Annotated in this window: 59 protein-coding genes and 2 tRNA genes (2 of these 61 only partly in view); 25 read left to right on the top strand and 36 right to left on the bottom strand. The window is 69.4% G+C overall.

The annotated features are described in order from the left end of the window. The 3 genes from SK571_RS12065 to SK571_RS12055 all read left to right on the top strand — a co-directional run. Window positions 1-765, top strand: the 3' portion of a protein-coding gene (locus SK571_RS12065) for an MFS transporter (RefSeq protein ID WP_319984134.1). The gene continues 270 nt to the left of window position 1, outside the view; only the last 765 of its 1,035 coding nucleotides appear in the window; its start codon lies off the left edge, out of view; it ends in the stop codon at window positions 763-765. 73 nt (window positions 766-838) lie between these two features. Then, entirely contained in the window at window positions 839-1,642 is an 804-nt protein-coding gene (locus SK571_RS12060) for an SAM-dependent methyltransferase (protein ID WP_319984133.1), read from the top strand. Window positions 1,643-1,696: 54 nt separating this feature from the next. Continuing rightward, window positions 1,697-3,670 (top strand): diguanylate cyclase domain-containing protein, encoded by a 1,974-nt coding sequence (locus SK571_RS12055; RefSeq protein ID WP_319984132.1) that lies wholly within the window; start codon window positions 1,697-1,699, stop codon window positions 3,668-3,670. On the opposite strand, the gene SK571_RS12050 is transcribed toward SK571_RS12055, so the two are convergent. From SK571_RS12050 to SK571_RS12030, 5 genes are all read right to left on the bottom strand, one after another. Further along, the gene (locus SK571_RS12050) at window positions 3,636-4,994 is read right to left on the bottom strand and encodes an NAD(P)(+) transhydrogenase (Re/Si-specific) subunit beta (protein ID WP_319984131.1); all 1,359 of its coding nucleotides are present in this window, start codon (window positions 4,992-4,994) and stop codon (window positions 3,636-3,638) included. The two genes, SK571_RS12055 and SK571_RS12050, sit on opposite strands and share 35 nt — an antisense overlap. Then, window positions 4,991-5,257, bottom strand: coding sequence for an NAD(P) transhydrogenase subunit alpha (locus tag SK571_RS12045; RefSeq protein ID WP_266042462.1), 267 nt, complete (start codon window positions 5,255-5,257; stop codon window positions 4,991-4,993). The genes SK571_RS12050 and SK571_RS12045 overlap by 4 nt, the downstream gene beginning before the upstream one ends. Continuing rightward, on the bottom strand, window positions 5,254-6,351 hold the full coding sequence (locus SK571_RS12040) for an NAD(P) transhydrogenase subunit alpha (protein ID WP_319984130.1): 1,098 nt from the start codon (window positions 6,349-6,351) through the stop codon (window positions 5,254-5,256). Before SK571_RS12040 ends, SK571_RS12045 begins: the two co-directional genes overlap by 4 nt. Window positions 6,352-6,469: 118 nt before the next feature. Beyond that, a complete protein-coding gene (locus SK571_RS12035) occupies window positions 6,470-7,645 on the bottom strand; it encodes a nitric oxide synthase oxygenase (RefSeq protein ID WP_406601970.1) in 1,176 nt (391 codons plus the stop codon). Window positions 7,646-7,827: 182 nt separating this feature from the next. Beyond that, window positions 7,828-8,901, bottom strand: coding sequence for an FAD-dependent monooxygenase (locus SK571_RS12030; protein WP_319984129.1), 1,074 nt, complete (start codon window positions 8,899-8,901; stop codon window positions 7,828-7,830). A gap of 71 nt (window positions 8,902-8,972) precedes the next feature. On the opposite strand from SK571_RS12030, the gene SK571_RS12025 reads away from it, so the two are divergent. The 5 genes from SK571_RS12025 (at window position 8,973) to SK571_RS12005 (ending at window position 13,490) form a co-directional block, all read left to right on the top strand. Next, complete coding sequence (locus SK571_RS12025) at window positions 8,973-9,509, top strand: TetR/AcrR family transcriptional regulator (protein ID WP_319984128.1); 537 nt, start codon at window positions 8,973-8,975, stop codon at window positions 9,507-9,509. A 125-nt stretch (window positions 9,510-9,634) separates the two neighbouring features. Continuing rightward, the gene (locus tag SK571_RS12020; protein WP_319984127.1) at window positions 9,635-11,176 is read left to right on the top strand and encodes an ABC-F family ATP-binding cassette domain-containing protein; all 1,542 of its coding nucleotides are present in this window, start codon (window positions 9,635-9,637) and stop codon (window positions 11,174-11,176) included. Between the two features lie 31 nt (window positions 11,177-11,207). Beyond that, window positions 11,208-12,416, top strand: coding sequence for a cytochrome P450 (locus SK571_RS12015; RefSeq protein WP_319984126.1), 1,209 nt, complete (start codon window positions 11,208-11,210; stop codon window positions 12,414-12,416). Continuing rightward, the gene (locus tag SK571_RS12010) at window positions 12,413-12,604 is read left to right on the top strand and encodes a ferredoxin (RefSeq protein WP_319984125.1); all 192 of its coding nucleotides are present in this window, start codon (window positions 12,413-12,415) and stop codon (window positions 12,602-12,604) included. Before SK571_RS12015 ends, SK571_RS12010 begins: the two co-directional genes overlap by 4 nt. 85 nt (window positions 12,605-12,689) lie before the next feature. Then, a complete protein-coding gene (locus SK571_RS12005; RefSeq protein ID WP_319984124.1) occupies window positions 12,690-13,490 on the top strand; it encodes a phospholipid scramblase-related protein in 801 nt (266 codons plus the stop codon). Here the strand turns inward: SK571_RS12005 and SK571_RS12000 are convergent. From SK571_RS12000 to SK571_RS11970, 7 genes are all read right to left on the bottom strand, one after another. Then, on the bottom strand, window positions 13,471-16,407 hold the full coding sequence (locus SK571_RS12000) for an AfsR/SARP family transcriptional regulator (protein ID WP_319984123.1): 2,937 nt from the start codon (window positions 16,405-16,407) through the stop codon (window positions 13,471-13,473). The two genes, SK571_RS12005 and SK571_RS12000, sit on opposite strands and share 20 nt — an antisense overlap. A 272-nt stretch (window positions 16,408-16,679) precedes the next feature. Beyond that, window positions 16,680-17,609 (bottom strand): hypothetical protein, encoded by a 930-nt coding sequence (locus SK571_RS11995; protein ID WP_319984122.1) that lies wholly within the window; start codon window positions 17,607-17,609, stop codon window positions 16,680-16,682. Window positions 17,610-17,919: 310 nt separating this feature from the next. Next, window positions 17,920-18,114, bottom strand: coding sequence for a ferredoxin (locus SK571_RS11990; protein WP_319984121.1), 195 nt, complete (start codon window positions 18,112-18,114; stop codon window positions 17,920-17,922). A 1-nt stretch (window position 18,115) separates the two neighbouring features. Beyond that, window positions 18,116-19,309: a cytochrome P450 gene (locus tag SK571_RS11985; protein WP_319984120.1), complete on the bottom strand. Its 1,194-nt coding sequence runs from the start codon at window positions 19,307-19,309 to the stop codon at window positions 18,116-18,118. Window positions 19,310-19,372: 63 nt separating this feature from the next. Beyond that, entirely contained in the window at window positions 19,373-19,954 is a 582-nt protein-coding gene (locus SK571_RS11980; protein WP_319984119.1) for a TetR/AcrR family transcriptional regulator, read from the bottom strand. Window positions 19,955-19,965: 11 nt separating this feature from the next. Further along, on the bottom strand, window positions 19,966-21,852 hold the full coding sequence (locus SK571_RS11975) for a glycosyltransferase (protein WP_319984118.1): 1,887 nt from the start codon (window positions 21,850-21,852) through the stop codon (window positions 19,966-19,968). A gap of 82 nt (window positions 21,853-21,934) precedes the next feature. Beyond that, entirely contained in the window at window positions 21,935-22,354 is a 420-nt protein-coding gene (locus tag SK571_RS11970; protein WP_319984117.1) for a DUF6542 domain-containing protein, read from the bottom strand. Window positions 22,355-22,388: 34 nt separating this feature from the next. Between SK571_RS11970 and SK571_RS11965 the strand changes: the two genes are divergently transcribed. Continuing rightward, window positions 22,389-23,456, top strand: a complete 1,068-nt coding sequence (locus SK571_RS11965; RefSeq protein WP_319984116.1) for an LCP family protein — start codon at window positions 22,389-22,391, stop codon at window positions 23,454-23,456. Between the two features lie 6 nt (window positions 23,457-23,462). Here the strand turns inward: SK571_RS11965 and SK571_RS11960 are convergent, their stop codons facing one another. Next, entirely contained in the window at window positions 23,463-25,643 is a 2,181-nt protein-coding gene (locus SK571_RS11960; RefSeq protein ID WP_319984115.1) for an ATP-binding protein, read from the bottom strand. 241 nt (window positions 25,644-25,884) lie between these two features. On the opposite strand from SK571_RS11960, the gene SK571_RS11955 reads away from it, so the two are divergent. Beyond that, window positions 25,885-26,661, top strand: coding sequence for an STAS domain-containing protein (locus tag SK571_RS11955; protein WP_319984114.1), 777 nt, complete (start codon window positions 25,885-25,887; stop codon window positions 26,659-26,661). A gap of 40 nt (window positions 26,662-26,701) precedes the next feature. Here the strand turns inward: SK571_RS11955 and SK571_RS11950 are convergent, their stop codons facing one another. Continuing rightward, a complete protein-coding gene (locus SK571_RS11950) occupies window positions 26,702-26,941 on the bottom strand; it encodes a hypothetical protein (protein ID WP_319984113.1) in 240 nt (79 codons plus the stop codon). Window positions 26,942-27,096: 155 nt separating this feature from the next. On the opposite strand from SK571_RS11950, the gene SK571_RS11945 reads away from it, so the two are divergent. From SK571_RS11945 to SK571_RS11920, 6 genes are all read left to right on the top strand, one after another. Next, window positions 27,097-27,969 carry a hypothetical protein gene (locus tag SK571_RS11945; RefSeq protein WP_319984112.1) on the top strand — a complete coding sequence of 291 codons (873 nt, stop codon included), beginning with the start codon at window positions 27,097-27,099 and terminating at the stop codon, window positions 27,967-27,969. 64 nt (window positions 27,970-28,033) lie between these two features. Continuing rightward, window positions 28,034-28,396: a hypothetical protein gene (locus SK571_RS11940; protein WP_266042481.1), complete on the top strand. Its 363-nt coding sequence runs from the start codon at window positions 28,034-28,036 to the stop codon at window positions 28,394-28,396. Further along, window positions 28,393-28,524, top strand: a complete 132-nt coding sequence (locus tag SK571_RS11935; protein WP_319984111.1) for a hypothetical protein — start codon at window positions 28,393-28,395, stop codon at window positions 28,522-28,524. The genes SK571_RS11940 and SK571_RS11935 overlap by 4 nt, the downstream gene beginning before the upstream one ends. 4 nt (window positions 28,525-28,528) lie before the next feature. After that, entirely contained in the window at window positions 28,529-29,200 is a 672-nt protein-coding gene (locus tag SK571_RS11930; RefSeq protein WP_319984110.1) for a response regulator transcription factor, read from the top strand. Next, window positions 29,197-30,507, top strand: a complete 1,311-nt coding sequence (locus SK571_RS11925) for a HAMP domain-containing sensor histidine kinase (RefSeq protein ID WP_319984109.1) — start codon at window positions 29,197-29,199, stop codon at window positions 30,505-30,507. Before SK571_RS11930 ends, SK571_RS11925 begins: the two co-directional genes overlap by 4 nt. Window positions 30,508-30,525: 18 nt before the next feature. Further along, on the top strand, window positions 30,526-31,479 hold the full coding sequence (locus tag SK571_RS11920; protein ID WP_319984108.1) for an HNH endonuclease: 954 nt from the start codon (window positions 30,526-30,528) through the stop codon (window positions 31,477-31,479). Here SK571_RS11920 and SK571_RS11915 read toward each other — a convergent pair. Both SK571_RS11915 and SK571_RS11910 read right to left on the bottom strand, forming a co-directional pair. Further along, window positions 31,457-32,326 carry an exodeoxyribonuclease III gene (locus SK571_RS11915; protein ID WP_319984107.1) on the bottom strand — a complete coding sequence of 290 codons (870 nt, stop codon included), beginning with the start codon at window positions 32,324-32,326 and terminating at the stop codon, window positions 31,457-31,459. The two genes, SK571_RS11920 and SK571_RS11915, sit on opposite strands and share 23 nt — an antisense overlap. 31 nt (window positions 32,327-32,357) lie before the next feature. Further along, window positions 32,358-33,491 carry an MFS transporter gene (locus tag SK571_RS11910; protein WP_319984106.1) on the bottom strand — a complete coding sequence of 378 codons (1,134 nt, stop codon included), beginning with the start codon at window positions 33,489-33,491 and terminating at the stop codon, window positions 32,358-32,360. A 55-nt stretch (window positions 33,492-33,546) separates the two neighbouring features. On the opposite strand from SK571_RS11910, the gene SK571_RS11905 reads away from it, so the two are divergent. Next, entirely contained in the window at window positions 33,547-34,278 is a 732-nt protein-coding gene (locus SK571_RS11905) for an AraC family transcriptional regulator (protein ID WP_319984105.1), read from the top strand. On the opposite strand, the gene SK571_RS11900 is transcribed toward SK571_RS11905, so the two are convergent. Beyond that, window positions 34,275-34,976: an SDR family NAD(P)-dependent oxidoreductase gene (locus tag SK571_RS11900; protein WP_319984104.1), complete on the bottom strand. Its 702-nt coding sequence runs from the start codon at window positions 34,974-34,976 to the stop codon at window positions 34,275-34,277. The genes SK571_RS11905 and SK571_RS11900 overlap by 4 nt on opposite strands. A 111-nt stretch (window positions 34,977-35,087) precedes the next feature. Between SK571_RS11900 and SK571_RS11895 the strand changes: the two genes are divergently transcribed. Then, window positions 35,088-35,642, top strand: a complete 555-nt coding sequence (locus SK571_RS11895) for a TetR/AcrR family transcriptional regulator (RefSeq protein WP_319984103.1) — start codon at window positions 35,088-35,090, stop codon at window positions 35,640-35,642. Between the two features lie 419 nt (window positions 35,643-36,061). On the opposite strand, the gene SK571_RS11890 is transcribed toward SK571_RS11895, so the two are convergent. Together SK571_RS11890 and SK571_RS11885 are read right to left on the bottom strand one after the other, a co-directional pair. Continuing rightward, window positions 36,062-36,793 carry a DUF7873 family protein gene (locus SK571_RS11890; RefSeq protein WP_319984102.1) on the bottom strand — a complete coding sequence of 244 codons (732 nt, stop codon included), beginning with the start codon at window positions 36,791-36,793 and terminating at the stop codon, window positions 36,062-36,064. Window positions 36,794-36,867: 74 nt separating this feature from the next. Continuing rightward, window positions 36,868-36,945 (bottom strand) — tRNA-Ile (locus tag SK571_RS11885). Window positions 36,946-37,055: 110 nt separating this feature from the next. On the opposite strand from SK571_RS11885, the gene SK571_RS11880 reads away from it, so the two are divergent. Then, window positions 37,056-37,517, top strand: a complete 462-nt coding sequence (locus tag SK571_RS11880) for a GNAT family N-acetyltransferase (protein WP_319984101.1) — start codon at window positions 37,056-37,058, stop codon at window positions 37,515-37,517. Here the strand turns inward: SK571_RS11880 and SK571_RS11875 are convergent. Together SK571_RS11875 and SK571_RS11870 are read right to left on the bottom strand one after the other, a co-directional pair. Then, the gene (locus SK571_RS11875) at window positions 37,472-38,332 is read right to left on the bottom strand and encodes an oxygenase MpaB family protein (protein WP_319984100.1); all 861 of its coding nucleotides are present in this window, start codon (window positions 38,330-38,332) and stop codon (window positions 37,472-37,474) included. The two genes, SK571_RS11880 and SK571_RS11875, sit on opposite strands and share 46 nt — an antisense overlap. 70 nt (window positions 38,333-38,402) lie before the next feature. Then, window positions 38,403-38,475 (bottom strand) — tRNA-Asn (locus SK571_RS11870). 143 nt (window positions 38,476-38,618) lie between these two features. On the opposite strand from SK571_RS11870, the gene SK571_RS11865 reads away from it, so the two are divergent. After that, a complete protein-coding gene (locus SK571_RS11865) occupies window positions 38,619-38,900 on the top strand; it encodes a YtxH domain-containing protein (RefSeq protein ID WP_266042505.1) in 282 nt (93 codons plus the stop codon). A 6-nt stretch (window positions 38,901-38,906) separates the two neighbouring features. Here SK571_RS11865 and SK571_RS11860 read toward each other — a convergent pair whose 3' ends face one another. From SK571_RS11860 to dnaG, 3 genes are read right to left on the bottom strand one after another with little or no spacing between them, the layout of a single operon-like run. Further along, on the bottom strand, window positions 38,907-39,647 hold the full coding sequence (locus SK571_RS11860; protein WP_319984099.1) for a trans-aconitate 2-methyltransferase: 741 nt from the start codon (window positions 39,645-39,647) through the stop codon (window positions 38,907-38,909). 24 nt (window positions 39,648-39,671) lie between these two features. After that, the gene (locus SK571_RS11855; RefSeq protein ID WP_319984098.1) at window positions 39,672-40,172 is read right to left on the bottom strand and encodes a hypothetical protein; all 501 of its coding nucleotides are present in this window, start codon (window positions 40,170-40,172) and stop codon (window positions 39,672-39,674) included. Beyond that, on the bottom strand, window positions 40,172-42,061 hold the full coding sequence (gene dnaG / locus SK571_RS11850; protein ID WP_319984097.1) for a DNA primase: 1,890 nt from the start codon (window positions 42,059-42,061) through the stop codon (window positions 40,172-40,174). The genes SK571_RS11855 and dnaG overlap by 1 nt, the downstream gene beginning before the upstream one ends. Window positions 42,062-42,096: 35 nt before the next feature. Between dnaG and SK571_RS11845 the strand changes: the two genes are divergently transcribed. Further along, window positions 42,097-42,957, top strand: a complete 861-nt coding sequence (locus SK571_RS11845) for a sigma-70 family RNA polymerase sigma factor (RefSeq protein ID WP_319984096.1) — start codon at window positions 42,097-42,099, stop codon at window positions 42,955-42,957. Window positions 42,958-43,068: 111 nt separating this feature from the next. Continuing rightward, window positions 43,069-43,695, top strand: a complete 627-nt coding sequence (locus SK571_RS11840; RefSeq protein WP_319984095.1) for a dioxygenase family protein — start codon at window positions 43,069-43,071, stop codon at window positions 43,693-43,695. Between the two features lie 16 nt (window positions 43,696-43,711). On the opposite strand, the gene SK571_RS11835 is transcribed toward SK571_RS11840, so the two are convergent. The 3 genes from SK571_RS11835 to SK571_RS11825 form a co-directional block, all read right to left on the bottom strand. Further along, the gene (locus SK571_RS11835; RefSeq protein WP_319984094.1) at window positions 43,712-44,524 is read right to left on the bottom strand and encodes a class I SAM-dependent methyltransferase; all 813 of its coding nucleotides are present in this window, start codon (window positions 44,522-44,524) and stop codon (window positions 43,712-43,714) included. 1 nt (window position 44,525) lies between these two features. Continuing rightward, window positions 44,526-45,644 (bottom strand): class I SAM-dependent methyltransferase, encoded by a 1,119-nt coding sequence (locus tag SK571_RS11830; RefSeq protein WP_319984093.1) that lies wholly within the window; start codon window positions 45,642-45,644, stop codon window positions 44,526-44,528. Window positions 45,645-45,725: 81 nt separating this feature from the next. Next, window positions 45,726-46,283, bottom strand: a complete 558-nt coding sequence (locus SK571_RS11825) for a carboxymuconolactone decarboxylase family protein (RefSeq protein WP_319984092.1) — start codon at window positions 46,281-46,283, stop codon at window positions 45,726-45,728. 82 nt (window positions 46,284-46,365) lie between these two features. On the opposite strand from SK571_RS11825, the gene SK571_RS11820 reads away from it, so the two are divergent. After that, window positions 46,366-46,542, top strand: coding sequence for a hypothetical protein (locus SK571_RS11820; RefSeq protein ID WP_319984091.1), 177 nt, complete (start codon window positions 46,366-46,368; stop codon window positions 46,540-46,542). Here the strand turns inward: SK571_RS11820 and SK571_RS11815 are convergent. From SK571_RS11815 to SK571_RS11795, 5 genes are all read right to left on the bottom strand, one after another. Further along, on the bottom strand, window positions 46,539-47,057 hold the full coding sequence (locus tag SK571_RS11815; protein ID WP_319984090.1) for a Scr1 family TA system antitoxin-like transcriptional regulator: 519 nt from the start codon (window positions 47,055-47,057) through the stop codon (window positions 46,539-46,541). The genes SK571_RS11820 and SK571_RS11815 overlap by 4 nt on opposite strands. Before the next feature lie 79 nt (window positions 47,058-47,136). Next, the gene (locus SK571_RS11810; protein WP_319984089.1) at window positions 47,137-48,138 is read right to left on the bottom strand and encodes a serpin family protein; all 1,002 of its coding nucleotides are present in this window, start codon (window positions 48,136-48,138) and stop codon (window positions 47,137-47,139) included. Further along, complete coding sequence (locus SK571_RS11805; RefSeq protein ID WP_319984088.1) at window positions 48,135-49,142, bottom strand: serpin family protein; 1,008 nt, start codon at window positions 49,140-49,142, stop codon at window positions 48,135-48,137. The genes SK571_RS11810 and SK571_RS11805 overlap by 4 nt, the downstream gene beginning before the upstream one ends. 122 nt (window positions 49,143-49,264) lie before the next feature. Beyond that, window positions 49,265-50,503 carry a deoxyguanosinetriphosphate triphosphohydrolase gene (locus SK571_RS11800; RefSeq protein ID WP_319984087.1) on the bottom strand — a complete coding sequence of 413 codons (1,239 nt, stop codon included), beginning with the start codon at window positions 50,501-50,503 and terminating at the stop codon, window positions 49,265-49,267. Continuing rightward, window positions 50,503-51,177 (bottom strand): YdcF family protein, encoded by a 675-nt coding sequence (locus SK571_RS11795; RefSeq protein ID WP_319984086.1) that lies wholly within the window; start codon window positions 51,175-51,177, stop codon window positions 50,503-50,505. The genes SK571_RS11800 and SK571_RS11795 overlap by 1 nt, the downstream gene beginning before the upstream one ends. 51 nt (window positions 51,178-51,228) lie before the next feature. Between SK571_RS11795 and SK571_RS11790 the strand changes: the two genes are divergently transcribed. Next, a complete protein-coding gene (locus SK571_RS11790) occupies window positions 51,229-51,960 on the top strand; it encodes a Type 1 glutamine amidotransferase-like domain-containing protein (protein WP_319984085.1) in 732 nt (243 codons plus the stop codon). Between the two features lie 16 nt (window positions 51,961-51,976). Then, a complete protein-coding gene (locus tag SK571_RS11785; RefSeq protein ID WP_319984084.1) occupies window positions 51,977-52,849 on the top strand; it encodes a serine hydrolase in 873 nt (290 codons plus the stop codon). On the opposite strand, the gene SK571_RS11780 is transcribed toward SK571_RS11785, so the two are convergent. The 4 genes in view from SK571_RS11780 to SK571_RS11765 are tightly spaced (at most 52 nt apart) and all read right to left on the bottom strand, a layout consistent with a single transcriptional unit that may run on beyond the window. Then, window positions 52,839-53,684: a hypothetical protein gene (locus tag SK571_RS11780; protein WP_319984083.1), complete on the bottom strand. Its 846-nt coding sequence runs from the start codon at window positions 53,682-53,684 to the stop codon at window positions 52,839-52,841. The two genes, SK571_RS11785 and SK571_RS11780, sit on opposite strands and share 11 nt — an antisense overlap. 47 nt (window positions 53,685-53,731) lie before the next feature. Then, window positions 53,732-54,172, bottom strand: coding sequence for a hypothetical protein (locus SK571_RS11775; protein WP_319984082.1), 441 nt, complete (start codon window positions 54,170-54,172; stop codon window positions 53,732-53,734). Then, the gene (locus SK571_RS11770; RefSeq protein WP_319984081.1) at window positions 54,169-55,017 is read right to left on the bottom strand and encodes a hypothetical protein; all 849 of its coding nucleotides are present in this window, start codon (window positions 55,015-55,017) and stop codon (window positions 54,169-54,171) included. The genes SK571_RS11775 and SK571_RS11770 overlap by 4 nt, the downstream gene beginning before the upstream one ends. A gap of 52 nt (window positions 55,018-55,069) precedes the next feature. Further along, window positions 55,070-55,294, bottom strand: the 3' end of a protein-coding gene (locus SK571_RS11765; protein ID WP_266042585.1) for a glycine--tRNA ligase. The gene runs 1,161 nt beyond the window's last position; the window shows 225 of its 1,386 coding nt (coding positions 1,162-1,386); its start codon lies beyond the right edge, outside the window; the stop codon is at window positions 55,070-55,072.

The following is a 55,294-nucleotide window of genomic DNA, read 5'->3' as shown; positions in this document are numbered from 1 at the left end:
GGCTTCGCGTTGTTCACCGGAGCATCCGTCGCGTGCGTGTACGCGCCGGGGTTCGACGCGCTCATCGCGGCGCGGATCGCCCAGGCCGTGGGGGCGGCGATGTTGCAGGCGAACAGCGTCGCGCTGGTCACCACGGCGGTCGCGCCGGAGCAGCGGCGCAGGGCGCTCGGCGTCCAGGCCGCAGCGCAGGCGGCCGGGCTGGCGGCGGGGCCGTTGCTCGGCGGATACCTCACCGAGAACTTCGGGTGGCAGGCCGTGTTCGCGATCAACGTCCCCATCGGCGTCGTGGCCCTGATCGCGGGCCACTACCTGCTCCCCCGCACGAAGACCGCGCGGGACAAGGGAAAGCCGACGTGGCAGGTGCTGCCAGGGCTGACCGGGGTGCTGCTCACCTACGCCGCGCTGTTCGCGCCGATGACGTTGCTGCCGTTCACCATGAGACAACCCTTGGCACAGATAGGACTCACGGTCGCCGCGTTGCCGCTCGGGTTCGCGATCGCGGCGACGTTGCTGAGCAGGCCCGGCATCAGGACCGGGGCGCTGATCGCGGCCATCGCGCTGATTCTGCCCGTGCCGCAGGTGGTCCAGCTCGTCGTCGCGGGCATCGGGCTCGGGATCATCGCGCCGGCCTGCACGAAACGCGTCATGAGTGCACTCCCGGAAGGCTCGGCGGGAGTCGGGAGCGGGCTGGTCAACGTCGCACGGGGGCTCGGCACGGCGCTGGGCGTCGCCGTGGCGACGCTGCTTGTTCACACTTTCCAGTGACAGCAGTGGTTCTGCTGCAGCAATGCGGCCGACGCCCTGCCGCACCCGTGTGGCGTCTCGGTAGCCTGGTCACATGTCTGAACGGGTGAGCTGGGTTCCGGAAGGCGTCGACACGGGCAAGCCGAGCGCCGCACGTCTGTACGACTACCTGCTCGGGGGAGGGCACAACTTCGCGGCCGATCGCGCGCTCGCGGAGAAGTTCCTGCAGGCCCAGCCGAACGCCCGCACGATCGCGCGGCTGAACAGGGCGTTCCTGCGCCGCGCCGTGCTGTTCATGATCGATCGCGGCATCCGCCAGTTCCTCGACCTCGGTTCCGGCATCCCGACGGTCGGCAACGTGCACGAGATCGCGCAGAAGGCCGACCCGGAGGTCCACGTCGTCTACGTGGACTTCGAGGAGGTCGCGGTCGCGCACAGCCAGCTCATCCTGGAGCACGACCCGCGCGCGGCGATCGTCCAGGAGGACATGACGAGGCCCGGCGCGGTGCTGGAGGCGGCGCGGAACAGCGGTCTCCTCGACTTCTCGCAGCCCGTCGGCGTGCTCACGGCCGGTGTCTTCCACTTCGTGCCGCCGCAGGCCGACCCGAACGCGATCGTGGCGGCGTACCGCGACGCCGTGCCCCCGGGCAGCTACCTCGCGGTCTCGCAGTTCACCCAGGACCTGCAGCCCGAGGAGATGGCGGGCGTGGTCGAGGTCATGAAGAAGAGCCAGAACCCGATGTACCCGCGCACGAAGAGCGAGATCGAGGCGCTCTTCAGCGGCTTCGAACTGGTGGAGCCCGGCATCGTGCCGACGCCGTTGTGGCGGCCCGAGGTCACGAACACCGACGATCCGGACAAGGCGGGCATCTACGCCGCCGTGGGCCGCAAGATCTAACAGGCCTGTCGTTGTTGGCCGCACGGCGGCGAATCCGTACGCTCTGTGCACAGGATGGAACTCCCGGAACTCGCCGCCCGCTGGATGCACGCGTTGACGTCTACCGCGTACATCCCGCTGTCCCACGCCGAAATCGAGCAGGCCCTGCTCGATTCGCTGCGTGCGCTGCCGGAGTCACCTGAATCGGTTGCCCATCGATTGGTGTCACTGCACGCGACCGGACCCGACTCGTTGCGGGCCACGATCGAGGTTCTCTCGCCCACGTTCGACCTACCTGTCCTGGCCCGGTTGAGCTCCGCGTACGCACAGGCCATGCGGCTGGACGCGTTCGACCAGCAGGAGCAGATCAAGGTCGCGATCGTGCGGGCCAAACAGCGGGTCGAGCGCACGCTGCAGGTCAGCCAGGCGCGGTTTCAGGAGGTGTTCGACTCCGCCGCGCTGGGCATCGTGATCACCGACCTCACCGGCAGGTGCGTCGAGGCGAACGACACGCTCGCCGAGATCGTGGGCCTCGACTCGGGTGCCGACCTCACCGACCGCGACCTGCGCGACTTCTACCACCCCGAGGACCTGGCCGCCCTGGGCGCCTCGTACCGGAAGATGAGCGAGGGGCGCGTCGACAGGTTCCGCGACCAGCGCAAGCTGATCCGCGCGGACGGCGAGCCGGTGTGGGTGCACCTCGTGGTCTCGGTCCTGCGTGACGCGGACGGCCGGCCGACGCACCACGTGACGATGGTCGAGGACATCAGCGAGCTGCACCTGTTGCAGCGCAGCCTCGACCACCAGCTGCTGCACGACTCGCTCACCGGCCTGTCGAATCGCCAGCACTTCATCTCCCGGCTCGAACGGCAGCTCGACGGCAGCCCGATCACGCTGTACCACCTGGGTCTGGACGCGTTCTCGGTCGTCAACAACGGCCTGGGCCACGAGACCGGCGACAAGCTGCTCAAGATCGTCGCGAGCCGCCTGGGCGAGCTCGCCGCCGCGAAGAAGGCCGTGCTGGCGCGCATCGGCGGTGACGAGTTCGCGTTGCTGACGGTCGCGGACAACGTCACCTCGACCATCGAGGAGATCCAGGAAGCGCTCGGTGAACCGACCTTTGTGGACGATCACGGCATCGCGCTGTCGGCGAGCATCGGCGTGGTGGACCGCCCGCCGGCGTTCGCGACCGCCGGCGAGCTGATGCGGTGCGCCAACTCCGCGCTGCGCCAGGCCAAAGCGCGGGGCAAGCGGCAGTGGGCCTTGCACGACCCGCACGACGACGCCCGCCGCCGCGGCAAGTACGCGCTGGCCGCGTCGATGCCGGGGGCGTGGGAGCACGGCGAGATCGAGATCGTCTACGCGCCGGTGCACGACCTGGAGAGCCAGGAGGTGCTCGGCGCCGTGGCCCGCCTGCACTGGGACGACCTGAGCCACAACGACACGATGGCGCTGGCCGACTCCACGGGGCTGTCGCTGCCGATCGGCCGCTGGCTGCTGCGGGAGGCGTGCGCGCAGGCCGCGAGATGGGTCGAGGAGTTCGGCGACAGGGCGCCCACGTTGCACATCGCGCTGGGAGCCCTCCAGTCCCGCGACGAGGACCTGGTGGCCGACGTCAAGCGGGCGCTCGACGAGACCGGGCTTCCGCCGGAACGGCTGCGGATCGCGCTGGACATCTCGTCGGTGCTGGCCGGTGACGACAACGCCCTGGTGCTGCACGACAGCGGCATCGTCACGGCGCTGGACGGGTTCCACGGCGGCCACGACGAACTGGCCGTGCTGACCGAGGTACCGGTCCGCTCGGTGATCACCCGCGCGCCCGCGCCCAGGCCGGACTCCCCGCTGCACCAGGCGATGCGCGCCCTCATCGAGACCGTGCACGGCTTCGGCGTGCGGTTCGGCGTCGACGAGGTGCACACCCTCGACGACGCCGAGCACTGGCGGCAGGCGGGCGCGGACGGCGTGATCGGGCTGCTGCCCGCGCTGCCCGCGGCCGAGGTCACCGAGCTCCTGGCTACAGCTGCTTCACCGCGGCCAGAAGCTTCGTGAGCGAGTCCTTCGCGTCACCGAACAGCAGCGTCGTCTTCGGGTTGTACAGCAGCTCGTTGTCCACGCCCGCGAACCCCGGCCGCATCGACCGCTTCATGAACACCACGGACTTCGCGCGGTCCACGTCGAAGATCGGCATGCCGTAGATCGGACTCGACGGCTCGTCCCGCGCGCCCGGGTTCACCACGTCGTTCGCCCCGACGACCACGGCCACGTCGACCGACGTGATGCCGGGGTTGACGTCGTCGAGCTCCTTGAGCTGCTCGTACGGCACGTCGGCCTCGGCCAGCAACACGTTCATGTGCCCCGGCATCCGTCCCGCCACGGGATGGATCCCGTACGCCACGGACACTCCGCGCCGTTCGAGCTGCGCCACGAGCTCACGCACCGCGTGCTGCGCCTGCGCGACGGCGAGTCCGTACCCCGGCACGACGACCACGTTGTTCGCGTACCCCAGCAGGATCGCGACGTCCTCGACCGTGCCCGACTTGACCGTGCGCTGCTCTTCCCCCTGCGCGACAACGGTCGTCGCCTTGAACGCGCCGAACAGGATGTTGGCGAGCGACCGTCCCATCGCCTGCGCCATCAACCGGGTCAGGATGGTGCCGGACGCGCCGACGAGCGTGCCCGCGACGATCAGCAGCGTGTTCGCCAGCACGTAACCCGAGGCGGCGACCGCGAGACCGGTGAACGCGTTGAGCAACGAGATGGCGATCGGCACGTCCGCACCACCGACCGGCAGCACGAACAGCACGCCGAGCGCCAGCCCGACGACCGCCAGCAACCACAGCAGGAACCCGTTCGGCACCGCCATCGTCACCGCGCACAGGGCGACCGACGACGCGGCGGCCGCGATCGCGAGCTGCTGCCCGGCGGGCAACAGCACCGGGCGGGTCGTCATCAGCTCCTGCAGCTTCAGGAACGTGACCACCGAACCGGAGAAGCTGACCGAGCCGATCAGCACCGTCAGCACCGTCGCGAGCCGGAACAGAACGGTCGTGTCCGGCACCGCGAAGAACTCGGCCAGCGCCACCAGAGCCGCCGCCGCGCCACCGACTCCGTTGAACAGCGCCACCATCTGCGGGATGGCCGTCATCTTCACCGACCGCGCGGCCGGGATGCCGACCGCGACGCCGAGTGCGACGGCGATCAGGATCCACAGTCCGTTGTGGACGACGCCGTGGACGTACGCGGTGACGACGGCGACCAGCATGCCGAACGCGCCGATGAAGTTGCCGTAACGCGCGTATTTGGGCGAGCTCAGGCCTTTCAGCGCCAGGACGAAGCACACCGACGCGACGAGGTACATCAGCTGGACCGTCATCTTTTGAACATCTCCAGCATCCGGTCGGTCACCACGAACCCGCCGACGACGTTGACCGTGGCCAGGAAGACCGCGATCAGCCCCAGAACCAGCTCCAGGGTGCTCTCGGCGGACCCCGTGATGAGGATCGCGCCGACGAGGATCACGCCGTGAATGGCGTTCGCACCGGACATCAGAGGCGTGTGCAGGATCGTGGACACCTTCGAGACCACCTCGAAGCCCACGAACACGGCCAGCACGAAGATCGTCAGCAGGTCGATCACGGCAACTCCTTGCGGATCTGACCGTCGTGGGTGAGGCAGCAGCCGTCGAGCACCTCGTCCGAGAGGTCCGGCGAGACCGAGCCGTCCGCGATCATGAGCTTGAGCAGGTTCAGCACGTTGCGCGAGTAGAGCTTGCTGGCGTGCACCGGCATGGACGACGGCAGGTTCAGCGCGCCGTGCACGAGCACGTCGCCGACCCAGATCTCCTGTCCCGCAACGGAACCGGCGTAGTTGCCACCGGACTCCGCGGCCAGGTCGACCACGACGGAGCCGGCCGCCATGGCCTTGAGCATGTCCGTCGTGACGAGCACCGGGGCCTTGCGGCCGGGGATGGCGGCCGTGGTGATCACGACGTCGGACGCCGCCACGTGTTCGCCGATGAGTTCTCGCTGGCGTTCCAGGAACTCCTCGGACTGCGCGGACGCGTAGACGCCGGACTGCGTCTCGAGTTCGAGTTCGATGAACTTCGCGCCGAGACTGCGGACCTCCTCGCCCGCGGCCTTGCGCACGTCGTACGCCTCGACGACGGCGCCCAGCCTGCGTGCGGTCGCGATGGCCTGCAGTCCCGCCACGCCCGCGCCCAGCACCAGCACCTTCGCCGGCGGCACGGTGCCGGCGGCGGTGGTGAACATGGGCAGGAAGCGCGGTAGTCGTTCGGCGGCGACGAGAACCGCCCGGTAGCCGGCGACCAACGCCTGGGAGGACAGGGCGTCCGCGCTCTGGGCACGGGTCACGCGGGGCAGCAGGTCGAAGCTGAACGACGTGACGTTCCGCCGCGCATAGACGTCGAGTAGTTCCCGCTCGCCTTGGGGCTGCAGGAAGCTGATGGTGACGGCACCCGGTTTCAACGCGGAGGCCTGGGCGATGGTCAACGGCTGCACGGACACGACGACGTCGGATTCCGGCGTCGGGTCCTCGGGCGTCACCACCGCCCCGGCCGCGCGGTACGCGGCGTCGAGGGCGTGGGCGTGACGCCCGGCGCCTTCCTGTACGTGCACGGTCAGTCCAGCGTCGACCAGCGACGACACCGTTTCCGGTACGCAGGCGACTCGGCGCTCGGCGGGCCGCGACTCTGCGGGGGTTCCCACTCTCACCGTACGCACGTTACGCGATCAAAGGTGACCTGGGCCACATCACAGTTGCCAGAGCTCTGCGCCGGCCGAACGGCAACGCGGACCCGGCCGCCGCCGCGGCCGGGGCGAACACCGCGAATCAGTGGGACACAGGGCATCCGGTGGGCTTGGCCGCGGGGAAGAAGTTCGGCAGCAGCTCACCTGTGTCGTAGTACCGGTGGTACACCGGTGTCAGCCCGCCCGACACGGGTGGCACGATCCACGACCAGTCCGCGGGGCAGGTGCGTCCGGCGGCCTCCTCCTTCTCCAGGTGCGTCAGGAACCTCTGCGACTCCGTGTGGTGGTCCGTGATCGTGACCCCGGCCTCCGCGAACGAGTGCAGGACGGCGCGGTTGAGCTCCACCAGAGCTCGGTCGCGCCACAACGTCGCCTCCGACGACATGTCCAGGCCCATTCGCTTGGCGAGGTACGGCAGCAGGTCGTAGCGGTCGTGGTCGGCCAGGTTGCGGGCGCCGATCTCGGTGCCCATGTACCAGCCGTTGAACGGCGCTGACGGGTAGTCGATCCCGCCGATGCGCAGTCGCATGTTGCTGATGGCGGGAACGGCGTGCCACTTCACGCCGAGCGCCTTCAGCCACGGGAAGTCCGGGTGGGACAACGGGACTTCCAGCACGTCGTCGGCGGGGATCTCGACGAGCGCGGGTTCTTGGCCCTTGCAGGACACCATGAGCGGCAGCACGTCGAACGGGCCACGTGTGGACGGCGGCTGCCAGCCTCGCTTCAACGCGAGGTCGGTGAGGTCGAGGTTGCGCGCGTCGCCGAGCACTCCGCCGTCGGAGCCGCGGTAGGCGGCGTAGCGGATGATCTGCTCGTTGACGATCCGCGGCGGGTCCATGCCCGGCTCGGCGGGGGCGAAGACGGTGATGACGGGCCGGATCTTGCCCTTGTTCGTGGCCACGCGGAGGTGCTCGACGCACTGCTCGGCCACTTCGGCGGGAGCGGACACCTCCCGCTGGTCGCGCACTTTCAAGCTCCGCCAGTAGAGGCGGCCGATGCAGCGGGAGCTGTTGCGCCAGGCCACCCTGGCGCCGAAGGTCAGTTCGGCGGTGGTGTGGCGGTAGGTGCCGGTCGCGGCGATCTCCGCGTGCACTTCGGCCAGCCTGGCCTCGACGGGACCGAGGTCCGGGTTCTCGGTGTGGTGCTGCCGGACGAAGTCCTCAGCCTCGGCGATGTCGATCTCGCCGGTGTTCTCGACCTGCGCCGGGGGAAGCGCCGTGAGGGAACGGGGCATCACGTCAGTCGGGACGGGGGTCATGGCGAGGCACCGTAGTTGCGCTTTCGTGGAGTAGGAACCGCCTGTCGCGCTACGCCATCTGGATCACTGGACCGCGTCCGACACGCTCAGCGAGTGCTTGATCCTACAACCGGGTGACAATGGGCGCGACAAAGGGTGGTTCTAAGCCGTTATCGCGCCGACATCAAACATTGACCAGTGATTCAGTTCACCACCGGATTCGACCCGTTCGAGTGAACTTCGGCGGGCACCTCCCACGAGGAGAAGCGAGTCATCCCCCGCATTGCCAAGGATGGTGGCACCACTCGGAAGGCGAAGTTCCGCAATGCCAACGCCACAGGTGATCGGACCTCGATCCCGAACTTCCCGGCCATCCGCGAGCCTTTCCACACCGATTGGGCGCGTGGCCGCCGCAATGCGTCATAGCGCGCGAGATCACCGTCGACCGAGGCCAGCGTCACCGCGTCCTCCAGCGCCATGCACGCCCCCTGACCGAGGTACGGCGTCATGGCGTGTGCGGCGTCGCCCAGTAGTGCCACCCGGCCGCTCACGAACGTGGGCAGCAGCGGCAGCTCGTAGATGTCGTGCCGGATCACGTCCGGGGTGGACGCCAGCAGTTCCGGCAACGGGTCGTGCCAGCCGGCGAACAGCGCCACCGGGTCCAGGTCGGCCGAGGCCGGCGCGACGGTCGCGACATACCAGCAGACCCGGCCGTCGCCGAGAGGCAGGACGCCCGCCTCGCCGCCGGGACCGAGTGTCTGCGAGAGCGGCAGCTCGTAGGGCCCCGGCGCCACCCCTCGCCACGCCGTGGCCCCCGCGTACACCGGTCCCGGCGCGTCGGGCAGCAGTTCCGCGCGGAGGCGGCTGTTGATGCCGTCCGCCGCCACCACGAGATCCGCGTCCAGCTCGTCAACGCCGGTCACCTCGGCGTTGTTGAAAAGAATCTCGGGCGGCAACGCGCGCAGCAGCACGCCGTGCAGATCGGCGCGATGGATCGCGATGACGTTCTGCTGGCCGACGTCGGGCAGGTGCACCAGCCAGCGCCCGTCGGATGCCCTGACACCGCCGGACACACGGGGCGTGCCCAGTCGCCGGACCTCGTCGGCGAGTCCCAGCCACTCCAGCGCCCGCAGCGCGTTCGGCATCACACCCACGCCCGCGCCGACCTCGCCGAACGTGGCCGCGCGTTCGTGGACGACGACCTCCCACCCGACGCGTCGCAACGACACCGCCGTCGCCAGCCCGCCGATGCCGCCACCCACCACGATCGCCTTCACGACTCCTCCTCTACAGATGTAGAGGACTCTACATCTGTAGACTACAGCTGTAGAGAGAGATTGGGACCACAGTGCGCAGAGACCTCATCACCGACGCCGCGATCCAGCTCGTCGCCGAACAGGGCATGCGCGGGCTCACCCACCGCGCGGTCGACCGCCGCGCCGGCCTGCCGGAGGGCTCCACCAGCGCGTACTTCCGCACGCGCAAGGCGTTGATCGAGGGATTCGTCGAGCGGCTCGCGAAGCAGGAACAGCTGGACATCGCACCCGATCCGGACGACGTCGCGGGCAGCATCGCGAGAACCCTCGACAGCTGGCTCGTCGAGCGGAACAGGACGCTCGCGAGGTACGCGGCGATGCTGGAGGCCACGCACCACCCCGAGCTGAAGTCGATCATGGCCCACTCCCCGCGCGAGCAGGCCACCGCGATCGCGAAGATGCTGGGCCACGAGGATCCCGAACGGGCGGGCGCGCACTTCACGGCGTTCTTGGAGGGCCTGCTCTTCTACCGGCTCGTCGGCGCCGGCAGCACGGTCGGGCCGACACCGGGCACCGAGGAGAGCGTGCGGGATCTCAAGACGGCCGTGGAAAAAGCGTTGCGGCCGTAAGTACCGTGGGTTTCATGGGATTCGGGTACGGGGTCTTCTACCTCTGATCACGGACGTGTGCCACCGCGCAACACGTCCTGATTTCGCGTACCCAGAAGAGGATCCCCGTGCGTTCGCATGTTCATTTGACGACCCAAGATCTCACCAAGGGCTATGAGGCCGGGCCCGTCGTCGACGGCATCTCCCTGAAGGTCTCCGCCGGCCAGCGCCTCGGCGTCATCGGTGAGAACGGCCGCGGCAAGACCACGCTGCTCCGCCTGCTCGCCGAAGACCTGGTGCTGGACCAGGGAACCGTCACCCGCCACGGTTCGTTGAGCCTCGTGCAACAGGAAATGCCCTTCCACGAGGGCGAAACGGTGGGGGACCTGCTGTCCGGAGCGCTGCGCGAAAGCCGCGAGGCACTGTCCGAACTGGACTGTGCGGCGGCGCCGTTCGACGAGCAGCGCTACGAGAAAGCACTGGCTCACGCCGAGGACATCGAGGCCTGGGACGCCGAGCGCCGTGCCGAGATCGCGCTGAAGGCCCTCGACGCCGACCACGACCGGGCGACACCGCTCGCACGGCTCAGCGTGGGGCAGCGTTATCGGGTCCGGCTCGCGTGCCTGCTCGCCGAACGCGCTGACGTCCTGCTGCTGGACGAACCGACCAACCACCTCGACGCGGGCGCGCTGGCGTTCCTGACCGAACGCCTGCAGCAGCACCACGGCGTCGTGGTGCTCGTGAGCCACGACCGCACGTTGCTGGACGAGGTCTGCACCCAGTTGCTCGACCTCGATCCCGCGCCGGACGGCGAGGTGCACCTGCACGGCGGCGGCTACCGGGCGTTCAAGGAGGCCAAACGCGCCGAGCGGCAACGGTGGGAGCAGCGGTTCGCCCAGGAGGAGGCCGAGCACGACGAGCTGGCCGAGAAGGTCGAGCGCGCCCAGTCCCGCCTGAGGGACGGCTGGCGCCCTCCGAAGGGCACCGGCAGGCACCAGCGCACGACTCGTGCGGCGAACAAGATGCGCAACGTCGCCCGCAGGCTCGAAGAGCTCGGCGACCAGCGCATCGGTGCTCCCCCGCCCCCGTTGCGCTTCACGCCGCCGGAGCTGGAGGCGAGCGGCGACCTGCTGCACGCCACCCCGCTCGAAGTGCCGGGAAGGCTGCGCCTCACCGAGCCGATCTCGCTCAGCGCGGGCGAGAAACTGCTGATCACCGGCCCGAACGGGGCGGGCAAGTCGACGTTGCTCGGCGTGCTCGCCGGACGCGTCACGCCTGTCCGCGGCACGGTGCACCACGTCGGCCGGGTCGCCCTGCTGGCCCAGGAGTCCGCGTTCGAGGACGAGGACGCCACCGCGGTCCAGCTGTGTTCGCGCGTGGAGGACATCGGTCTGCTCAGAGGGAAAGACCTGGTGCGCCCGGTCGGCCGCCTGTCCACTGGACAACGCAGGCGACTGGAGCTCGCGATCCTGCTGAGCGGCTCGCCCCACGTCCTGCTGCTCGACGAACCGACCAACCACCTGTCGATCGCCCTGGTCGACGAACTGACCGAGGCCCTGCACCAGACCAGAGCCGCCGTGGCCGTCGCGACCCACGACCGGCAGATGCGGACAGATTTCGGCTCGTGGCGGTCCGTGACCCTCGAATCATCTTCACGAAGTAATGAAACTTCTGTAGCTTCGAAATAGGTCCTCTGCCGAGCACTGGGAGGTGTGCGAGATGACCGAACTGATCTCCGATGAACTGCCCACGACGCGCCAGAACCCGTTCGACCCGCCAGCCGAGGTCACCCGGATCCGCGACCAGGCCCGCATCAGCAGGCTGAAGTTCGCCGACGGTCACCTCGGCTGGCTCGTCACCGGTCACCACCAGGTGCGAGAGGTCCTGGGGAGTCCGAAGTTCACGACCAACCCGGCCGAGCACCACCTGCTGGACCTCAGGTTCCAGGGCGAGGTGCCGAAGGAGCGCCGCAAGGTCGAACCCGGCATGTTCCTGAGCCAGGACCCGCCGGACCACACCCGGCTGCGCAAGATGCTGCAGGGCCAGTTCACGGTCCGGCGGATGAACCAGCTGTCCGAGTGGATCGGCACGATCGTCGACGACCAGCTCAAGCACCTGCGGTCGCTGGGCGGCAAAGCGGACCTCGTGAAGGAGTTCGCGCTGCCGGTGCCGTCACTGGTGATCTGTGCGCTGCTCGGCGTCGACTACGACGAGAGGCACAGGTTCCAGGACGACACGACGAAGCTGCTCAGCCTGGACTCGACGTTCGAAGAGGCCATGGCGGCCATGAAGCGCATCCAGGAGTTCATGCGCGAGCTGATCGTCCGCAAGAAGGCGGAACCGGGCGACGACATGATCAGCGATCTGCTCGCCACCGGGGAGCCGACCGACGAGGAAGCGTCGAACATGGCGCTGCTGCTCCTGCTGGCGGGCCACGAGACCACGGCGAACATGCTGGGCCTCGGCACGTTCACGCTGCTGCAGCACCCGGACCAGCTCAAGATCCTGCGCGACGAACCGGAGGTCGTCGACAACGCCGTCGAGGAGCTGATGCGGTACCTGTCGATCATCCACTTCGGACCGGTGCGCACCGCCACCGAGGACGTGGAGATCGAGGGCCACCTCATCAAGGCCGGCGACACCGTGCTGACGCACGTGCCGACGGCCAACCGCGACCCGGAGAAGTTCCCCGGCAACCCCGACGAACTGGACCTGCGCCGCCCGGCCGGCGGGCACGTGGCGTTCGGGCACGGCATCCACCAGTGCCTGGGTCAGCAGCTGGCCCGCATCGAGATGAGGATCGGTTTCTCCAAGCTGTTCCAGGAGTTCCCGGACCTCCGCCTCGACGTCGATCCCGAGGAGGTGCCGCTGCGCACCGACATGGGGATCTACGGGGTCCACTCGCTGCCAGTAGCGTGGTCGGCATGAAGATTTCCGTCGACCAGACGAAGTGCTGCGGTTCGGGGATGTGCGTTCTGACCGACCCGGACCTGTTCGACCAGAACGACGAGGACGGCACGGTCGTCCTCCTCACCGAACACCCGGACGCCGGGCACGAGGCCACCGCGAAGGAAGCGGCGAGCCTCTGCCCGGCGGGCGCGATCACGATCAGCTGATCCGCCACGCGTTGCCGACCCGCCAGGCGACACCCGTGCCCCGTCGCCTGGCGCCAACGCCCGCACGAGGTCGTACGCTCGCGGCATGAACACCGCGCCGGGCTGGTATCCGGACAACGCCGATCCGCGTTTCGTCCGGTGGTGGGACGGCGTGCAGTGGACGCCGCACGTGCAGCCGCGCCAGGAGCAGTCCGACGCCCGCCACACCGAGGTGGAGATGGGCGGCACCGGCCAGGAGCGGGTGGCGCGGCAGGTGCAGCGCGCGGGCGTCCAGGGCGCCGTGCCCGGAGGCGGCGGCACCCTGCTCACCGAGCCGGTCCTGGTCGTGAACCAGAAGGCGAAGCTGATCGAGATGTCGAACTCCTACGTCATCTACGACCAGCACGCCCGCCACATCGGCACGGTGGAGCAGGTCGGCCAGTCCGGCGCCGCCAAAGCGTTGCGCGCCTTCACCAAGATGGACTCGATGCTCGACGTCCGCCTGGAGATCCGCGACCAGCAGGGGCTCCCCCTGCTGCGCATCACCCGTCCCGCGACGATGTGGAAGTCGAAGGTCCTGGTCGAGCGCGGCGACGGCATGCCGATCGGCGAGATCGTCCAGGAGAACGTCTTCGGCAAGGTCCGCTTCGCCTACGTGTGCAACGGCATGAAGGTCGGCGGCATCTACGCGGAGAACTGGCGCGCGTGGAACTTCTCGCTGCAGGACCGCGCCGGCACCGAGGTCGCGCGCATCACCAAGACCTGGCAGGGCATGGCGAAGGCCATGTTCTCGACCGCGGACAACTACGTCGTGCAGCTCCACCAGCAGGTGCCGGACCCGTTGCGCAGCATGATCGTCGCGTCCGGCGTCACGGTCGACACGGTCCTCAGCCAGAACCAGGGCTAGTGGCGAGGCGGAGTTCGTCGACCTCCGCCTGGAACCCTGCCGCCGTCAGCGTTTCCTCGGCCAGCTGCCAGTAGTCCCTGGCCTCCTCGCTCCGGCCGGACCGCTCCAGGGCGTTGCCCATCACCCTCAACGACCGCCCGAGCTCCGGCGGCGACCCCATCTTCCGAGCCTGTTCCACGGCCAGCGAGGCCAGGCTCAGCGCCTCCTCGGCGGACGAGGCCAGCCCGGACCTCAGGCGCCACACCCAGATGCGGCCCTGCCGGTCGTCGTGCTCCTCGAAGAACTCCCAGGCCTGCCGCAACTGCTCCTCGGCCAGGGCGCCCTGGCCCGACCGCACCAGCGTGTCCGCCAGGAACAACCGGATGTTGGCCGCGAAGTCCGGATCGCCGAGCTTCTGCGCGGCGGCCAGCGAGGACCGCAGGAACGCGGCGGACTCGGCCAGTTCGCCCGTGAACTGGTGCAACCGCCCCAGTTCCAGGGTCGCCATCAGCTCGCTCTGCTCGTCCCCCAACTGCCCGGCGACCCGCCGGGCGCGTTCGAGGTACTCCTGGGCGGCGGCGAGCCCGCCGGCCCGGCGCTCGATGGCACCCAGCGAACACAGCACCTCGATCTCACCGTGCGGGTTGCTGGAGGCGACGAACCGGGTCATGGCCTCGCGATGAGCCTCACGGGCCTCCGCGGACCGGCCGCTCCACTCGTGCATCCACCCCATGCCGTACCAGCCGTAGGCCTCGCCCCACACGTCACCGGCGGCGGCGAACCCCTCCTGCGCGGCCTGGAAGTCGGCGAAGGCCGAGGCGTAGTCGTGCAGCCGGACGCGCAGGATCCCTCGCTGCTGGAACAACATCGGCCGCCGCGTCACGGGCGCGCAGGAGAGTCCCAGCGCGTTGATCTGCTCCCAGTCGTCGAACCGGGCCCGCAGGTCGCAGAACGCGGCCGACCGGACCGCCAGCTCGGCGGCCAGCGACCCGAGGCCCAGCGCCGCGGCCTGGGTGACCACGGCGTGGATGTTCAGCCACTCCGCGTCGAACCAGTCGGCCGGATCGCCGAGGTCGAACCGTTCCAGCGCAAGGGGTTCCAGCCGGACGCCCTGGTGCGGCAGCTCCACGTCGGCCCGCATCGCCAGGTCGAGCCACTGCTCGAACAACGCCTTCAAGGCAACAGCCGGGTCCTCGGAGGCAGCCTCACGGCCGAAGGCGCGCAACAGGTCGTGCAGCCGATAACGCACCTGCCCCAACGCATCGCGTCCCGCGTAGTCGACCAGCCGGGCGTCGACCAGCGCCTCGACGTGGTCCTCGGCGTCGTCGAGGTCCAGCCCCAGCAACGGAGACGCCACCCAGGCGGGGAAGTCCGGTGTGTCGACCAGCGACAGCAGGCGGAACGCGGTCCGGTGCGACTCGCCCAGGCCGTCGTAGGACAGCGCGAGCGAGGCCCGCACGTCGAGATCGCCCAGCGACAACTCGTCGAACCGGCGGCGTTCGTCGGACAACCGGCCGGCGAGTTTCGCGAGCTGCCAGTGCGGCCGCGCCACCAGCCGGGCCGCCGCCACCCGCAACGCCAGCGGCAGCTTGCCGCAGTAGTTCACGATCTCCTGCGCCGCACCGGGTTCGGCGGCACAGCGAGCCTCGCCGACAGCGGCCCGCAGCAACGCCAGCGCATCGGTGGAGGGCAGCACGTCCAGCGGCACGACGTGGGCGGCCTCCAGGCCGGCCAGCGCGGCCCGGGAGGTCACCAGGGCGGCACCCGAGGTGGTTCCCGGCAGCAACGGCCGCACCTGGGCCTCGTTCACGGCGTTGTCCAGCACGACGAGGATCCGCCGGTCCGACAACAGGTCCCGGTACAGGTCGACCCGGTCCTCCACGGAGGACGGGATCGCGCCACCGGAGACACCGAGTCCGCGCAGCAGGCGGTCCAGCGCCGCGGCGGGCTCGACGGACTTCTGCTCACCGCCGCGCAGGTTGAGGTACAGCTGCCCGTCCGGGAACGTGTCCCGGACGGCATGGGCGCAGTGCACGGCCAGCGAGGTCTTGCCGACGCCACCGGGTCCGGTGATCGTCCACGTGCCGCCGGCGCGCAACCCGGCCGTCAGACGGGCCACCTCGTCGGACCGCCCGGAGAAGTCGCCGACCGCGGGCGGCAGCCACGAGGGTCCGGACTGGACGGCGACCGGCGCCGAGGAGCCCGCCAGCACCTCCATGTGCAGCGCGCGCAGTTCGGCGTTCGGGTCGATGCCGAGCTCGTCGGCGAGCACGTCGCTGGCCCGCCGGTAGACGTCGAGCGCCTGCGCCTGCTGGCCGGTGCGGTGCAGGGCGAGCATCAGCTGGTACCAGAAGCGTTCGCGCAGCGGGTGTTCCGCGACGAGCGACCGCAGTTCGTCGACGATCTGGTCGTGCCGGCCCAGCTGCAGCTCGGCGTCGTTGCGGCGTTCCAGCACCTCCCAGCGCTGCTCGTTGAGCCGCTGCACGTCGGTCTGTTCCATCCGCAGCGACGACACCTGCTCCAGGGCCGGGCCGCGCCACAACGCCGCGGCCTCGCCGAGCAGGCGGGCCTCGGTCTCCAGGTCGGGCGCGCGGCGGGCCTCGGCGCGCAGCCGCTGGAACGTCAGCAGGTCGAGCTGGTCGTCCTCGACGTGGATCGAGTACCCGGTGGGCCACGTGCGGACGAGTTTGCGGTCGGCCAGGTCGTCCAGCGACTGTCTCAACCGCATGACGTACGTCTGCAGAGTCGCGCGCGCCGAACCGGACGGCTCTTCGCCCCAGAGGTGTTCCATCAGCTCGTAGGACGACACCGGCGCGTTCGCCTTCATCAGCAATGCGGCGAGCAGGACACGCTGCTTGGCCGAGCGCAGCTCCACGACCCGGCCTGAGTCGATGACCTGCAACGATCCGAGAACCCTGAACCCCCACCGCCGTTGCATGAGCCGATCCTAACCAGCCGGTAACCCTAGGTGTCAGCGAAATGTCAGCGGGTCACGTGATGCTTCTCGCTCATGAGCAAGACAACCTTCGTCGCCGCCGCGGCGTTGTCGTCGGGAGCGGTGACCTACCGGGTCCGCACCGGCATCCGCTGCTGAGGCACACCAGACTGGAGCGGCGTCTTGGCCCCCAGCGGGGCGTCGCTCCTCTCCAGACGGTGTCACCGGGGCCCGAAGCCCAAACCTCTCCTCGGGCCCCGGTGACGCCTCCCGGCTCAGGCCGCGCCGCGCGACGCCGTCATGAACTTCCCCAGGCGTGACGCCAGATCGTCCGCGGCCTCGTTGCCCCGCAGCCGTTCCGCCTCCTGCTTCAACGGCCTCATGCGATCCCGCGTGCGGGCCGAGCGGATGGGACCGGACAGCGCGATCGCCTGTTCCCCGATCTCCCGCGCCTGTTCGGCCTCGTTCTGCACGAGGTAGTTCATCGCGAGCGCGGCCAGCCGGAACGACTGGCTGCGCGACGCCTCAGCTCCGTCCGAGGAGATCGCCCTGGTGAGCAGCGGGATCGCCGACCGGGCGTACTTCACGTCGCAGGTGCGCGCGAGTTCGGTGTGCACCATGCCGCCGATCGACACCAGGTCGGCCAGGTCGAAGAACTGCGCCCACGGCGGTGCGTCCTCGGCCACGGACCGGTGGAACTCGTCCTCGGCGCGTGCGAACTGGCGCAGCGCCTGCCTTTCCGCCCCCATCTTCGCGAACGCCCACGCCTCGTTGGCGTGCAGGATCGACACGGCCAACGTGGACCCACTGGCCTGCGCGATGGGCAGACCCCGTTGGAACGACGACAAAGCGTCTTCCGCCAGCTCGTAGTGCAGGTGCACACGACCCATCCGGTAGTGGATGTTCGCTTCCAACGCGCTGTTGCCCGACTCGCGCGCGAGGCACATCGCACGGCCGAAGTGCAGGTGCGCCGATTCGAGCAGACCCATGTCGAACGACGCCCAGCCGGCCAGGTTGTGCAGGTCCGCGATGGCCACCTGGAGCCGGTGCAGCACCTGTCCGGACGAGCTGGTGTCGATCAGCGGGTTCGCCCAGTTCAGCAACGCGACGCAAGCGTCCCGGCAGGCACCGCCGCCGTATTCGTGGTCGAGTGCCCGCAGCGCACTCGTCAGGGTCTCGACGTGCCGCACATCGGTCTTGTCCACGCGGCCTGGAAACGCATCGCCGTTGAACATAGGTTGGCCCTCCTGACGTGCGCCGCGCACCTCTCGTGGAGATACCCGTTACACACCGCCGGTACTCACCGCGCCGCCGCCACCATCCCGCTGTCAGGCCTGGTCGTGAAGGGTCTTTCGACTCTCCTGGGGGCATGCCGACGCGACCGCCACAACGCCGTGGTGGTCGCGCCTACGATCTCGGACGGTCGTGGTGAACGGAAAGGGGCCAACGAGGTGTCGGCGCACGGGAACTGAATCCATGCGCCGTGACGACTCCTCACCGGAACGGCCGATCAGGTCACTCTTCCAGGGTCACCACCTGAGCGGGACACCTGTCCACCGCGTCACGAACGCCCGGCAGCAGGTCGGCCGGGGGTTCGGCGACCAGCACGATGCCGAGCCCGTCGTCGTCCGACTGGTCGAACACGTCCGGTGCGGCTAGCACGCACTGGCCCGATCCGATGCACCTCGTCTGGTCTATCCGGACCGTCACGTCACCACACCACCGGGATCGCGGCGGCGCCGTAGGTGATCATGTCGTTGCGGTAGTTCATCTCCGTGACGGGCACGGCGGGACGCAGGTTCGGGAACCGCTCGAAGAGCGTCCGCAGGCCGATCTGCAGCTCCGCACGGGCCAGGTTCGCGCCGAGGCACTGGTGCGGCCCGAACCCGAAGCCCAGGTGCGACACGGCGTCCCGTTCCAGGTCCAGCTCCTCGGCACGCGGGCAGAGCGCCTCGTCGAGGTTCGCCATGAGCGACACGCTCACCCAGTCCCCCGCCTTGATCAGCACACCGTCGACCTCGACGTCCTCGGTCGCCCTGCGGGTGAGTCCGGGCCCGCCGAGCTGGCCGACCGTGTACCGCATCAGCTCCTCGACCACGACGTCCGCACGGCTCGGGTCGCGCCGCAGGATCTCCAGCTGGTCGGGCTTCTCGAACAGGTGCAACGTGAAGAGGCCGAGGAAGTTCGACGTGGTCTCGTGCCCGGCGGCGAGCAGCCCGATGCAGAGGAAGATCAGCTCTTCCATGCTGAAGTCGGTGTCGTTGGCCATCAGGCCGATCATGTCGTCGTTCGTGCCCGCGGCCCTCTTCGCCTCGACGATCGGCGTGAGCACCTCCGCGAGCGTGGTCGCGTGTGCGAGGTACTCGTCCTTCGAGCCGTTCTTGCCGAAGAGGTCGCCGGCCGTGGCCTGGAAGAGCTCCTGGTGCTCCGGCGGCACGCCCAGCAGCTCGGCGATCACCAGCGACGGCAGCGGCAGGCACAGCGAGGTGACCAGGTCCGCGGGAGCGCCCTTGGCCTCCATCACGTCGAGGTGCTCGTCGACGATCTGCTGGATGCGTGGACGCAGTTCGTTCATGCGCTTGACCATGAAGCCGCGCGAGAGAGGACGACGCAACCGCATGTGCTCGGCGCCGTCGATGCCGTTGATGTTGCCGGGCTGGTCGGGGTCGAGCACTGCCTCGCCGTCGTCGGTGCGCATCTCCGGCTGTCCGCCCTTGCGGGTGCTGAACCGCGGATCGGAGAGCACCTGCCGGACACCGGCGTAGCTGGACACCATCCAGGCCTCGACACCGTTGGGCCAGATCATCCTGACCGGCCCGTCGCTGACGGCCTCGGCGAAGCCGACCGGCGGGTGGAGCGGGTGGCCACGTTCGTGGTGGACCGGGCAGACAGCGGCTTCAGTCACGGGTGTTCCCCTCAACAGAACAGAACTGTTCTTTTGATTACATGACCGAACGTAGCGAAGAAACTACTCTTTGACGAGTTGTTTGGTCCTGAAGGTCCCGATGAGCGGTCTCAACAGGCCGTCGACGATCCCCTCGATCACGCCCTGCTCCTCGGACCTGAGCACGAAGGTCGAGATCAGAGCGGTGATGAGGACGTCGGCGTCGAGGCGCTCCGGCAGTTCACCGCGCGCCTTCGCCCGGTCCACGGCGACCCGCAGGTGCTCCGTGTAGGCGCGGTCGACGTGCTCCTCGCGCAGGCACGCGAGGTCGGCGTCCTGGCGGCTGCCTTCGAGCAACCCGAGGAAGATCCCGGCGGTGTCGAACGGCATCGGCTCGCCCCACGCCAGCAGGATCTGGCGGACGTCCTCGGCGAACGTGCCCTCGTCCGGCTGGGACAGCTCGGGCAGGTTCGCCTTCAGGGCGTCCGTGATCAGCCGCGCCTTGGACGGCCAGCGCTGGTACAGGCTCGCCTTGCTGGCGCGCGCCCGGCCTGCGACGAGGTCCATGTTGAACCGCGCGTAGCCGACCTCGGCCAGCACACCGAGCACGGCGGCGAAGACCTCCTGCTGACGCTCCGGCGCGTCCAAAGGCGTGCGACCCAACATGTCTCCCCGGCTCAGGTGACGCGCACCCTACCGCCGGGCGCGTCCGTGAGCCGACCCGTGCGCCGCACCGACATCCAGCGCAGCTGCGTGCCGTGCAACGCCGTGATCAACGACTGGATGACCACGACGTACATCAGCTGCCGATAGACCAGCTGCTGCAACGGATAGGCCCACAACGGCCGGAGCGACTCGCCGTCGAGCCGCAGCGCGTAGCCCGCACTCGCCGTCTGGATCAGCAGGAACACCGTCCACACAATTAGCCCGAGCGGCGCGTCCGCGACGAGGAACCCGTACAGCACGAGGAGGTCCATCACCGGCGCGAGCAGCGGCAGCAGCAGGTGGAACGCCAACAGGTAGAGGAGCCCGAACCGGCCCATCGGCCCGTTCTCCACCAACGCGCCGCGGTGCTTCCACATCGCCTGAAAAGTGCCGTACGACCAGCGATACCGCTGGCGGAACAGGCCGTGGAGGCTGGCCGGTGCCTCCGTCCACGCCTTGGCCTCCGGGCGGTAGGCGACCCGCCAGCCCGCGCGCGTGACGGCCATCGTGAGGTCGGTGTCCTCGGCCAGCGTGTCGTCGCTGACGCCGCCGACGTCGGTGAGCGCGGCCCTGCGGAACGCCCCGACCGCGCCCGGCACCGTCGGGATGCAGCGCAGCGCGTGCAGGATCTGCCGGTCCAGGTTGGAGCCCGCGCAGTACTCCAGGTGCTGCCAGCGCCCGAGCAGGCCCTGCCGGTTGCCGACCTTGGCGTTGCCGGAGACCGCGCCGACGCCGTTGTCCGCGAACGGCTGCACGAGCTGGCCGATCGTGTCCGGCTCGAAGATCGTGTCGCCGTCCACCAGCACCAGCACGTCGTGCGACGCCTCGCGGACGCCCGCGTTCAGCGCCGCCGGCTTGCCCTGGTTGGTCTGCCGGATCACGGTGACACCGGGCAGGTCCAGCGCCTCGGCGATGTCGGCGGTGCCGTCGGTCGAGCCGTCGTCCACGACGATGACCTCGACGTCGGCGACGTGGTTGTTCCCGGCGATGGACTTGACCGTGGCGGCGATGTTGAGCGCCTCGTTGAACGCGGGCACGACCAACGAGACCGGCGGAGCGAACCACGGCGGCGGCTCGCTCTCGCGCCTCAGCCGGCGGTCGGTGTGCGCGAGGCCCAGCTGCATCAGGGTGCGCAGCAGGCCGAGCAGGGCGGCGATCGCGATGGCCGTGCCGAACACCACGAGCACGATGCCGCCGTTGCGCTGGGACCACGTGGTGGCCGCGCCGGTGAACCGTTCGCGCCCGGAGGCCTCGACCGGCGGTTCGTCGCTGACGAACACGAACCGGTGGCCGGGCTGTTTCGCCAGTTCCCGGACGATGTCGCCGCCGATGCTGCCGTTGTCGTGCAGCCGGATGACACCTCCCGGTTCGCGCAACGACATCCGCACCAGCGTGCCGATGTCCTGGTACTCGCGGTCACCGCTGTCGATCTCGGCCGGAGCACCCACCAGTCGCGTGTGGACGCCCAGCGCGTCGGCGAGCGCGGCCTGCGCGAAGGCCAGGTTCAGCGGGGTGCCGAGGTCGCCTTCGGCGCGGAACCCGTCGATGCCGATCCGATGGCCCTCGGCGACGATCCGGCGCGCGACGTCCGGGTGCCGGGTGACCTGGGCGCCGGTGACGAAGAACGTCGCCTTGATGCCCGCCGCGTCCAGCCTCTCCAGCATCCGCGGCGTCCACTTCGGGTCCGGGCCGCCGTGGAACGCCAGCGCGAACGCGCCTTCCGGCAGTTCCCGGTGCCCGCCCGCGACCGGCACGGGCTCGGGCCTGATCGCGGCGTAGGCGTGGAACGACACCACGCACATCAGCACGAACAGCCCGAGCAGGATGGAGATCCAGTGCAACCGCGGTGTGCGCTTCACCACGCTCCCAGCAGCGTGCCGCCCACCACGGCGGCGAACACGATCAGTCCACTCGCGACGGTCCAGCTGACGAGCCTCGCCGCTACCCGTCTACCGCCGTTTCGATCGACGAAGACCTGCATTTCCTCTTCCCCCAGGTGACGATGCGGACGACGGCGACCAGCAGTGCCGCGCCGACCGCCGCCGCCATCCACGGAAACCCGTTCACCAGCAACGGGACCGCGTCAGCGGCGAACTCCTTGCTGCTCCCCCACGGCGCGTACCTCTTCGACTGCCGTTCCCAGGCCGCGTTGCCCACCGCGACGACCACGAACACGAGAGGTGGCGCCGGTGCCACCGTCCACAAACCCACCCGGCGAACCAGAGCCGAGACCACGAGCGTGCCGCCCACGAGCCACACGCCGAAGGCCCAGCCGAAGTCGCCCCCGTCCACCCAGACCCCCGTCTGCGTGAACACCGCCAGCATCGCGAGCGCGGCGAGAGTGGGCAGTTGAACCCCCATGACCACCTAGAATAGTTCAGGGGGTGTCCTGTTCATGCAACCACGTGGCGGCTATCACCGCACCGTCTTCCTCGTCCTCACGCGCACGGCGTGGGCGGCCCTGAGCGTGGTCGTCCTCGCCGCCTCGGCATTCGCCTGGACCACCGTGTCCACCATCTCGACGGGGGTCGAGCGGTCCTACGCGATCTCCGGCGACGCGCCGCGCTCGGAGTCCGGCCGCAACATCCTGATCATGGGCCTGACGACCAGGCTGGACCTGCACGGCGAACCGCTCCCGGACGACGTGCTGCGGCGGATGCAGGCGGGCGAGAGCGATCGCGGCGGTTACAACGCGAACACGCTGATCCTGTTGCACATCCCCGTTTCCGGGCCCGCCGTGGCGATGTCCGTGCCCCGCGACAACCTCGTCCCGCTGTCGTCGGGCGGCGAGGGCAAGATCAAGGAGGCCTACGGGCGGGCCAAGATCGCCGAGGAGGACCGGCTGCGCGCGGCCGGGGCGCACGACAAGCGGGAACTGGAACGCGCCGGGCGGGAGGCCGGGCGCAGAGCCCAGGTGCAGACCGTGTCGTCGTTCCTCAACCAGCCGATCGACCACCTCGTGGAGATCTCGCTGATCGGGTTCTTCCACATCGCCGAAGGGCTCGGTGGCGTGGACGTGTGCCTGCGCAACGCGACGAAGGACCCGTTGTCCGGCGCGGACTTCCCGGCCGGGCGGCAGCACCTCGACGCGGGCCAGGCGTTGTCGTTCGTGCGGCAGCGGCACGGGCTGCCCGACGGCGACATCGGCCGGACCCGGCGGCAGCAGGCGTTCCTGTCCGCCGTGACCAAGCGCCTCAAGGGCGCGGACCTGGCCGCGGTGCAGGCGATGATCGACATGGCCAAGCAGGACGTCGTGCTGGACGCGGATTTCGACCTGGTCGAGTTCGCCCGCGACATCCCCACCGAGGTGCGGTTCGACACGCTGCCGATCGAGGGCGGCGCGCACCTCGGCGGGCTCGACGTGAACAAGGTGGACCAGGCCAAGGTGCGGGCGAAGGTGACCGAGCTGGCCAAGGCCCCGCCCCCGCCACCACCCGACGACGGCATTCCCTGCATCGACTAGTCGCGGCTAGACCCGGCGTTCGGTGACCCAGGTGGCGATCTGCGCGCGCGAGGTGAAGCCGAGCTTCTGCAGGATCCGCTCCACGTGCCCCTCCGCGGTCCGCCGCGCGATCACCAGCCTGGCCGCGATCTCCTTGTTCGACATGCCACCGGCGATGAGGTCGGCGACCTGCTGCTCGCGGCGGGTCAGCGGCGTGAGGGCCAGGACCGGCACCGGGGCCACGGTCTGCTCCTCGCCGATCGCGAACGCGATGGCCTCCTCCAGTTCGAGGTCCATGCCCTTGCGGAACACCGCCCGGAACTCCTGCTCGCCGAGCGTGGAGACCGCCGCGGACTCGCATTCGCCGTGCGGCGCGCCGAAGTGGCGCGACCCGAACATGGGATAGCCCACCGACTGCCAGATCTCGTTGGTGGCGCCCAGCAGCGTGGCCGCGCGCACCGCGTCGCCCTGCGAGGCGGAGATCCAGGCCAGCACCTCGAGCGCGAGCACGATGCCCAGCAGGTCGTGGAACGAGCTCTTGATCCGCAGGCACTCGCGGCCGAGCAGGTCGGCGCGGACCAGATCGCCGCTGACCCACGCGCACAACGCCAGCACCCAGATCGCGTAGGCCTGCGCCCACAGTTCGCCGTGCTCCTCGCCGACGGCCTTGGCCTCGACGCAGAGCCGTTCGGCGGACACGAAGTCGTGGCGGAACGTCGCCGCGATCGCGAGTTCGATGCCGGCGAGCATGGTGTGGCTGTTGACCGTGCCCTGGCTCCGGTACAGGCGCATGGCCTCGTGGAACCCGCTGTCCGCGAGGTCGAGGTCGTCGCCGACCAGGTGCGTGCAGGCGATGCGGTGCGTCGCGTAGGCGAGCGCGACCCCGTCGCCGGACTCGACGGCGTACGCGCGGCACTCGTCCAGCATCCGCGTCGACGCGGGCAGGTCGCCCTGCAGCGTCGCGACGTACCCGTTGACCCACAGCGCCTTGGCCCGCAGCGGGCCCGGTTTCGCGCTCGCGACGGCGCGGTCGAGCCAGTGGCGGCCCTCCCCGAGCATGCCGCAGCCCGCCCAGTAGAACCACAGCGTGCTGGCCAGGTGCACGCAGTGGTCGCCCCCGTGTTCGAAGCAGAAGTCCAGGGCGGACCGCAGATTCCCCTGCTCCAGACGGGTGAGCGCGAAGATCTGCGGCTGGGCGGGGCCGAACCACTCCTTCTCGCGGCGCTCGGCCCATTCGATGTAGTGGTCGCGGTGCCGTTCGCGCATCACCTGTTCCCGACCGGCGGCGCGCAGCTTCCCCAGGCCGTACTGCCGCAACGGCTCCAGCAGCCGGAAGCGGGTGCCGGACGGGTGCTGCTCGGCCACCACGACGGACTTGTCGACCAGGCCCATCAGCGAGTGCATGACCTCCTCGGGCGCGACGCTGTCACCGGAGCAGACCCGTTCGGCCGCCTCCAGGTCGAACGTGCCGGTGAACACCGACGCCCGCGCCCACAGGATCTGCTCGGACCGCGTGCACAGGTGGAAGCTCCAGTCCACGGCGGCGTGCAGGGTCTGGTGGCGCGGATCGCCGCCGCGCCTGGCGTCCGCGAGCACGCGGAAGGTGTTGTCCAATCTGGACGACAAGTGGTCAAGACCCAGCACGCGCAGGCGCACCGCGGCCAGTTCGATGGCCAGCGGGATTCCGCCGAGCAGCGTGCAGATCTGGCTGACCTTCTCGTGGTTGCGCCCGTCGAGGACGAATCCGGGGTCGACGGCGGCGGCCCGTTCGGCGAACAACGCCAGTGCAGGCCCCTGCGACAGGGGCGTGACCTGCCAGAGGTGTTCGCCGTCGATGCCCAGGCGCTCGCGGCTGGTGACGAGCACGCGCAGGCCGGGGACCCCGCGCAGGAGCGCGTCCACGAGATCGGCGGTCGGCCCGATGACGTGTTCGCAGTTGTCCAGGACCATCAGCATCTGCCGGTCGCGCAGGTGTTCCACCAGGACGGTGCGGTGCATGCGGACGGTGTCGTCGTGGACGCCCAACTGCTCCAGGACCGTGTGCACCACCAGTTCCGGGTCGGTGACACCGCCCAGGTCGACGAACCACACGCCGTCGCGGAAAGCTCTGCTGGTGTCGGCGGCGGCGCGCAACGCCAGCCGCGTCTTGCCGACGCCACCGACACCCGTGAGAGTGACGAGGCGCGACTCGGACAGCAGCCTCCTCACTTCGCCGACGTCGTGCTTGCGGCCGACGAAAGTAGTTGTGTCAGCAGGCAAATTGCCTTTGCGACCTGGGTAAAGCGAACTGCCCACAGCGGCACCCTAGGTCTGCTCGATCTCCCGCTGCAATGCGGTCCCCCGGAGGTACCAACGGTGAAACACGGGTAGTTACCCCCTAGGGCGCTTCCGGTCATCGCGTCAGTCTTGGAGGCTTGGGGAGGACGTGGCCGCGGGAGGGGACGGGATCATGGCCGGTAGCAGCCTCGAGGTCGACGTCCGGGAGCAGAACGGCGTGCTCGTCGTCCGGTTCAGCGGACGGCTCGACTGGGCGACGTACATGCGCGCGCAGGACGTGCTGCTCGACCACGCCACCAAAGAGCTCTTCGGCGTCGTGGTGGAGCTGGACGAGCTCGTCACCGAGTCTCCCGCACTGCTCGTGCTGTTCGACGTCGTGTGGCTGTCCGCGGCGCGCTGGCCGGGCATCTCGATGAGCATCGTCGTCAGCGACCACCAGCTGCGTTCCACGTTGGAGTCGCGTGGACTCCCCCGGCACATCCCGATGTATTCGACGACCACGGCCGCGGTGTCCGCGGTCGTGCGGCTCAAGCACGAGGACCGGGTGGACGCGCCGCTGCCGACGTGCCGCTGCCTGCCCCACGTGGCCGAGCGGATCACCGAACGCGCCTGCGAGAGGTGGGGCGTCCAGTCGATGCTCGACGTCGCGCCGCAGGTGGCCGTCGAGCTCGTGTCGCACATCGAGGACGACAGCCCTCTCGCGCTGCTGCTTCGTATGCGTGGGAACAAGTTGTCCGTCGCGGTGCGCACGACCGCACGCTTCGACCTCAAGCAGTGGCACATCATGCGGCACAACGTGGCGTCCATCGCCGTCTGCAACTTCACGATGGGCGAGACGCCCGCCGGGGGTGGGCGGCACGTCATCTGGGCCTTGCTCGACGTGCCGGAGGACAGCCGGCGACCCCCGAGCTACCTTCCGGAGACCGCCGTCTTCACCCGTCAGGCTTAACGCTTACGGGTCGTTCTGCGGGGCCGTTCTACTATCCGTCTTAGTGGGCGTACGTTGCCGCGACGCTCGTGCGGTAGGCCCTGAGGACCTGACGGTCCGCGGCCGCTTCCGACGAGTCCACACACTGGTGCAGCCAGCAACGATGCAGGGCGCACGTCACCCGTGAGCAGGGGTCGAGGCCCAACCGCTCAGCCAGGTCCTCGGCCCTGAGGACAGCTGTCAACGTCGTGTCCTCGACCTCGGAGGAGGTCACCAGCCGCAGGTGCGTGCGTCGCCTCATGAACAAAGCCTGCTCCCCGGACTTCGTCATGCCTACCCGCATTAATACCTGTTTAATCGCTACTTTCGGCCAATTCCACGTGGCACAGGGCCTCTTCTCAGCCGGACCTGGGCGCCCTACCCTCGGTTCAAAAGGCGGCGCAGGAGGTGTGCTCCATGGCGGATCCTGCGTACTTTCCTCCCCCGCACTCCAGCCGCATCGGTGCGAGCGACGTGGAGCAGTTGGAGTCGCAGACGCGATCGCTGCGTGCGGTGGACTACCAGTACGGCGGAGGCGCGTGCCGCGACGCGGTCGTGGTGCGGATCTACTGGGCGCAGCAGCTGCTGGCCGCCGAAGCCTCGGAAGGGGTGCGGGCGCGCCTGTTGTCCGCGGTCGCGGACCTGCACAACCTGGCAGGGTGGACGTCGTTCGACAGCGGCCAGGTCGGGGCCGCGTACCACCACTTCGACCGCGCGCTGGATTTCGCCCGTCACGACGAAGACCTGATCACCAACATCGTTTATCGGCGTGGGCGCGTGCATCTGCATCACGGCGCACCGGGTGATGCGCTGGCTTACTTCCAGAGGGGCGCTTTCGCGCCGTTGGCGGCGAGCATCATGTACGCGAACGAGGCGTGGGCGTACGCGCACCAGGCCCGTTCCACCGAGGCGTTGCGCGCGTTGGGCAAGGCACTGGACTCCTTCGCGTCCGCGGACCTGACGCACGTGCCCGACTGGGCGCGGTTCCACGACGAGACCGACCTGGCGGCGATGACCGGCACGGTCCACACCGAGCTCGGTGACACCCGTGCCGCGATCCCGGCGTTGCGGACGGCGATCGAGGACTTCGGGCCGGGGATGGCGCGCAGCCGGACGTTCTGCCTGATCTCGCTGGCCACGTGCCACTTCCTCGACGGCGACTTCGACGAGGGCCAGGCCGTGGGGATGCGGGCGGTGCGCGCGGCGGAGGAGCTGAAGTCGGAGCGGGTGTGGGACCGGATGCGCCCGATGGCGCAGGCGGCGGCCGTGCGCGGGATAGCCCTGCGTTGATCTTTGCAGAACCCGAACATTCGGCGGACCTCGTTCTGACCATGACCGGTCATCGTTCTGTGCCATGAACATTTCGCGAATCGGTGGGCTCGTGGCGGGAATGCTGCTGCTGGGCGCGGGGACCGCGTCGGCACAGGAACCGATCACGATCAGCCCGGAGAAGGTGCAGCAGATCTGCTCGAACCGCGTCCCGCGGGTCGAGGCCAAGGTCAAGGCGCTGACCGACAAGATCAACGGTGGCCCGGAGACGCTCGGTTCGAAGAAGTGGATCGAGCAGAAGGCCGCGGACGCCCGCAAGGCGGGCAACACGGCGCGCGCGGACGTGCTCGACGCGCGGCTGAAGCTGCGGGACGCGCAGCTCGTGAAGCTGGCGAAGGCCGGCGAGCGCGTCGCCAAGTTCAAGTCCGAGCACTGCGGGTCGAAGTGAGGTGGGTCGCCGCGGTCGTCCTGCTGTTCGCCCTGACGGCGTGCCGGGGCGAAGAGCCGGTGCCGGACCTCGATGATGTGGAATCAACGCTGAACAGCATCGAGTCGGACATCAACCAGCCGGGGTGAACGCGTGGAACGTGGCCTGGTGCTCGTCGTGGAGGACGAACCGGCGATCGCCGAACTGGTGGCGCTGTACCTGCGGCGCGACGGGTTCGGCGTGCACCTGGAGTCCTCGGGGGACGCGGCACTGGCCGCGGTCCGCTCGCTCTCGCCCGTGGCGGTGGTGCTGGACGTCGGCCTGCCCGTGCTGAACGGCATCGAGGTCTGCCGGGCCATGCGCGCGGCCGGAGACTGGACGCCGGTGCTGTTCGTGACGGCCCGAGACGACGAGGTGGACCGGTTGCTCGGGCTGGAACTGGGCGCCGACGACTACATCACCAAGCCCTTCAGCCCGCGCGAGCTGGCTCTGCGCGTGCGGACGGTGCTGCGTCGTTCGTCCGGCACCGTGTCGGACGTTCTGCAGGTGGGTTCCGTACGGCTCGACGTCGGCGAACGGCGAGCGTTCGCCGGTGACACAGAGGTCTCCTTGACCACAACGGAGTTCGGACTGCTTTCGTACCTGATGAAGAACCCGCGCCAGGTCTTCTCGCGCGAGCAACTCCTTTCGGCCGTGTGGGGCTACTCGTCCATGGCCGGCACCCGAACCGTCGACGTCCACGTGGCCCAGCTACGCGCCAAGTTCGGTGATCTCAGTCCAATTCGGACGGTGCGCGGCGTCGGCTACTCGGCGGACGCGTCGTGAACCTCGCGGGCAGAATAGCGTTGCTGTGCCTCGGAGTCGCGTTCGTGGCCGTGACCGTGGCGGGCTTCGTCTCGATGCGCCTGGTGCTCTCGACCTCGCAACAGGTGAGTCGCGAGTTCCTGCGCTCCCAGGCCGACGTGGCGGCGGGCCAGATCTCGAACAACCGCGTCGAGCAGATCCTGGAGGGCCAGGACATCGCGATCGTCCGGATCACCGCGTCCGGCGACGTCACCGGCGCCGACCGGGCCGCCGTCCGCGCGGTGCGCGCCGTCGACTACCGCGAGGTGCTGTCGGGTTCTCCTGTGTCCGGGGTGAGCGGCCGCCTGAACGTGGAAGCCCGTCCGTCGGGGGCGGGCGGCTTCGCCCTGGTCCAGGAGACCGAGACCAGCGGCACCTACCGCAAACTGGTGCGCAACATCCTCGGCGCCCTCGGCATAGGCCTGGCCGTGGCGTGCCTGGCAGGCCTGGCCCTGGGTTCCTTCCTGGCCCGCCCGCTGCGCCGAGTGGCCTCGGTCGCCCACTCGATGAGCGCGGGCCGCCGAGACCTGAGAGTCCCCATCTCCGGCACCCACGAACTGGCCGAGGTCAGCCAGGCGGTGAACTCCCTGGCGGACGCGTTGCAGCGCAGCGAATCCCGCCAACGCGACTTCCTCCTCTCCGTCTCCCACGAACTGCGCACGCCCCTCACGGCAGTCACGGGCTTCGCCGAATCCCTCGCGGACGGCGTGGTGTCCGGCGAACAGGTCGCCCCGGTGGGAACCGTGATCCTGGAGGAGTCCCGCCGCCTGGACCGCCTGGTCACAGACCTATTGGACCTGGCCCGCCTCGGCGCCGACGACTTCCGCCTGGACATGGCCGTGATCTCCCTGGAACCGGTGGTCCGCTCGGCCGCCGAGGTGTGGCACGCCCGCTGCCACGCCCGCGGAGTGCACTTCTCGCTGGAAGTCTCGTCCTCACCGGTGGTGTGGGCGGACGCACGCCGCCTGCGCCAGGTCATCGACGGCCTGCTGGAGAACGCCCTGCGCGTCACGCCCGCCGGCCACCCGGTCGTGCTCGCCCTGTCCACCGTCCTGGAGGTGCGGGACGGCGGCCCCGGCCTGGCCCCCGAGGACTACCCCGTGGCGTTCGACCGCGGGGTGCTGCACGCGCGGTACCAGGAGTCGCGGCCGGTCGGGACCGGCGTGGGGCTCGCGCTGGTGCACGGGCTGGTGACGCGGATGGGCGGGACGATCGTGGCGGGTCCGGCGGCGGAGGGCGGGGCGGCGTTCACCGTGACGCTGCGGCCGCCGGCTAACACGATCGGATGATGTTGCGATCTGTCCACCATGGGGGACACGACCGCTTGGCTGGTGTTGGCGGCAGGCGACGACCGTTCACGGGCTAGCAACGACGGTTACGACGACTTCCCGTCGTCGCACTACAGCTGGGACAGCAAGGTCCCGAACCACGAGGGCCCCAAGGCCGGTCACGTGATCGTGCTGCGGGACAAGCATCGGTTGCTCGGCGCCTCGGTCATCGAGTCGATCAAGCACGGCAAGAGCGAGAAGCCCACCTATCGCTGCGAGAAGTGCGGCAGCTCCAAGGTCGAGGTGCGCACCAGGATGGTTCCTCCCATCAAGTGCTACCGCGCCGGATGCGGTGCGGAGTTCGACCAGCTGACACCGCGGATGGTGGAGGTTGTCACCTACCGCACCAAGCACGACGTGGACTGGATGGACCTCTACGGTCGGATGAGCAGCAAGCAACTCCGTGAGCTCTGCCTGCAGCCCGGGTCACAGCACAGCATCCGTGAGCTCGACTACGACCGCTTCCGCGAGGCGATCGGATCGGTCCCCGCGCCGACCACCCTGAGCCGGATCGACGCGGCGGCGGAGTACGTGACCAGCGGCCACAAGAAGGCCTACGTGCGGGTGCGCGTCGGTCAGGAGGCGTTCCGCGGCGACCTGTTGACCAGGTACGGCAACGAGTGCGCGTTCACCGGGAACGCTCCACCCGCGGTCCTGGAGGCGGCGCACCTCTACAGCTACGCCGAAACCGGTGTGCACCACGCGGACGGCGGGTTCCTGATGCGTCGAGACATCCACCGGCTCTTCGACGAGGGCCTGCTGGCGGTGGATCCGAACACCCTGCACATCGACGTGCACCCGAACCTGGCGGACTACGACGAGTACACCAGGTTCCACGGCAAGCCCCTGCACCCGACGCCCACCAAGGGGCAGCGCGAGTGGCTGCGCAGGCACTGGGAGCAGATGCGGCCTACTTCGCCTGAGGCAGTTTGACCTTCTTCTTCGAGCCCGGCGACGAAGGCGGCGGCACCACGGGCCCGATGTCCCCGTCCGGCGCCTCGTCCAGATCCACGATCACCGGCGCGTGATCGCTGGGCCCGGTGCCCTTGCGCGCGTGCCGGTCGATCCACGCGGCCTTGGCCCGCGGTGCGACGGAGCCGGACGCGAGGATCAGGTCGATCCGCATGCCGAGGTCGCGGTGGAACATGCCGGCCCGGTAGTCCCAGTAGCTGAAGATCCGTTCGGTGGGCCAACGGTCGCGCACGACGTCGTGGAACCCCAACGCTTTGATGGCCTGCAATGCGGCGCGTTCGGGTTCGGTGACGTGGGTCTGACCGATGTAGGCCTCGGGGTCGAACAGGTCCGCGTCGGTCGGGGCGATGTTGATGTCACCGCACACCAGGGCGTCCGAAGGGCCTGCCTCCAGCACGTCGCGCAGTGCTGCCAACCACTCCAGCTTGTACTTGTAGTGGTCCGACTCCGGCTCACGGCCGTTCGGCACGTACAGCGAGTGGACGCGCACGCCGCCGCACGTCGCGGCTACGGCGCGTGCCTCGATGTGCGGAAAACCTGGTGCGCCCGCTACGCCTACCGCCACGTCGTCGAGGCCTACGCGGGAGAGGATGGCCACGCCGTTCCACTGGGTTTCGCCGAACAGGGCGAACTCGTAGCCGCGTTCCTCGAGGGCGTCTCCGAGCAACGTGGTGAAGGCGTCGTCGGCCAGTTTGGTCTCCTGCAGGCACACGACGTCCGGCTGCCGCTGGTCCAGCCACGGCAGCAGGCGGGGTACGCGTTGCTTGACGGAGTTCACGTTCCAGGTCGCCACTCGCACGCGCTCCACGGTAGTCAACGCGGCTAGAGCCCGCATGGAGCTAGACGCGCACAGGTGAGCGCAAACCGCGTGCTGCTACCCACGCGACGATGGGCAGCACTACGAGAGACAGCAGGCCCCACTGGAGGTTCCACACGCCCGCGATGGCACCGACGACCGGAGAGCCCAGGCCGCCGATGCTGACCGCGAGGCCGAGCGTGACGCCGCCGGCGGTGCCGAGGCGGTTGGGCAGGTAGTCCTGGCCGAGGGTGACGTGCAGCGAGAACGGCACGTACAGCGCCACGGCCGTGAGCGCGACCATCAGGTACACGGCCGGACCTGGTACCAACGCGACTCCAGCGACCGCGGGCACCGCGACCGCATAAGACACCTGGAGGACACGGACGCGTCCGAACCGTCCGGCCAGCACGCCGCCGAGCAACGTGCTCGCTGCACCGGCTCCGAACAGCACGACCAGCGCCGCCGCTCCGGCCGCCGGGCCGCCGCCGACGCGGTCGGTCACCCAGATCGCGAGGAACGTGCCGAGCCCGAACGTCACCATCGACCGCGCGACGATCACCACCGTCAGCCTGCTGAACTGACCCCAGTCGTCCCGGCCTGCCGAAGCCTGGGCCGTGGCGGCAGCGCCGTGCACCCCGCGCAGCGCCACCGTCGTCAACGCGCCTCCCACCAGCGCGGGAACCGCGAGCAACGGACTCCACGCGAGCCCGCCGAACGCCAGCACCGGCGTGACGAGCACGGGCCCCAGGGCGAACCCGACGTTGCCGCCCACCGCGAACCAGCTCATGCCGACGTGACTGTCCTGCGCGACGCGACGCGCGAGACGGGCGGCTTCGGGGTGGTACGCGGCGACACCGAGGCCCGACAACGCGATCGCGAGCCACGTCACCAGGTACGAGTCGCTCAGCCCGGACAACCCGATGCCCACGCCGGCGAGCGTCATGCCGGCAGGAACCAGCCACGGCATGGGCCGACGATCGGTCAACACCCCGAACAACGGTTGCACGACCGACGACAGCAGCGTCGCGGCGACGGTGATGCCCGCCGCCGCGACGTAGCCGTAGGAGCGTTCGGCGACGAGGAACGGGACGATGGCGGGAACGGCTCCCTGGTAGAGGTCGTTCACCGCGTGTCCGGCGACCAGGAGCGACATCCGCCGGCGAGAGTTGTTCACGCACCGAATCGTCGCGCCGGCCAGTGCGTTCGCGATTCCGATATTCTGCCGATGTATGTCGAATTCTCGCCATCTGCCGGCGGCGCCGACCACGAGCCGCGACCTGGCGGCCGCCGGTGGTGTCACCGCGCACTGGCACGACGAGCACCAGATCGTCTACGCCAGCCGCGGCGTCGTGGCCGTGCACACGGAGGCGTCACGCTGGATCGCGCCCGCGCACCGTGCGTTGTGGATCCCGTCCGGCACCGTGCACTCACATCGCGCGTACGGCGTCACACGGCTGCATTTCCTCGGGCTCAAGCAGAACCCGCTGAAGCTCCACGAGCCGACGGCACTCGCCGTCTCCCCTCTGCTGCGTGAGCTGCTCATCGCCTACACAGAGCGCACCGATCGAGAAACCCCTGCGGGCAAACGAATGCGTTCGGTACTGCTCGACCAACTGGCCGCCGCGTCCGAACAACCGGTGCGCGTCCCCGCCGCCCGCGACCCCAGGCTCGCGGCGGTCTGCGCGACGCTCGAGACCGACCCCTCGGACACACGCGGTCTCGAAGCGCTCGGCCGCGAGGCAGGCGCGAGCGGCAGGACGCTGACCAGGCTGTTCCGCGACGAGATGGGCATGACCTTCCCCCAGTGGCGCACGCAGGTGCGGCTCTACCACGCCCTGCGCCTGCTCGCCGAGGGCCAGCCCGTCACCGCCGTCGCCCTGCGGTGCGGATTCGCCACGTCGAGCGCGTTCATCGACGTCTTCCGCCGCTCCCTCGGCCACACTCCGGGTTCGTACCTCTAGAGCGTCGAGAACACCTCCTCCGCGCGGTCCCGCTTCACGAACATCTGCCACGCGGTCTCCGCGACGTCGTCCGGGTTCAGGGTGTGCCCGGCCAGTGAGCCGAACTGCTCGGGCATGGACTTCACCGTCTGGTGGATGTCGCCACGTTCGACCACGCCACCGATGGTGAGCGTGCCCGCGTACACGCCGTTCTCGGCCAACGCCGCGTTCAGCGTCACGGCGTAGTTGCGCAACGCGGCACTCGACAGCGCGAGCGCACCGAGCACCGGCATCGGCCGCACCGCGCTCAGCCCGCCGGCGAACAGCAGGCCACCCCCGCGCTCGACCACGCCCGGCAGCACGTGCTGGACGACGTCGACAGCCGGGTAGAGCCAGTTCATCGCGTCGCGGGCATCGTCGGACGTGGTCGACGTGATCTCACCGGGCATGTCCCTCAGATCGGTGGCACCAGGCCCGTAGTACACGACGTCCACCGGACCGACCTCGTCCAAAGTGGACAGCAGCTGCTCGCGGTCGCGGACGTCGACGGCGAACGCCCGCCCCTGCACGCCGGCGGCGGCGAGGGACTCCAGGTAGTCGCCGTGCCTATCACTGCGACGCGAGAGCAGCGCGACGTCGTAGCCCTCGCGCCCGAAGCGATGAGCGATGGACATGCCGAGCCCGGGACCGGCCCCGAGCACAACAGCGGTGGGAGACATGGGTTTCGTCCTTCCGAAGGCTAATTCGAGGCCACCCTCGACTTATGCCCGCCGACGCTACCACAGAAATCGAGGACGCCCTCGACTTAACGCCCGAGTAGGATCCGCCCCATGGTCACCGCGTCGAGGCCCCTGCGTGCGGACGCGGCACGAAACAGGGACAAGCTGCTGGCAGCGGCCGCGGAACTGTTCGCGGAACGCGGCCTCGACGTGCCCCTGGAACACATCGCCCGCAAGGCCGAGGTCAGCATCGGCACGCTGTACAAGCACTTCCCGACCCGCGACGACTTCGTGGCGCAGATCTTCCCGCAGCGCCTGGCCGCCCTGGACGTCATCGGCGGCAAGGCCCTGGCCGAACCGGACCCCTGGCAAGCCTTCGCCAGCTACCTGGACGACATCTACGCGTTGCAGGCGGAGGACCGGGGCCTCAACGACATCCTGGCCCGCGACCTGCCGAACGCCCCAGAGGTGGTCTCGGCCTGCCACCGCGGCGTCGGCCACGCGGGGATCCTGATCGACCGCGCCCTGGCGGCGGGCGTGCTGCGCGCCGACTACTCGATCACCGACCTGGCCACGCTGACCAGGGCGATGGCCCAGGTGATCCGCGACTCGCCCGGCGAGTGGCGGCGCTTCCTGTCGATCTACGTCGAAGGCCTGCGCGCGTAGGAAAGCGCCGCTGAACGCGGGTGGGGCCCCGGACATGTCCAGTCCAGGGCCCCGGTTTGCCGCCCATTTGCGCACACCAGCGACGTTTAAGAGTCGGATCAGTCCTTAGGTCGCCGCGCTCTTCCGTTGAGCTACGGCCGCACGGGTGAAGCGGCCAGCAGGATTCGAACCTGCACCTCGGCGAGTCTTGTCCGGTCTCGAGTGATCTGGCGTTCGGCGGAAATGCTGATTCTGGAGCGAGAGTCTGAGTGTGATCCCGGCTTGCCTCTACCGATTGGGCTACCCCGGCGTGATGGTGCCGGGAGGAGGATTCGAACCTCCACTGGTGACCGAGTGGTTCAGGCTGACGTTTCAGTTTCAGCTTCACGCTCCCTTGTGGGAGCGCATCCCCCGCGCTCCAGCGGGGGAGTCTGTGGACGCTATCGGAAGAGGTAGTCGAAGACGACCTCGCCGACGCGCTGGTCGGTGATCTCCAGGCTGTTGGCTTCCTCGCGAGCGAACTTCACCGCGTGCTGGAGCTTCTCGACCCGGTCGACGAGCTCGTTGACCCGCCGGGCGGGCAGCGCACCGGAGAACTTCACCGTGGTCCAGTACCCCACCGGAATGTCCTCGTAGTACACCTCGACCTGCGCCGGGTGCTTCTCCGTGGCCTCGGCCTTGACGTGGTTGCGCGGCACCTTCTTGGTGCGGATGGTCCGGACCTGCTCGGTCCGCCAGTAGTCGGCGGACTCGTCGAAGTTCCAGTCCTCGGCCGCGTCCAGCAGGGGCAGCTTCTTCACGAAGGTGTGCAGGTCGGTCAGCTGCTTCTCGAGGAACAGCAGGTACGACACCGGCACGTCGCGGAGCAACGTCCGCCCGTCGACCACCACGTCGGCCTTCGCGACGCAGTTGGCCCAGTCCTTGGTCGCCGTGACGTCGAAGAGCCGGGTCATCACGGCGGCGGTCTTCCGCAGCACGTCCTCGGCCTTGATCTGCACACGGGTGGACTCCGGCGGCAGCACCTCGCCGTCCTCGTCCTTCGGCTGGTACGTCCGGGAGATGCCGGCCAGCAGCGCGGGCTTCTGCAACCCGTGGTGCGCGTCCGTGAGATCCCGGAGCGTGCCGCCCTTGACACTCTTCTCCACCGCGATGATCTGGTTCAGCTTCGTCATGCCGCACCCCCCTTGGTCTCGCGCACCCTACCCACCGAAAAGCCGCGTCCGCACGCGATTTGACCTGGTGGAGGTGGTGGGGCAGGTGGGGCTCGAACCCACGACCTGACGGATTATGAGTCCGCTGCTCTGACCAGCTGAGCTACTGCCCCCCTCGCAGCCGCGGATCCCCCCGAGCCGCTGACACCGCGTGGTGGAGGATACCGATCAGTCCGAACGGGCCTTGCACACCCCCGTGGCGAGCGACACATAGGGTGGACGCGTGCGTTTGACCCTCCGCGACTTCACCCCGGCGGACGAGCCGGAGGTGCTGGCGCTGTTCGCCGACTGCGACGACTGGTTCCAGGCCGCCACGGGGCATCCGTCCGGGCCCGGTGACGTGCAGAGCCTCTTCTACGCGTTGCCCGAGGGGGCCGCGTTCGAGCAGAAGCACCTCCTGGTCGCGCAGGCGCAGGGCATGATCGGATTCGTGGACCTGGTGGTCGGCCACCCTGCGCGGGGTGAGGCGAGCATCGGGTTCTTCCTCGTGCCGAGGGACCTGCGCCGGTGGGGCATCGGCAGGGAGATGGCGAAGGCCCTGGCCGAGCGCTTCCCGGACGTCACGCGCGTGCACGTGCGGCTCGACGACTTCAAGCCCGGCAACGAGTTCCTGAAGGCGATGGGCTTCGCGTTCAACGGTCAGCGGGCCGTGCTGGAGATCGCGCCCAGGTCCGACGGCCGGTAGCCGCGCGGGTAGCCCGGGTAGGTGCGGTTGCGGGTGCTGGTGAGCTTCAGCGCCTTGCGCACCGGCATCCGGCGCACGACGAAAGCCCTCAGCCGCAACGCAAGCCGTCCCCAAGCCCCGACCCACGAAGGCGGCGCTGCGAACCCGAACGCTCGCACCATCGCCGGGTCCAGCATCGCGACCACGGCCCGTGCGACCACCGGACGCGCGACGGACGGGTACCACGAGCAGAACAGGTCCAGCGTGTACTGGCCGATGCGGCGGTTCGACGGCGCGAACACGAAGTGCTCCTGCTCGTAGGCCGTCTTGAAGGCCAGGAACTCGTCGTAGCCGGCCGGGATGTCCCTGATGCCCATGCGGGCGCCGACCGCGCGGTAGAAGTGGAACCCGGCCAGTTCTTCGTTGCGGGTCAGCGGACGCCAGCCGTAGCGGCGCAGCCAGTCGATCGGGTCGTAGATGAACGTCGACAGCACGTAGAGCATGTCGTCGTTCGAGATCTCGTAACGGCCGTGCTGGCGGTTGACGACGCGCAGTGCCTCACGGCCGCGTGCGGAGTCGTAGCCGTGCTCCACCAGTTCGGCCATCAGGACGGCCGTGTCGTCGTAGCGCTTCTGCGGGCGCCGTTCGAACTCTCCGGTGCGTTCCAGCAGGCCCGAGATCGTCGGGACGCAGTAGGTGCGGAACAGCGCCATTTCGAGGGACTTCTGGTAGTCCCACGGGAACTCCAGGCCGGCGGAGATGCGCATGATCTCCTCGTGCTCGGTCACGGGGTCGAGCGCGGAGATGCGGCGGAGGTTCGCGAAGCGGGTGGCCATCCGTCCAAGCTGGCTCAAGGCCCGACAAAGCACTAGGCCCCAGTCGGATGACTGGGGCCTAGTGGCTAAGCTCCCCCAACTGGACTCGAACCAGTAACCCTGCGATTAACAGTCGCATGCTCTGCCAATTGAGCTATGGGGGAATGTTCGGTTGTTCTAGCTCGTCAGGCTTGGTTCCTCCTGACAGTGGGTAACTCTACATGAGTCGCGAAAGGGGTTTTGCAAGCACCCCCCACTTGGCGGCAACATAGGCCATGACCAGGCACGATGCGAGAGGAGACGCCACATGAAGGGCATCTTGGTAGGTGCGGCGATCGGCTACGTGCTCGGCGCGAAGGCCGGACGGGAGCGTTACGACCAGATCGTGCGCCTCTGGCACCGCTTCACCGCCAACCCGACGGTGCGCAAGACGGCAGCCCAAGCCAAGGACAAGGCGTTCGAAGCCGCAGTTCAGGCGAAGGATCTGGCCACGGACGCCGCGGAAAAGGCAGCTGAGAAGGCTCCGTGGCGCCACCACGAGGAGACCAACGGCAAGGCCGCCACTCCTCCGATGACGCCCCGGAAGTGACGAGCTTCACACCTGGGCGACCGCGAAGATCCGCCTGAAGGGGAACCAAGTGGTGCCGTCGGCTCGCTGCGGGTACGCCTCACGCAGCCGCGGCGCCAGTTCCGCCACATAGGCGTCCCAGTCCGTTGAGGACAGTGCCGCGCGCACAGGCCGCAAAGCCGTGCCGCTCACCCATTCGAGCACCGGGTCCGGGCCGGAGAGCCGCTGCACGTACGTGGTCTCCCAGACGTCCGCGACGGCGCAGTCGCCGAGCAGGTCGGCGTACTCGACAGGGTCCAGAACCGGCTTCTCGGCACGGAAGACGTGCGCCAGGCCCTCCCCCGCCACCTCGCGGATCAGGCGGTGCGAAGCGTCCGCGTAGTTGCCGGGGACCTGGAACGCGAGCCACGCGCCGGACGGCAGGGCGGCGACCCACCTGGACACGATCGAGGGATGTGACACGACCCACTGGAGAACCGCGTTCGACACCACGACATCGGTGTCCGGCAACGGTTCCCACGTGGTCACGTCGTCCACGCGAGCGTCGACCCCGGCAGCACGTGCCGCCTCGACCATCTCCGGAGACGAGTCGAACGCCTCGACCACCGCGGAAGGCCACCGCGCGGACAGCGACGAGGTCAGGCTGCCGGGCCCGCAGCCCACGTCGACGACACGACGAGGCTCCGAAGCACGCACGCGCCCCACGAGTTCGTAGAACGGCCTCGCCCGGTGATCGGCGAAGGCCAAGTACTGCGCCGGATCCCACATGCGGCTAACAGTACACGCGTACTGCTAGCCCGCAAGCTTCGAAGCGAACACCGAAACGGCCTCGCGCACGGCTCCCAGATCCACGCCGGCGTCGCCGCGCGCCTGCCACACCACGCCGTCACGGCCGGGAATCTTGCGCTGCAGGATCCACACACCGGGCGACTCGACGCGCTCCCGCTCCCGGATCGACCCCTCGACGCGCTGGCTGATCGCCCGCAGCACCCGCCGCGGGTCGTCCAGTGCGAACCGTTGCGCGGGAAGGTCCTCCAGCAGCACGACGGGCCCTTCGACGGAGGCCTCGACCGCCTCCACGACCCGCAGCGCGCCCTCCCACTTCACCTTGCTGATCAGGTGCCAGCCGATCCGCCGCGGTTCGTCACCCGGCACCCACAGCCCGAGCGACGTCACCACGATGTGCCCGCCCGTCTGCACGGGCGCGTGCGCGATCACGGTCTCGTCGTTCTCCAGCGAACCGGTGAAGCCGTCCGGCGCACCGTTGCCGAACAACCGTTGGAACAACCCCACTACAGCACTCCAGCACTCTGCTGCAGGAGCGCCTTGCGGTACTCCTCCAGCGCCACCAGGTCTCCCCACAGCGCCCGGTACTCGTCGGCGTCCTTGATCGGGGACAGCCGCCTCAGCCGCGACTTCACGTCCTCGACCTGCTTGCCGACCTGGACCTCCTGCAGCCGCGCGATGACCATCGACACGTAGCGGAACTCGTCGTTCTGCTTGACGGCCAACGGTTCCACCGCGAGCTCGGTCAGCACCGACCGCACCGACGCGTGCGAACACGCCTGCGAGATCGCGTCCAGGTACGCCGAACCCTCGAGGCCGCAGGACGCGCCACCGGCCGCGCGGATCGCCCGGTGCAGCGCCACGTACGCCGGGTCGGTGAAGGACTCGTCCGGCAGCGAGTCGTACAGCGGACCGGCGTACTCGGGCAGCCGGAGCGCGATCTTGAGCACCTCGCGTTCGGGCACGAGCCGGGGGTCGCGCGGGTTCGGCCGGGGCGGGCCGTCGACCTCCACGCCCAGCGCCATCTGGTTCGGGTCGACGCGCTGGGCGGTGGCGACCGGCGCCTTGCCGCTGGAGACCTGGCGGACCCGGCGCACGACCATCGCCTCGTCGTCCCAGCCCACCCACCAGGCGAGCCGCGTCGCGTAGCCGTCGCGCTTGGCCCTGTCCTTGATCTGCGCGACGAACGGCACCATCTTCTTCAGGGCCTCGACGCGGCCGTCCACGGAGTCGAGGTCGTAGGTCTTGAGCTGGGCCTTGATCGCGAACTCGATCAACGGGATGCGCCGCGCCACCAGGTCGCGCACCGCCACGTCGCCCTTGGCCTGCCGCAGCTCGCACGGGTCCATGCCGTCCGGCGCCACCGCGATGTAGGTCTGCGCGGAGAAGTGCTGCTCCCCGTCGAACGCCTTCAGCGCGGCCTTCTGGCCCGCCTCGTCGCCGTCGAAGGTGAAGATGACCTCGCCGTTGACGTCGTCGTCGATCAGCAGCCTGCGCAGCACGTTCATGTGGTCCGTGCCGAACGCCGTGCCGCAGGAGGCGACCGCCGTCGGCACGCCGGCCAGGTGCATCGCCATCACGTCGGTGTAGCCCTCGACGATGACCGCCTGCTTGCGCTTGGCGATCTCGCGCTTGGCCTGGTCGAGCCCGAACAGCACCTGCGACTTCTTGTAGATCATCGACTCGCTGGTGTTGAGGTACTTCGCCTGGATCGGGTCGTCGTCGAAGATCCGCCGCGCGCCGAACCCGACGACGTCTCCGCTGATCTCCTTGATGGGCCACAGCAACCGCCGGTGGAACCGGTCGATCGGCCCCTGGCGGCCCTCCTTGGTGAGCTGCGACTTGATCAGCTCCTGAAGCTCGAACCCGCGGCCGAGCAGGTGCTTCGTGAGCTTGTCCCAGCCGCCGGGCGCGAAACCGCAGCCGAACTGGCGTGCGGCGGCCTCGTCGAAGCCGCGCTCGGCCAGGAACTCGCGCGCCGCCTGCGCCTCGGGCGTCGCGAGCTGCTCGGCGTAGTACTCGGCGGCCGCCTTGTGCGCCTCGATGAGCCTGCTGCGGGTGCCGCGGTCGCGCTGGATCGTGGCGCCGCCGCCCTCGTAGGTGAGCTGGATGCCCGCCCGGTCCGCGAGCCGCTCGACGGCCTCCACGAACGACAGGTGCTCGACCTTCATCACGAAGGCGATGACGTCGCCGCCCTCGCCGCAGCCGAAGCAGTGGAACGTGCCGTGCGACGGACGCACGTTGAACGACGGCGACTTCTCGTCGTGGAACGGGCACAACCCCTTGAGAGCTCCGCCGCCGGCCCGCTTCAGCGAAACCTGGTCACCGACGACCTCGTCGATACGGCTGCGCTCACGCACCAATGCGATGTCGCTCTCCCTGATGCGTCCTGCCACGCGTCCGAGTCTAATCCCCTGGCAAACTGCCAACCGTGACCACCGCCGACGTCTTCGGACTCCACCGCACGCACCTGATCGGCGTCGCGTACCGCCTGACCGGCAGCTTCGCCGACGCCGAGGACGCCGTGCAGGAGGCGTGGCCGCGGTTCGCGAAGGCCGAGGGCGTGCAGGACGCGCGCGGCTGGCTCACGACCGTCGTCAGCCGCATCTGCCTCGACCGGCTGCGCTCGGCCGCCGTGCGCCGCGAGACGTACGTGGGCTCGTGGCTGCCCGAGCCGCTGCTCACGACCGGCGAGGACGACCCGCTGGCGAGCGTGGTGCAGTCCGACGGTGTGCGGATGGCCGCACTGGTGGTGCTCGACAGGCTCACGCCGGACCAGCGCGTCGCGTTCGTGCTGCACGACGCGTTCTCCTTGCCGTTCAACGAGATCGCCGACGTGCTGCAGGTCTCGGAGGCGGCCGCGCGCAAGCACGCCTCCCGCGCCCGCAAGGCCGTCGCGGACGCCGATCCGCCGCCCCGTGCCGCGCTGGCCGAGCAGCAGGAGGTGCTGGAGAAGTTCCTGCGGGCCATGGCGAGCGGGGACATCGACGGCGTGCTCGAACTGCTGCACCCCGACGCGGTGATGATCGGCGACGGCGGCGGCAAGGTGCGCACGGCGGTCAACACGGTCTCCGGCGCGGACAAGGTCGCTCGCTTCTTCCTCGGCCTGATGCGCAAGTACGGCTACCCGGAGGAGCACCGGCCGGTGTTCGTCAACGGCGAACTGGGCGTGCTCATGCCCGCGTACGGCGAGGTGACGGCGCGCGTGACGGCGTTCACCGTGCACGACGGCAAGGTCGCGGCCGTCTACGACATCGCGAACCCGGACAAGCTGACCCACGTGGCGTTCTGACCCGCTTTTGGTCTGGACCACAACTGGAACCGGGATCGTTCCGGCGCTAACGTTCGGCCCGCTGGTCAGCCCAAGCCCCCTGCCGCGGGTTGCAACCACCGGAGTTCGAACATGCCCGAACACGACATCCCCTCACGCCGGGCGTTCCTGGCGACCGGTGCGGCCGCCGTGGTCGCACTGACCGCCGCCGGCGCCACCACGGCGCGCAGCGCGCCCCTTCCCCTGACCCCGACCTGCGTCGATGACGACGACACCCCGTCGAACATCGAGGGTCCCTACTTCAAGCGGAACTCCCCGCAGCGCACGAACCTGCGCACGCCCGGCGTCACCGGGATCGTGCTCAGCATCACCGGGTTCGTCTACACCATGAAGTGCCAGCCGATCCCCAACGCGCTGCTGGACTTCTGGCAGGCGGACGCCCGGGGCGTGTACGACAACACCACGTTCAAGATGCGCGGCCACCAGTTCACCAACGCCTCCGGCGCGTACGTGCTGGAGACGATCGTGCCCAAGGACTACCCCGGCCGCACACCGCACATCCACGTCAAGGCCCAGCCACGCGGTGGCCGGATCCTCACCACGCAGCTGTTCTTCCCGGACAACCTCAGGGCGTACGGGATGAACGTGCCCTACCTGAACCGGCGCGACGCCTACCTCGACCGCGAGTGCGAGGTCGAGCTCGGGCCGCTCGTCGGCAACCGCTACACCGCCAAGTTCGACTTCGTCCTGGAAACCTGAACCACCAGCCCGAAATTCACCAGCGCATCCGCAGCAGCTTCCCGACGTCGCGGAGCTTCGGGATCGCGCTGACGACCTTCATCTGGATCCTGCCGGACCTGGGCAACGCGTCCAGGTGCGGCAGGTCCACGCTGCGCCAGGAGTCCACAGTGGTCAGTCCGGGGTGCAGCGCCTCGATCTCGCGCGGATCGTCGACGCCCCAGTGCAAGGTGGCGCCGGCGTTGCGCACAGCCGGCACGAGCTTCTGCAGCTTGATCCCCCATGAGCCGTAGACGTCGAACAGCAGCTCACCGCCGGAGAACCGGCTGGTGATCCTGCTGATCAACGCGTGCCCCTCCGCCTGCGTGAGGTACATCGAGAGCCCCTCGAACACCGCCACGACCGGACGATCCGCGGGCACTTCGGCGAGCCACGCGTCCTCGGTGACCGACGACGCCACGAGCCGGTAGTCACCCCGAGGTTCGGGCAAGAGCTTGTGGCGCAACGCAACGACGTCCGGCATGTCGACGTCGACCCACCGCACGGTGTCCGGCCGTTCGACGCGGTGTGCGCGGGTGTCCAGGCCACAGGCCAGGTGCAGCACGGTGCAGGACGGGGTGCGCCGCAGGAACTCACGCGCCCAGTCGTCGAGCACCCTGCCGCGGATGGCGACACCGACCGCGGTGATCGTGTTCATCCCGGTCTTGGCGAAGTCGTAGTCGATGCGGTCGACGGCGCGCTTCGCCTCGGTGTCGTGCAGCACGGACGCGGGGCGCTCGCTGTCGAGCGCACGGCCGTACAGCGTGGCGAGCATGGTCTCCTGCGCGCCCGTCAGGGTGACTTTCTCCACGTCACACCGTCTCTCCCCGGCGGATGACGTAGGTGAAGCTCTCCCAGTCGTCACCGGCCATGTCGTCGGGAACGATGTTGACGACCTGCGAGCCGCAGTGCGCGAAGAGCAGCCGGACGAGGTTCGTGTCGACGCCGAACATCTCGATGCCGCCGTCCTTGCGCTGGTGGGGCGCCTGCTGGGCCGCGATGACGACCTCCTGCCCGGCGCCGGACGGGGACGCGGTGGCGACGGCGTCGGGCACCACGGTCACCTCGGTCCGGGTCGGCGTGCTGCCGACCGCGGCCCACCAGGTCACGGCCTCCTGCACGACGTCCAGCTCGAGGTGGTACTCCCCGGTCTCCTCCGGCGCGACGATCTCCAGCTCCAGCTCGACGGCGGCACCGGGCGCGAGGTCGTGCGGCAGGTCGGCGCGCCCGTCGTCCCAGGTGACCGGCTCGTCGCCCTTGAGCCAGTGGTTGCCGAGCCTGATCAGCTGGCCGGACGGCCAGGTGTGCGCGCTGACGTTGGTGACCCGGGCCCGCACGGTCACGGTCTGACCGACTCCGACGGGGGTGGGCACGTCGATCAGCTCGATGCTCGCCCGCATGCCCTCCGCCGACAGCTCCTCGCGCTTGGTGGGCCGGCAGGGGAGCTGGAACACGAGCACGCCGCCCGGCCGGACGACCCGCTGCAGTTCGAGCAGGGCCTGCACCTGCAGGGCGGGCGGCGAGTGCTGCAGGGAGATGAGGCTGAGCGCCGAGTCGAACGACTCGTCGGCGAAGGGCAGCCGGTACCCGTCGTAGGCGACGAAGCTGACCCGGTCGGGGAACTGGTTGATCCGGTTCGCCTCGTCGACCATCGACTGCGCGACGTCGACGCCCACGACCTCGTGCACGTGCGCGGCGAGCGCGTTGGACAGCCGTCCGGCGCCGCACCCGAGGTCGACCACCCGTTCCCCGAACGACAGCCCGGCCTCGTCGACGAGCTTGCGCACCGAGGCGATGGGCCCCGTCGCGGTGGCGAGGAACTCGTCGAGCTCCCAGCCGCCGTTGCGCCGCTCCGGATCGGTGAGCACCGCCCACAGCGGGTCGACCCGTCCGAGGTCCTCCCAGGTGGACTTGAATCGATCGACCGGCATGCCGCTACTCCCCAGATGCTTGGCGTGGTTCGCCAACGGACTCTATCCGCCCGGCTCGGTCAGCGTGCGCGATCCGAGCGTCTAGGTCAGCGGCACGCGGCAGGCGTCACCACTGGTGAATCCCTGGTCCTTGATGTCGAACGCGCTGTTGAACCGGGCCCGCTGGTTCTCCAGCGCGACCTGGTAGGTCAGCGCGATCAGTTCCTTGCGCCCCAGCAACTTCTCCAGCTCGGCGACCTGCTCGTCGGTGACCGCGACCGGAGTCTCGGTCATCGCGTCGGCGTAGGCGAGCGCCTTGCGTTCGAGGTCGGTGAACAGCGGCGACGTCGCGTATTCGTCGATGTGCTTGAGGCGCTCGATGTCGAGACCGCCGTGCTTCATGAGCATGGCGCCGAAGTCGACGCACCACGAACAGCCGAGCTTCACCGCCGTCCGGTAGACGCACAGCTCGAACAACGGCCCGTGGACCGCCTTCTTGACCGCCAGCTCGTGCCGGCCGCTCGCCATCAGCAGCTTCGGGTGGTGCGCCATCACGGTGACGGGCTCCGGCACCGCCCCGAACTCGCGCCGCGCGAACCAGTACACGGCCCTGAGCAGCGGGCCGGCGTCCTTCTTCGTGATTCCCTTGATCCTCGTCATGCTCACTGGACGAGGTGGCCCGCCGGAACGTGACACCTTTGGGTGACTGGGGCGCGAGCCGGTCTACTCATAGGGTCCCTCCATGAGCAACGACTTCGTGCTGGACATGGACCACGAGTCGGCCGGCCTGCTGGCGGGAACGCTGCTGGCAGGCGATTCGTGTGCGGTCCCGGTGCGACACCAGAACGTCAAACTCCTGCTGTGCGCGCTGCCCGGTGAGAACGGCATGCGGCTGTTCCTGCGCCGCAACACGCCCTAGCGGTCGTACACGGCCACATATTCCATGAGCACATCGCGCGACTTCTCGTTGTCGAGCGCGACGGCGTGCATGCGCTGAAAGATGGCCACGGCCCGTTCCACGGTCGCCGCGTCGCTGGCGAGCGTCCAGTTCGCGAGGTAGACCAGCGGCGGTTCGTGCTCGTACTGGATGAGCGCGTAGTCGAGCCCGACCGCCGCCGCCCCGCCCGCGCTGGCCGGCACGACCCGGATCGACGGCGCGTGGAACAGCAGGTGCAGGACCTGGTCCTCCATCAGCCGGTTGCCGCCGACGACGGTGCGCAGCGCGTACTCGTGGATGAAGAACACGCACTGCGGCAGCACGCCGTCGCGTTGCAGTTCCGGCGTCGGCGCGAGCCCCAGTGCGCTGGCCAGCGCCTTCGCGTAGCACTCGGTTCTGAGCAGGACGGGAATGGTGACGCCGCTGAAGCAGGTGATCTGGGTGGCGCCCGCTGCGGCGAGCACCACGAGTTGCTCACCTGCACCGTGCTGGGTCATGGGTGGAACGGTAAAGCCATGATCATGATCTCGCCGCGCGAAACGCCTGCCCTACAGGGCGAATGCTGCCCGGAATTGATTACGGAGTGGCGACCTGCGCGAGGAAGTAGATCGCCTTCGCGCGGGCGTGCCGGACCGCGACCAGGAACGGCCGGTCGACGTCCACGACGATCGGGTCCGGTCCTGGCCCCGACCTTCCCCTGGTCATGACCACCGCGGTCGCGGCAGCGCCCTCCAGGCCCTGCTCGTCGAGGCGCAGCACGGCCTCGTGGATGACCTCGCTGACGGACAGCGGGTCCGGCGAGAGCCCACCGAGGTCGGCACGGGGAGTGAACATCGTGCCCGCACCGAGTCGCTTCAGCGTGTCCCGCAGCTCGAACTTCTCCCGAACGTCCACTTTGGGCAGTGACAGCTCGACCGAGGTCGTGCCGCCCACGTCGAACGCGGACGGGAGCAGCGGTTGCTCCAGCGACTCGTCCGGCAGCAGCACCAGCGCCTCCACCCCCGGCCCGGCGGGCAACGCGATCGTCTGCCAGCCGTCGGTCCTGGCGTAGCCGAGCCTGGCGGTCGTCTTCATGGTCGGCACCTCGACGTCACCGCCGGGAGCGTGGAACAGCCTCGGCTTCGTCCTGTGGGCCTTGAACGCGGTCGTCCAGCTCGCCTTGAGGTAGAGGGCGTTGACGATGACCGCCCCGTCGAACTTCAGGCCCGCGGGCAGCAGCTCGGGGATCAGGCCGCGGGTCGTCTCGGCGACGTCGGCGTTGACGAGCTTGCGCGTGGTCTTGGCATCGGAGAAGTCCGCCCGCCGCACCGAGGACGTCAACGAGAAGTCCGGGTTCAGCGGCAGGCAGTCGTCGGCCCACAGCGTGTTCGCGACGGCCAGGTCGCGGACGCCGGGCACGGCGCCCGGGTCGAACCCGTCGAGCAGCAGGTCGAGTTCCTCACGGGTCGCACCCCGGGCAGCCTCCCGGACCAGCGCGAGCGCACTGGCGACGGAGAACGGTGACCAGCACGCGTTCGCATCGGGATCGGGGACGGCGACGCGGTGGAGGTCCAGCGCGAAGGTGGTCAGATCGCTCACGGACGGGCGACCTGGGCGAGGAAGTAGATCGCGCCGGACCGCGCGTGCCGGACGGCCACGAGGAACGGCCGGTCGACCGTCACGACGATCGGGTCCACCGGGATCTCCATCGACACCGTGCGGAACGTGACGGCGGTGGCCGCCGCGCCTTCGAGGCCTTCCTCGTCCAGGCGCAGCACGGCCTCGTGCACGACGTCGTCGACGAACATCCGCTCGTCCGGCGAGAGGCCGGAGAAGTCGGCGTCGCGCGCGAACATGCGCTCGACTCCCAGCTGCCGCAACGTGTTCTTGAGGGTGAACTTCGCCCGTACGTCCACTTTGGGCATTGATAGTTCGAGCCGGGTGAAGTTCTGCGCGGTGAGCACGGACGGGCTCAGCGGCTGCTCCAGCGACTCGTCCGGCAGCAGGACCACGGCCTCGACGCCGGAGTCGGCGGGCAGCACGATCGTCTGCCAGCCGTCGTGGCGGGCGTAGCGGAACTTCTCGGTGACCTTCATCGTCGGCACGTCCACGTCGCCGCCGGGCGCGTGGAACGGTTTCGCGGCGGTCTCCCAGGCGGAGAACGCGTTGAGCCAGCCGACCTTGAGGTACAGGGCGTTCACGATGATCGCGGCGGCGTCGGGCGGCGGCGGGTCCGTCAGCAGTTCGGGGATGAGGCCGCGGGTGGTCTCGGCGACGTCGGTGTTGACGAGCTTGCGGACCGTCGCGGGGTCGGAGAACGCGGTGCGCCGCACCGAACCGGCGAGCGAGAAGCCGGGGTCGATCGTCAGGTCGTCGTCGGCCCACAACGTGTTCGCGACGGCCAGTTCGGGCACGTCGAGCGCGTCGGAGGCGTCGAAGTCCCCGAGCAGGCCGTCGAGTTCGGTGCGGGTCTCGCCGCGCGCGGCCTCACGGGCCAGCGCGAGCGCGCTGGCCACCGAGAAGGGCGACCAGCACGCGTTGGTGGACGGATCAGGTACGGCGACGCGGTGCAGGTTCAGGGCGAAGTCGGCCTGATCGGTCACGGGAACACTCCCCTGTCGGCGTGGGTCTGGCAGTGACATCACGATCGGATCGTCCGGGACGGGCCGTTCTCCGGCTCCCCCACCGGCCCGGCGGTCTCGATTCGTCCGCCATGCCCTCGAAGCTACGCCGATGCGCGGTGCCAGGCCACGGCCTGCGCGTCGGTGAGCAGCGCGACCTGGTCGATGACGACGCGAAGCCGTGCCGCGTAAGAGGAAGCGGCCGCGAACACCGGGCGGAACGCGGGGTCGAGCAACGTCGGGCGCTCCATCAGGCGGCCGGCGAGGTCGGTGATCAGGTCGCGTTGCTTCGCCTGCATGGCCAGGCGCGCCGGGTCGCTCATCACGTACCGGACGGCCATCGCCTTGAGCAGCGCCACCTCCGCCGCGACCTGCGTCGGGATCTCCAGCGAGGCGTTGTACCTCGTCAGCGCCCCGTCGCCGTGCACGGCACGGGTCGCGGTGACGGCGGCGGAGGCGAACCGGCCGACCAGTTCGCTGGTGAGGTTCTTCAACGCCACCTGCGCGCCGAGCGAGCCGTCGTACTCGCGGTCGGTCCAGTACGCGATCACCGGCAGCTTCAGCAGTTCCTCGGCGGTGGCCTCGAGCGTCGCGACGGACTCGTCGGAGAACGTCTTCGCGGCGAGCGACGCGATGGCGCCGCGTTCGTCGGGACGGGCCAGCGCGCCGAGGCTGATGCGGTGGGCCAGCACGCCGTCCTCGACGTCGTGCACGGAGTACGCCACGTCGTCGGACCAGTCCATGACCTGTGCCTCGATGCACCGCTCACGGTCCGGTGCACCCGCACGCATCCACTCGAACACCTCGAGGTCGTCGTCGTACACGCCGAACTTCACCGTGCCCGGCGTGCGCGGCCACGGGTACTTCGTCGACGCGTCGAGCACTGCGCGCGTGAGGTTCAGGCCGTGCGCGGTCTTCGGTTCGAGGCGCGCCAGGATGCGGAACGTCTGCGCGTTGCCCTCGAAGCCACCGCACGGGCCCGCGAGTTCGTTCAACGCCCTCTCGCCGTTGTGCCCGAACGGCGGATGCCCGATGTCGTGCGCGAGACCGGCCGTGTCGACGATGTCGGGATCGCAGCCCAGTTCCTCACCGATGCCGCGGCCGATCTGCGCGACCTCCAGCGAGTGCGTGAGGCGCGTGCGCGGCACACCGGTGACCTCGGAGCCCTCACCGGGGCCGACGACCTGGGTCTTGCCGGCGAGCCTGCGCAACGCGGCGGAGTGCAGCACACGGGCCCGGTCACGGGAGAACGGCGTGCGCGTGTCGGTGCGGGCACCCGGCAGCGCGGCGCTCTTGGGCTCTTCGGGGAGCAGGCGCTCCGTGTCGTGGCCGGTGTATCCCATCAGCCGATTTTAGGGAGCTTGAGCTCGTCGAACACGCCGGCGTGCGCCTTCATCAGGCGGTAGTAGAGCAAGGCTCCGGTCTCGCGCTTGATGTAGAACCACTGCGTCTCGCGCGTCTGCACGTTCGGGCCGCTGCGGGTCGGGGACGTCCACGCCTGCAGACCGGCGTCCTCCGCCATCGTGCGTGCGCGCAGAGAGTGCCACGGGTCGCTGACGATCACGGCCGTCTTCAGGTCGCGTTCCTTCGCGACCGACGCGACGGCCCGCAGCGACCCGAGCGTGTCGGCGCCCTCGCCGACCTGCAGCACCCTGTCCTCCGGCACACCGCGCTTGACCAGCCACAACTTGCCGACCTGGCCCTCGGTGAAGTTGTCGCCGGGCTGACGGCCACCGGTCGTGGCGATGTAGCTGACCACGCCCTCCTCGTAGAGGCCGAGCGCGTGCTCCAGGCGTGCCGCGAGCACGTCGGACGGGACGCCGTTGTACTGCGCGGCGCCGAGGACGATCGCCATGTCGGCCTTCGTCCAGTCGTCCACGCGCGCGACCTGCCAGACGCGGAACGCCGTGCCACCGCCCACGAGCATGCCGATGACCAACGCCCCGAAAACGAGGCGCAACACGATTCGGCGAATCCTGGCGAGTGGCTTCAGGGGCGTGGTCCGCACACCACGCATGCTCCCAGACCGCGCGGGTGCCGCGTTGACGCCCCTGCGAGGATCATCGTCATGCCTGCTGAGCAGCCCACCATCCTCGCCACGTCCGGAGGTCTGCGCTCCGGCAGCCGGACCTTCCTCGAGTTCAACAAGCTGATCCACTTCGCCCTGGACCTGTCCGGCGTGGACGGCCGCACACCGCGCCTGTGCCACGTCGGCACCGCCGGGGGCGACCAGCGGGCCATGAACGCGAACATGACGGAGGCGGGCCGGGTCGCGGGCGTCGACGTGTCGGTGCTGAACCTCTTCACGATGCCGCCGACCGACGACCTCGAGGACTACGTGCTGTCCCACGACGTCATCTGGGTGGGCGGCGGCTCGGTGGCGAACCTGCTCGCGGTGTGGGAGGTGCACGGGCTCGGCGCGGTCTTCCGCAAGGCGTGGGAGGCCGGTGTGGTGCTCAGCGGCGTGTCGGCGGGCTCGATCTGCTGGCACGCGGGCGGTGCCACGGACTCGTTCGGCCCGGACCTCCGGATCGTCACGAACGGCCTGGGCTTCCTGCCCTACGGCAACGGCGTGCACTACGACTCCGAGGAGCAGCGCCGCCCGAAGATCCACGCCGCGGTGGCCGCCGGGGTGCTGCCGACGACGTACTGCACCGACGACGGCGTCGGCCTGCTCTACCGCGGCACCGAACTCGTCGAGGCGGTGACGGAACGTCCCGGTTCCGGCGCATACGTGGTGGTCAGGGAGGATTCTTCAGCAACCGCACAGGAGGAAAAGCTCGACACCAGAGTCTTGTGAAGCGGACCTTGGAAATGTGCGCTGGGCTCTGATCCTCTTCTTCGTGGCGGCCGTGTTCGTCGTGCCGGAGGCGTCGCCGTGCCTGGCGCACGGGAAGCCTTCGGCTGAAACATCGCGCGGTCCTGACGTGCTGGACACCGGCGCCGGTTCGCTGGATCCCGGTGAGGCCGATACATCGGATACCGGCGCACCCTCGGCGATATCCGATATGTCGGCCACTGCCCTGTCGGACATCGCGGCGGCGGGCGGCGCGTCCGACGTCGGCCTCGCGGTGCTGGACCTCCAGACGGACCAGGCGGTCTCCGAGCAGGGCGACAAGCCGTTCTACTCGGCGTCGCTGTCGAAGCTGATCCTCGCCGTGGACGCGTTGCAGCAGCAGTTGTCCGGCGAGGACCAGGACCTGATCCACCGCGCGTTGAGCGCGAGCGACGACAACGCCATGGACGTGCTGTGGACGAGGTTCGACGGCACGGACGCCATCGGCCGCGTCGCCGCCGCAGCGGGCCTCACCGGCACGCACGCGCCGGACGACCCCTCGCAGTGGGGAGAGGTCGTCATCACCGCGAACGACATGGTGCGGCTCTACCACTACATCCTCGGTTCACCGGCGCGCGACGCGATCGTCGCCGCGCTGTCGTCCGCCCCCGCCACCGCCGCCGACGGCTTCGACCAGGCGTTCGGCCTGCTCGGCGTCACCGGCGTCTACGCCAAGCAGGGCTGGATGTACTACCTGCCGAGCGACGTCCACCTGCACAGCGCGGGCGTGCTCGACGGCCGCTACGCCGTCGCCGTGCTCACCACGAGCCCGACGGGATCGTGGACGACGGCCAGGCAGTCGATCAACGCCGTCGCGTCGGCGGTCCTCGCGAAGCTGGGCGTCAACGGCTGACCCTCCGGTCGCGGCGTTCCCGCCACGGCCGGTCCCACTCGCCGGTGAACTCGCGCACCACGAGGATCGCGATCACGAGCAGCACGACCGCGCCGAAGACCAGCGCGCCGAACAACGCCCCCGCCACGCCCGCGCCGGAGGAGAACTCGGACACGGCGAACCCCGAAGCGGCGAGGACGATGACGTAGTTGCCCACGTTGCGGCGCCGTGCGGAATAGACGTCCGTCACCCGCGCCAGACTCACCCCTAGCAAAACGGGCGTGAGCGTCACCAGCAAACCGACGACCAGCAGCACCGGCCGGTACAGCGGCGTCACGAGCGCCACCGTCATCGCGGACACCGCCAACGCGAGCCCGACCGTGACGAGCACGGTCCCGAGCACCCTGATCCGCTGCAACGGAACCCCTTCGCCGGACTCCGGCACAAGCGGCCCGAAGGCGTCGACGACGATCTTGTGCACGGCGTAGCTCCGCCACAGGACCAACGCGAGCGCACCGAGCGCCGGCACCGAGAGCACCACCAGCACCACGACCGCGAAGTCCCCCGGCCTCCCCACCGGCTCGACGCTGAACGCGAACCCGTAGAACAGGTAGAAGATCGCCATCGCGGTGCCTTCGAGCACCACGAACACGTGCCGCAGCCGGGCAGCGCTCTCGGCATCGGTGACGCGCATCGCCCCCACGCCGCCCGCCACCGCGCACAGGCACACCAGCCCGCCGCTCACGGCCGTGGCCAGGAGCACCTGGGGGTTGCCCACCTCGGTCAGCGCGGCGAACACCACCACCCAGGCGAGGAGCACCACCCCCGCCGCGGCCTGCCCGCGTTCCCCCGTCATGTCTTCTACACGCGCGAACGTCCCAGGATGTTGCTCGGGACGCGAGATCACAGGCTGAACGTCTCGAGGGCGCGTGCACACCGCGGTCCACGTTTGGCGCTCTGGTCCACCTGCACGGTGAAGAACGTGACGACCAGCATCGACGCCACCACAGCGATGGTGAAGACGACCGAGCTCAGGCTCGTCAGCAGGCCGTCCACCTCGGGGTGATCGGTGTACAGGGTCGACAGCGCGACGGTGCCCGTGGTGAACGGAATGACGAGCCAGAACCGAAGCAGCTTGGCCAGCCGCGGCAGATCCGGCACCTGGAACACGACCACTCCCATGCACACGCAGCTGAACGCCGCCGCGACGCCCATCCCCGCGATCATGGCGCGGACGAAGTCGTGGAGCGGCAACGTCATCCCCGCCACGAACGCCGCGAGCGCCAGACCCGGACCGGCCGCGACGAGCACGACACCGAACTGCCTGATCTCCTGCGTGCTCATCGCGCCACCTGCGCGTCCGGCCGGCTGCGAGTCGGCGGCAACGCGCCGTGGCGGCCGAGGAAGCGCGCGAGTTGGAAGGCGCACAAGACAACGGCGAACATCGCGGCGATGAGCTGAAGTGTGTGCAGAACGGCCCCGATCACGGACCACGTGAACATGCCGTACACAACCGGCCATGCCATGACCACGAAGAACATCGCGACCACGATCAGCACGGTCACCAGCGCGCGACTCCGGAAGGCCCCGCGCAGGTCGTGGACCCTCGTCAGCACCGCACCGGAGACGACCGCGCAGCCGGCCGTCATCACCCCGAACAGTGCGGCGTCCGGTGCCGAGGCGGGCAGTGAGGTCGCCACGAGGCCCGCGGCGAACAGGACGCCGAGCACGGCGGCGCGCCTGCCCCACGTGTGCAGGTCGCGGACGTCCACCGGCCGGCTGTCGAGCTCGTCCGGTGTGAGCGTCGGCTCGATCATCGTGGGCGCCAGCACCGTCAGCAGCACCGACACGAGGGCGATCACGCCGTAGGCCACCGCGGCGACGGTGACCGGTGCGGCCGGGTGCTCCACGTGATGATCGCGCACGGCGAGTCCCGCGGTGGCGGCCAGCACCATCGAGGCGCCCACCGGAAGGCCGAGGCGCTTGAGCGCCTGGTGCCGCGACGACCGCAGGAAGACCAGGCCCGTCCAGCACGGCCCGAGCGCCACCGCCGCCACGCCCACCCACACCTGCACGGTGGCGTACCCGGTCACCGGGATGGTCAGCGCCACCACGACCATCCCGGCCAGCAGGACGAGCCCCGCTCCGAGGAGCGGGACACCGATCCGCGTCAATCGCTGCGCGTGCATGCACTCACCACGCACGCACGCGGCGATCTGTTGCCTCGCGGCCGAAGGTTTCCTAGCAGCCGACGAGGCGTGCCGCGAGGTACGACTCCAGCTGGTCCATCGCCACGCGCTCCTGCGACATCGTGTCGCGCTCCCGCACCGTGACGGCGAGGTCGGTGAGCGTGTCGAAGTCGACCGTCACGCAGAACGGCGTGCCGATCTCGTCCTGGCGGCGGTAGCGGCGGCCGATGGCGCCGGCGTCGTCGAAGTCGACGTTCCAGTTGCGGCGCAGGGCCGT

It is taken from the genome of Lentzea kristufekii, from assembly GCF_033949925.1.
GTDB lineage: Bacteria > Actinomycetota > Actinomycetes > Mycobacteriales > Pseudonocardiaceae > Lentzea > Lentzea kristufekii.
Note: the sequence above shows the minus strand (reverse complement) of the source record. Positions and strands in the feature narration are given on the sequence as shown.

Bases quoted from the DNA above. Each gene is read 5' to 3' on its own strand.
- SK571_RS12060 (WP_319984133.1), top strand. From the start codon at position 839: ATGTCTGAACGGGTGAGCTGGGTTCCGGAAGGCGTCGACACGGGCAAG.
- SK571_RS12055 (WP_319984132.1), top strand. From the start codon at position 1,697: ATGGAACTCCCGGAACTCGCCGCCCGCTGGATGCACGCGTTGACGTCT.
- SK571_RS12050 (WP_319984131.1), bottom strand. From the start codon at position 4,994: ATGACGGTCCAGCTGATGTACCTCGTCGCGTCGGTGTGCTTCGTCCTG.
- SK571_RS12035 (WP_406601970.1), bottom strand. From the start codon at position 7,645: ATGACCCCCGTCCCGACTGACGTGATGCCCCGTTCCCTCACGGCGCTT.
- SK571_RS12015 (WP_319984126.1), top strand. From the start codon at position 11,208: ATGACCGAACTGATCTCCGATGAACTGCCCACGACGCGCCAGAACCCG.
- SK571_RS12010 (WP_319984125.1), top strand. From the start codon at position 12,413: ATGAAGATTTCCGTCGACCAGACGAAGTGCTGCGGTTCGGGGATGTGC.
- SK571_RS12005 (WP_319984124.1), top strand. From the start codon at position 12,690: ATGAACACCGCGCCGGGCTGGTATCCGGACAACGCCGATCCGCGTTTC.
- SK571_RS12000 (WP_319984123.1), bottom strand. From the start codon at position 16,407: ATGCAACGGCGGTGGGGGTTCAGGGTTCTCGGATCGTTGCAGGTCATC.
- SK571_RS11980 (WP_319984119.1), bottom strand. From the start codon at position 19,954: ATGTTGGGTCGCACGCCTTTGGACGCGCCGGAGCGTCAGCAGGAGGTC.
- SK571_RS11970 (WP_319984117.1), bottom strand. From the start codon at position 22,354: ATGGGGGTTCAACTGCCCACTCTCGCCGCGCTCGCGATGCTGGCGGTG.
- SK571_RS11965 (WP_319984116.1), top strand. From the start codon at position 22,389: ATGCAACCACGTGGCGGCTATCACCGCACCGTCTTCCTCGTCCTCACG.
- SK571_RS11955 (WP_319984114.1), top strand. From the start codon at position 25,885: ATGGCCGGTAGCAGCCTCGAGGTCGACGTCCGGGAGCAGAACGGCGTG.
- SK571_RS11950 (WP_319984113.1), bottom strand. From the start codon at position 26,941: ATGAGGCGACGCACGCACCTGCGGCTGGTGACCTCCTCCGAGGTCGAG.
- SK571_RS11945 (WP_319984112.1), top strand. From the start codon at position 27,097: ATGGCGGATCCTGCGTACTTTCCTCCCCCGCACTCCAGCCGCATCGGT.
- SK571_RS11940 (WP_266042481.1), top strand. From the start codon at position 28,034: ATGAACATTTCGCGAATCGGTGGGCTCGTGGCGGGAATGCTGCTGCTG.
- SK571_RS11920 (WP_319984108.1), top strand. From the start codon at position 30,526: ATGGGGGACACGACCGCTTGGCTGGTGTTGGCGGCAGGCGACGACCGT.
- SK571_RS11905 (WP_319984105.1), top strand. From the start codon at position 33,547: ATGTCGAATTCTCGCCATCTGCCGGCGGCGCCGACCACGAGCCGCGAC.
- SK571_RS11900 (WP_319984104.1), bottom strand. From the start codon at position 34,976: ATGTCTCCCACCGCTGTTGTGCTCGGGGCCGGTCCCGGGCTCGGCATG.
- SK571_RS11895 (WP_319984103.1), top strand. From the start codon at position 35,088: ATGGTCACCGCGTCGAGGCCCCTGCGTGCGGACGCGGCACGAAACAGG.
- SK571_RS11890 (WP_319984102.1), bottom strand. From the start codon at position 36,793: ATGACGAAGCTGAACCAGATCATCGCGGTGGAGAAGAGTGTCAAGGGC.
- SK571_RS11875 (WP_319984100.1), bottom strand. From the start codon at position 38,332: ATGGCCACCCGCTTCGCGAACCTCCGCCGCATCTCCGCGCTCGACCCC.
- SK571_RS11865 (WP_266042505.1), top strand. From the start codon at position 38,619: ATGAAGGGCATCTTGGTAGGTGCGGCGATCGGCTACGTGCTCGGCGCG.
- SK571_RS11860 (WP_319984099.1), bottom strand. From the start codon at position 39,647: ATGTGGGATCCGGCGCAGTACTTGGCCTTCGCCGATCACCGGGCGAGG.
- SK571_RS11840 (WP_319984095.1), top strand. From the start codon at position 43,069: ATGCCCGAACACGACATCCCCTCACGCCGGGCGTTCCTGGCGACCGGT.
- SK571_RS11830 (WP_319984093.1), bottom strand. From the start codon at position 45,644: ATGCCGGTCGATCGATTCAAGTCCACCTGGGAGGACCTCGGACGGGTC.
- SK571_RS11825 (WP_319984092.1), bottom strand. From the start codon at position 46,283: ATGACGAGGATCAAGGGAATCACGAAGAAGGACGCCGGCCCGCTGCTC.
- SK571_RS11820 (WP_319984091.1), top strand. From the start codon at position 46,366: ATGAGCAACGACTTCGTGCTGGACATGGACCACGAGTCGGCCGGCCTG.
- SK571_RS11815 (WP_319984090.1), bottom strand. From the start codon at position 47,057: ATGACCCAGCACGGTGCAGGTGAGCAACTCGTGGTGCTCGCCGCAGCG.
- SK571_RS11800 (WP_319984087.1), bottom strand. From the start codon at position 50,503: ATGGGATACACCGGCCACGACACGGAGCGCCTGCTCCCCGAAGAGCCC.
- SK571_RS11795 (WP_319984086.1), bottom strand. From the start codon at position 51,177: ATGCGTGGTGTGCGGACCACGCCCCTGAAGCCACTCGCCAGGATTCGC.
- SK571_RS11790 (WP_319984085.1), top strand. From the start codon at position 51,229: ATGCCTGCTGAGCAGCCCACCATCCTCGCCACGTCCGGAGGTCTGCGC.
- SK571_RS11780 (WP_319984083.1), bottom strand. From the start codon at position 53,684: ATGACGGGGGAACGCGGGCAGGCCGCGGCGGGGGTGGTGCTCCTCGCC.
- SK571_RS11775 (WP_319984082.1), bottom strand. From the start codon at position 54,172: ATGAGCACGCAGGAGATCAGGCAGTTCGGTGTCGTGCTCGTCGCGGCC.
- SK571_RS11770 (WP_319984081.1), bottom strand. From the start codon at position 55,017: ATGCACGCGCAGCGATTGACGCGGATCGGTGTCCCGCTCCTCGGAGCG.